The following is a 57,671-nucleotide window of genomic DNA, read 5'->3' on the forward strand; positions in this document are numbered from 1 at the left end:
AGCCAGGGGAAGTGCGATTCCCAAAACGATTTTCGACAGCTTTTTCTGATTATCCATTGTTATATCTAAACCTTTCTTTTAGCCTTTTGTCCTTCCGCTTAGCGTGCCTTCTTTAATGCAAGTGCATAAATAAACCAGGTTCCATGGGGAATCCACTGTTCTCCCCATCGCCAGTTATCGCTGATTTTCAGTTCCGGCATGGGCTCCTTTACCAGAAGAATTCCTTCTTCATCCTCCGGATGGCTGGTAATGCCATTGCAGATGCCTCCCGGACAGTTCATGAAATCATTCCTATCCTCATAAAAATACTGTACATTGTTACGTCCATAGCCTTCCATCATGCAGGCGTCGTAGGGATTCATTCCCAGAATCCAATTTATCTGGTTCTGGCCAAAGTTCCATAGATCTTCTGCCAATTGTGTATCCTCTGTTTCGGATGCGGTAATCCAGGCGGCTGCTGCTAAAGATGCAATCCGCGCGTTATCTCCCTGCCACCAGGGCGCCGCAGGACTGGTGTGATAATAGAAGAATTTCTCCACTCTTTCTTCCTTCTCTGTTTTATGTACATATCTGGCATATCCAAAGGGATTGTTCACCCGCCCGGTCACTTCAAGCACATGGCGCATGGCCTTTATTGCCGATCTTTTCACCCTGGTTTTTAAATCCCCCTCCGGTTCGATCCCAGCAAAGGTCAGAAGTGCCACCACCGGCAGGCCTTCGTCGGCGGCATGACAGAACGGCTCTCCCGGACGGGACATAAACCATGCACTATCCTCTCCGGTATCCTCCATCCGGTCCATCATACGTTCCGCCAGCTCTTCTGCTAAAATCAGATAGTTATACTCACTGGTGGATTGATACAGTTCAGACACAGCCAGCAGCGCACAATACTCATCCAGCAGATTCCATTGTCCGTCATTGGTGTAACAATGATTATTTTCCCAGAGATACTTCCACGCTTTCTTCGCTGCTACCAGATACTGGGAGCACGTGTAGTCGGTACCGGGATAATAGTGCCTGGCTGCTGCTGCAAGGGCAGCAATACAGGTACCGCCTCCGGAGCGCATACTGGTTTCATAATTGGTGTCATTTACCTGTTCCTGGTCTGCAGTCGCTGCTACCTCGGAGAACTGGTCGCTGGAACCATGATACTCGAAGCCGATAACTCTGCTGTCAAAACTCCCAAAAGCGTCTGTCCTGCTGATAGAACGGAAAAAGCTTCCTGATGGTGCTCTCATACGCATGATAAAATCGGCTCCAAAGGTCCCTTCATCCAGCATACGTCTGATTAACAAATGCGCCTGCTTATGATTCTTCTTTTGAAAACATTCCACTGCCTTAAAAAAAACATAAGCGCTGAATGCGGCCTGCTGGGGATTGCAAACTGTGCTGTGAGACAGATGGGACATATGAATTCCATAGTCTCCGGAAGCATCCAGCCAGCCTCCATGTCCATCCACCACACCTTTTCTCGCTCCTTTAAACGGAAGATGAGAGTCCGCTTCCTTCCATTCACCGGTAACGCGCTGGCCCTTGAAATAATAACTGGCAGCATTCATCATGCGTATATCCTGAAAATCTGCTGTTATATCAAATGGATAGGATTTGCTTACTCCTTCGGAGGTGTCCAATTCCAGATAATATTGTCCCGGAACGTTGAATCCGGAAAAATCCATGGTCCAGTAGTAACCCGTATTCCAGTTTGCTACCTTGCCGCATTCTTTGGCATATCCGTTATAAGCGATCCTACCGTCACGATCCATCAGGCGGAAAGCATCCGCCTTCATACCTTCCATTCCCTGAAATACTGCTCTTTTATAGTCCTTTCCCAGATAGCCTATCTGGTTCGTAAGAATCTGAATCATATCCCCTATTCCTCCATTTCTGTAGAAAGGGGTCCGCTTTTGCATAGATTGAATATGCTTTCAGTTTCCCCCTACCTTATGACCTATTGATCTGAGCCCGGTTTATTGCTGATCAGCGTACAGTTTCATCGCCTCACTTAATCTTGGAGTCATGAACTCAGCCAGGGAATCTACATGAATGGAATCCAGCCTGTTGATGAACTCCTGATAATTTCGTTCAAATTCTGCATCATCTGCAGAAAGAATCACTTTAACCTGCCCGGTTTTCACTTCATCCACCATCTTGTCATACAGCACCTTCCAATCCCCATCATTCACCTTGGGCGTTGCATAGGCGTACCACGGTTCATTGATGTAGGATTCACGAATCAGATTGTTGGTTTCCTGGAAGCTCTCCGGCTCATTTGCGCAGCGGGATTCTGCTTCAAGAATTTTGGAACCGCCAAAATAGAACCATGGATTATAAATCGTGGAGTTGGTATTGTCCTCAACCGACTGTTTCCACTCTTTACTGAATTCAGGAAAACCGGATGCATTAAGAGTATATTCCTTGCCTTCCCGTCCCCACTGGGTTAACTTCTGCCCTTCCTCTGAGAATAAAAACTCCATGAAACGGACGGATTCCTCCGGATGCTTGTTGTTCTTGGTGATAAAGGTTGCGGCCCATCCGATCTCTGTATTGATCAGCGGATAGTCAGAAAGCGGCTTCATCTCCCGAAGCTCTGCATCCGGCACTGTATCATAAATGGAGTTGTAAGAGCCGGGACCATATTGTGTGCTTCCTACGGTAGAAAAGGCCTTTCCGCTGCAAATATCCGCACTTGCCTGAGCAGAGTTCCAGGCAAAGTTATCTGCGTTGAAGTATCCCTTCTGATACATATAATTACAATTCTTCAAGTAGTCCTTAAACTCGTCGGTCTTTGCCGCGATACGGCACTTGTCATCGGGTCCATCCATAATAAAATACTGTAAGGTGCAGCCGCTCCACTGTTTAAACGGATCCAGCCACCATGTCTCAGAAGAAAAATTCATAGGTGTTACACCTGGCCATTTTTCCTTTACCATATCGTAGACCTTGTATAAGTCATCCAGCGTGTTGATCTGCGGATTATCAAGCTGCTCCAGCATATCATAGCGGTAGAGCAGGGTAGCCACCATGGGTACAGCCTTGGTTTTCTGCCAATCCTTATTGGTGGCTGTATGGGACAGAATAAAATAGTAATTATCGTCAGGAGAATAACATTTTGCATTTGTAATCAATTCACCGGGAACTTCCCAATCCAAATTATATTTATCTATCAGCTCATTATAGGAATAACAGATATCCGGATCAGAAAGCGTGTCCATCATCTGGCTGGTAAAAATCAAGTCGGGGAGTTCTCCGGAAGAAGCGAGTACACCCAACTGAGTATAATCTGTTGCCCGGACAGGTTTTAACTTAATACCCGTACGTTTTGTGATTTCCTCCGGAATGATTCCCGTGAAATCCTCGATTGGGTACCATGTATGGTTTAAAAATACAGTGAGCTCCGTAGGATTCTCCGGATCCCCAATCATCCACTTGTTATCCCCGGTTACATTACCGTCATCCTTACCCTGGCTGCCATTCTCACCTGTCATATTGGCTTTGCTTTCGTCCGTACGGCTGTTTTTGTCATCCCTGCTGCTTACACATCCGGTGAAGCTGGCTGTCATCATGAGGGCTGCCATGATCAACGCTGTTAGTTTGTAAACATTTTTTTTCATACCTACTCTCCTTCTCTTTTTTGATTTATTTGCACCGGCAGAATACCGGAAAAATCTTTTTTCCCCTGCACTTCTCTATGACTTTACTGCACCAACGGTAAGGCCGGTTACAAAATATCTCTGAAAGAAAGGATACACACAGAGAATGGGCAATACTGCTATCACCATAGCAGCCAGCTGAATGGATAATGTAGTGGTGGTTCTGACCCCTGCTGCCATAGCGGCATCAGCTGCCGTATTTTGCGATGAGGACTGATTAATGATTGCAGTCATTAAGTATGCCATGGTACGGATCCCTTTATTTGAAGTTGCAAAGAATGCGGAATCATACCAGTTGTTCCAATGTCCTACCGAAGTAAATATAGCAATTGTCGCCATGATCGGCTTTGACAGAGGCAGGATCAGACTTCTATAAATCTTCAGTTCCCCTGCACCGTCCAATTTTGCCGATTCAGCAATTTCCTCAGGAATACCCTGGAAAAAGGAGGTTGCCACCAGAATATAAAACAGACTCAGGCAGCCAGGCACCACATAGACCCAGAACTTGTTCAACAGATGCAGAGACCTTAGCAATATGTAATATGGAATTACACCTCCGGAGAAGTACATTGCAAAAATAAAAAAACTAAAATAAAATTTGCGGAACACTAAATCTTTATGGGATAATCCATAGGAAACAAACAAAGTAAATAATACCGTCAGGGTCGTTCCGATTACAGTTCTTCCAAACGTCACCAAGAACGCTTTTCCCCATACCGGGTCCTTGAAAAGGGAATTATAATTTTCAAAGGTCAGTTTTCTCGGCCAGAAATAAATACCGCCTTTCAAAGCGTCAATCCCTTCATTAAACGACATGATAACCGCAAGTAAAAACGGGTATAGACAGGAAAACACCACAAGAACCATCACTACAACGATCGCCGCATCCAAAACCATATCCTGAATACTCTTTTTCTTCTTTTTTCTTTCCGCCTTCATTCCTTAACCTCCTGTCAGAATAATCCGTCACCGGATATTTTCTTTGATATAAAGTTGCTTGAATAAACCAGCATTACGGAAATAACAGATTGGAGCATTCCCACCGCAGTTGCATAGGAGTAGCGGCCCTGGGATAAACCAATACGCATGACATAAGTCTGAATAATATCTGCAACCTCCCGATTGCCGGCATTGCCCAGTAAATAGCTTTGTTCGAAGTTGGAGCCGCTTAAGCCTCCTCCCAGCAGATTACCCAATGCCAGAATTAATACAACCGTCACCGTACCTGCAATACTTGGGAATGTAATGTACTTCATTTTCTGGATTCTTGTGGCACCGTCAATAGAGGCCGCTTCATACATGGTGGGATCAACCCCTGTGATCGCTGCCAGAAATATAATGGTCCACCATCCGGTGTCCTTCCAGATCGCAGTCAAGATACACATCCCGTAAAAAAATTGGGGACTCGTCAGAAATTCCAAAGGAGCTGCTATGAGTCCCGCGCTCAAAAGAATGTCGTTAATAATTCCACTGTCTGATGCGATAATTCTCAACAGTCCGGCCACAATGACCCAGGAAATAAAGTATGGCAGATAGCTGATGGTCTGTATGAATTTCTTTGTACCCTCATATCTTACTTCATTTAACATGATTGCAAATATAATCGGTATCGGAAAGCTGCAAATAAGTTTCAAAATACTTAATACCAGAGTATTTCTCATCAGTTCTACAAATTTATAGTCCGTAAAAAATTCCGTAAAATGTTTAAATCCCACCCATGGACTGGAAATCATACCGGCTATACCGCTGGTAATCTTATAATCTTTAAATCCTATCACTAATCCAAACATCGGAATGTAATTAAAAATCAGAATATAGACAATACCTGCCAGAACAAATATCTGCAGGGAACGCTGTTTCCAGAATTCATACCAGACACTTTTTCTATATTGCTTTGCCTTACTTTCTCCTTTCATTTCTTTCATCCTTTCTATATTTGATATCTTGATTATAAGTACCTGGGTTCTCAAAGTACACTGTCCGTTTCTTACATCCATTGTCATATGTTATTATTTTTGCACAACATATCTCATATTTCACTTTTATATATGTATACTTTTACATGCGCAATAACGTTTATGAGCAGCTTCCAACAAATCCATAAGTCTTATTGTACAATCAAAACGAAAAAAAGACGAATACCCGGATTTTTTCTTGAACCGGTATATTCGCCCATATGGGATAGATGATTGCTTCTATATTTCTTCGGCCACAGCTTCCCTTTCCCCGTTTCTGATCTGTTGCGGTGTCAGCCCGACCTTCCCTTTGATCAGACGAAACAACTGCCGTTCCGTTTTGTATCCTACTCTGCCTGCCACATCCCGGACAGGTAAATTTTTATCATAAAGCAACAGATACAAGGTTTCCTTCAAGCGCATCTCATTCACCAGATCCAAAAAAGTGATATTCCACTGTTTCTTAAACTGGCTGCATAAATAATTCTCACTTTTCCCGACATGCTCCGCCAGCATGGTCAGTGAAATGTCTTTTCCATAATTATCCCGGATAAAAGCAACACTTTTTTTCAACGTATACGGAATATTCTTCTCATCCACATGGCTGAAATAATCCTGATACTGCTTCAGCTGCTCCAGATCTTCATGGTTCTCCAGGCGCATAGCAATGGCACAGATATTCCTTCTCAGCTCTTCCTTATCCACAGGTTTTAACATATAATCCTTTACCCCGTAACGGATTGCGCCTTTGGCGTATTCAAATTTATCATATCCGGACAAAACCATAAAATGCTGACACAGATTTCTCTGCTGTACCTTTTCCAGCAGCTCCAAGCCGGACATTCCCGGCATTTCCACATCAGTAATTAAAACATCTGCAGAAAATACCTCCAATAACTCCAACGCTTGTTTTCCGGAGGTTGCGGTTTCTACCTGACACTCAATATCCGGAATCTTTTCAATACAGCTCTTCAGTCCCATTATAATCAGACGTTCATCATCCACGATCAGTATCTTCATTCCTCCAGCCTCCCTTTTAATCGTATCGTGACCAGACAGCCCTGTTTTCTGCTCTCAAGCCGCAGGCCGCACTCCTCTCCGCACAGAAGCTGTACCCGTTCATGTACATTTAACAGACCGATGGAGCTCTTTTCCTTCTCCCTCTGAGTACCCTTCTGCAGACGTTGTTCTATTTTCCTTAATTTATCCGCTTCTATCCCGGAGCCATTATCCTCAATCTCTATATATACGAATTCATTCCTCCAGAAAACCCTGACTGATACCCAGAACTCCCTTTCCTCATGACGAAACCCATGCCTGAAACAGTTCTCAATTACTGGCTGCAGCATGCAGTAAGGACAGAGGATCTTACTGCAGGAAGGATCTGCATTCACCTCATAATGAAAATCATCCCGCATCCGATAGGAATATAGCTTTAAATAGTCTGTAATATGGGATACCTCTTCACCAACCGTAGCCTTCTCCTGATTCTTCGACACATTGTACCTGAGAATCCTCCCAAAAAGAGCAATCATCTGAGAAGCCTTTTCGTACTCTCCCATTTCAATAAGCATATCAATATTTTCCAGTGTATTATACAAAAAATGAGGCTGTATCTGGGACTGCATGGCATAATACTGCGCTTGGCCCACCAATCGTTCCTTCTGGTAAATTTCATCAATCAGCTTGTTCATTCTCTCAGCCGTATCATTATACACACGTATCATGGTACCAATTTCATCCTGGCTGTCGTCAATCTTAAACGGTGCCATCCGGTCCTTCTGCATCCGCGACATGTAGCCTGTCAAATCTGTGATTCTCTTGGTAATGGAATAATAGAAAAGGTAATAAACTACTGTAAAAAACGCCAAAATCAGAATCATTCCGATCAGTACTGAGATTAGGTTATTGTTGGATAGAAGCTGAAAATTTCGATAGTAATAATCTATTTTTGCTCCCATCGGCTCCACCGTAATTGATACCTGGTTCTCCCTTCCCGGAATTTCTCCATCGTAAGGAGTCAGACATAGCTTTCCCTGTTCATTCTTACCGATGTTCCAGGTTGATCCATTTAATGTAAAGAGCATTGTTTCGCCATTTTCCGCAAATTCCAGAGATTGAAAAATAGTATCAAAGCTGCATGCAACGCACGAAAAACCGATTTTCTGATAATACCGGCTGTCATACAGTACCATATACATCCTGCACATGGTAACACCGCTTTTCTCATCCGTGTAAATGACGGTTTTCATACTTTTCATGGACATATTGTTCGTGTCTTTCAGCTCTTCCACATTCAGGCCATTCAAAACATATGCAGGATCATTCCATCTTTTCTCAAATCTTCTATAGATACAAATAGTCTGATAATCGGTATAGGTTGCCTTCATCTGCAAAAATACCGGCAACACAGTCTTCATGTACGTATAAGCACCATTTGCCGTAGAAAAATCCTCTGATTCTACATAGTGGAGCAAATCTGCATTGCTTTGAAAGGACCTGGTACAGAACACTACCTGGGATAGGTTATTTTCAATGGATTTCCTGCACTGATCCATGATGGCCGTCTTTCCCGCTACATACTGTTCTCTCATATGTACGCTGAAATTCCCAATATAAAAGGTTCCCAGAAGTATCATGGGAATAAAAATAATCAGAATATACAGAAATATCATCTTATGTACCAAGGCCATATCCCGAAATTTCTGTCCGAATTGCCGTAATTCCTTTTTCATAAGCTTCCCCCGAAATGATGCCGTAATCTGCTGCGAGGTACTACCGCACATTGTTATTCCAATTATAGACATTTCAATAGGAATAAGTCAATATGAAATAGATATGGTCACTATTATTGTTATTTGAGAGTCAAGACCACCGATTGGTGAAATGAATAGTGCGAAGTGGATATTAGGAGCAATTGGATATATAGGTGTCTTCGACCGTCTATCAGATTGGTGGCCTAATTACCGGCAAGATATAATTTGGTCTGGGTACTGTAGCAGCAACTGTTTTGCTGATTGGATTAGTATATCTGATTTCCGTAAGGTTCCATGCCAAAGGAAAAGCAGTCAGAACTTGAACGCTAGATTGAGCAGAATGTTAAACCACTACCCTGCTATAAGGCTTACTGGATAATTACTATTAGTACTTGAATTATTTTGAAGTGGTTGTATCACGGGTTATAGACCGGCTACAGACAGAGGGCTTAGCGAAATTAACAATAATCATTACAATTTCTTCTTTCAGCCCCAAAAAGAACTGGCAGAAAAAATGCGGAGCTTGGTTTACCGTAAGATCCGCTTTTCGCTGCTATCTTCCTTTGATACAGCAAAGTCCCTCCGGTGCACTCCGTATGTCAAATCTGAGGGGTTTGCTTAGAGGGGCTTTAAATTGCTTAAAATTCATGTTTTTGTTTATTCATGTAATATCTCTTTTTGTACTTCACACCGGCAAATTTGCTAATTTTACGGATGATGCTATAATTTACAAAGCCACCCACCGCTCCTACCAATGGGATCCCCTGTATGAATTTTGCGGTTAATAACGACTCCGATAGTATTCCTGCTGTGGTTTTTATAAGTTCTTCCAAATTAATTTCCGGGATAATTTTAGAATCGATGTCATCGCCTAATTTTTCAAGTTTTTGATAGAATTCTTTCTGCTGCTCCTGTTTCGTCATGGCGGTACAGATCAAAAGCAGGATATAAGCTTTTTCTTCCTCTGTTTCATAATGATATCCATAGCTTAAAGCAATTTCATAAACAGATTTCATGACCAAAGATAAAAAAAGCGGAATATCGGGTAAGCCGATTCCTAATGCTCCCAAAACGCCTCCTTCTATTACAGAGATGGAAGAATTAATCATCTGGGACTGCTTGGAATGCTGATCTAAACGCTTCAAATATTTTCTTTCGGTTCTTTTGCCAATAGCATAATTATTTAAATCATATTCCAACTGTATCTTATCTTTATCATAAGTCTTCTCTATATAAATATTTCCTTTTTCAAAAACCAACCGGAAGCCTTTATAGAATGCCGTCTCCAGGGCGGTTTTCAGTTTGCTGGGAATATAGCTTTGAATTTTATCAGCAACAGGCTCTATAGAAGCTTTTAATAATGGATTTTCCTTTTTGTTAAGCAATTTATATTCTTCTCTTTTTATCTGTTTCACTTGCTTATCGAATTGCCGTCTCATATATGTCAGCCTCCACTTTCAGTGAGTCCAAAGTTTGATTACTTTGAAATATCATTATTATCTCAATATACCATATCTTGATACATTTTACAGCCAAAACCTAAAATTGACAAATCACATAACTGTTTTTATCTGGCATATGACTTTCCTAATACATTCGTTCTTTTATTCAAAAAACTCATTTACAGGTTGCATCTATACTTATCTGATCTCCCCAACAAATTCCCAGCTGATTCCTCCATCTTCTGATTGGTAAAGTACCTCTTGCGCCCCATCAGCCCCCTGTCCTATCACCATTTTTAGGATCCCATCTTCTTCATATGGCATTTCTGGGAAATCAAACTGTGAATCCTGATCCGGCTCTTTTTCCATAACGGAATACGGAAGCTTTACTGGCTTTGTCGTTTTTCCGCCATCAGCAGTCCGGTATAGCTCTGCCTCATCGCCGCCATTATGTGAAAGACAGAAAAATCCCAGCTTTTCGTCAATAAAGGCAATGCCTGCGGCCACCCCTGCCTGACCTAAAAACGGATCTTGATTCACAACCTTCCAGTTTATTCCTCCATCATCACTGTACTCCAGGGTGTAATAGCGGCTGCCAAGAGCGGCATCTACTACATTCAGACGGAACCGGTCACCATTTTCAAATTGAAATTCTTCATTTGGATTGATTGCGGCAGGCTTATCTTCAGACAATGCTTCGCTGCTGGATCGCTCTTCCCCTTCTGACGCTGCCAGATAGCGTATTGGCGTAATTTCATTTTCTTTGCCCGGTACAAACACAGAAACTGTATACCCTTGAATATTGGATCCGGTCTCAGCTTTCGCCGGCCTGCCCTCATTTAAATCCACCCAATTGATTCCCGTCGAATCATTTCCCCAATCCCGCACTCCGTAATAAATGATACCGTATTCTTCATCATCCCACTGCTGCACAGTTCCTTCCAGATTAACTTGTTTTAGGATATCAAGCATCGGCTGCAGTTTCTTACGGTCTTCCCCCTGCTCTGATACTGATCCGTCCAAATAAACAGTCGCACGTTTTGACTTGCTCCCATCATAGCTGATCAGATAGGTCTTCAAATTACCTCTATCATCTTTTCCATACAAATAGGTTTCCAACGAAGTTATGGTACCATCTGGTTTGAAATAAAGATTAAAACTGGTAGCGACATATAGATCTTCCGGCATTTGAAGCTTCTGCTCCAAATCCGCTAGCATTTCATCCATTCCATCTGAAAATACATTATCATGAGTAATCTCTACTGTCCTTTTATGGCTTCTCTCATATAAAAACCATGATAATTTTCCATTAAAACTACTGGCGCTAAGTACAATTTTCTCTCCGTAGAATAATGTAGTTCCTATACCAAATAACAGAAGCACCGACATATAACCTCTATATAGCCATCGGTTTTTATTGATCTTTTGTATTGCGGTTTCTTTCGGTATATCGGTTTGTTCTTCTGCCCTTCTTCCTTTTTTTTTCGCTGTTATAATCGCTATAAAAAATATCGCACAGAAAAATATCATACACCCTATTAATATCGGTATATTCCTGCGCTTTCCTCCAAACTGGCACAATCGGTATAAACGCTGCAAAAATACAAGATATACCGCTGCTGTCAGAGGATTTATCAATATAATCCAAAATACTTTCCAACTCATTCTTCCTTTATCTTTTGGCATGCGATACATCCTCCATATTTTCACTCCATTTTTTGCTGCTGTTTCTGAATCAAACGGATATTAAACCGCTCTGTTTCATTCAGCACATTTTCCTTAAAATCTTCTGGAGCAATCGTTCCTTCATACCAGCTGCATTGATTAAAATATCTTTGCAACTCTTCATCAGCAAATAGCCTGCCATGTCTTGCATAAATCTCGTTTCTTGCAATCCGCAGCTGGCTGGCAGAAAGATTCCATAAATCCGGCTCCTGCAACAGGCTATAGCTGCTGTTAGGAAATACAAATTCATATCCGTCATATTTTGCCGTATCAGACTGAATCCGGAAAGTATCCCGGATTTGACTGATTTCACCTTGCATTTTATGGTATTCTTCTCTTATGGCACTGTCTTCCGTATAAAACGTCACGTCAGTGGGCTGTGACATTACATAAACACAAGGACCATCATATCCCCATATTTCATAATCTGGCAGATTAACATAGCTGCAGTCCGAATACGCCTGAATATAGAATAAAACTCCATCACCCATCAAATCATAGGATTTTTTCTGATGGTAGCTGCACCCTCCCTCAAACTCTTTTCTAGCTGCAAGGCCATTCCAATCTTCCGGTAAATCCATTTCAAAACCTGGTTCCTGAGAAGCAGAAGCCGGAAAATCCTGCTCCTGCTCCGATTCAGGCAACTCTGTTTCCGTAGTCTCGTTTTCTGCCTTCTCTGTATCATTTGTTTGCGATATGAGTTTTCCAGCATCAGTCTCTTCATATGCTCTTGTTTCACTTGGTCCCCAATGATGAGTCCCCATTAACATATCGCTTCCAAACAGCACTGTGTAAATGCCAAGCACTCCGGTGATAACAATCCGGCACACAAGCCCGTTCTTATCTTTAAGAAAATCCGGAGATTCCACATAGGTACAGGCTCCATATCTCATTGCCTCTCTGACTGCTATATTTTCAGGGCTGTATGAAAGCAGATTACCGCAGATATTTTTTGCCTTCTCAATTTCATCTGCTTGTTCATAAACTATCATCTGAATGGGCATAAGAGGTATACGATGATATGCATCTGGATAACGATCACAATATACATTCACGTAGGCTTCTGCTTGCCCAAATTTCTGATCAATAAAAGCCTTCCTGATTTCAGTTGACAGAAGCACCGCTTCTCCCATCTTTTTTAATTTGGGATAATTTTTTACAAGCTGCTTCTGGTGTGCAAATTCTGTTTCGGCCTCTTCTTCCCTTCCCAGCCCCAGGAAGCATACCAGGCGAAGATTACTGTGAAGCAGCTGCATCAGTTTCTTTTCCTGAACGCTATTCCATCTATCATCTGCCAGTTTCAATGCCTGAACATATCTTCCGGCCCTGGCAAGTCCAACGGCTGCATTATGTATTTGTTTTTTGTAGTAAGATTGATAACGATAAGAACCATATGCTGCCTCCATCAAAAAAGCTGCAGATGCTGTAAGGGGCCGGTTCTCTCTTGTAAGTACCTCCATATGCTTTATTGCCCAATAAGCTTCTAAAACACCTCCTAAACTCACAATCACCAGAGTTAAAATAATAACAGCTCCTATGTGGTCTGCTGAATTCAGAAGAACCCACTTATATAAATATCTCTGAAGAATGTAAAGACCTAATCCACAGAGAAAAAATAATATCAGGCATCGGTTCCAGTATCGTCTCCTGTCATGAATCAAAAACCACCGCTTCCCTGCTTCAAATGCCGCCTGATTCTCTGCGTCATCCATAAATTCCAACAGTCTTTCTTTTGCATAGTTTCTCTTTTTTCCATTATTCTTAAAAAGCAGAAAAACACCCAGTATCCCAAATATGACAACAACATACGGGTAAAGGTACGCCCGAACATTTGCCATCTCTCCTTTACTAAAGCGAACCGAAGACAGCCCCACAGAACTTAATATTTCCCATTGCCACTTTTCTGTATTGTCAAAGCCAAGCAGCAAAAGATGGATTGGCATGCTATCTGATGTTTTTTTCCTGATTTTTCCCTCTATTGTCAGCCTCGTCTGCTGCTCTTCCAATCTTTCTGTATAATTGACCGCAACATGAACGCCTTTTTCCGCAGCAAAAACATCAACATATTCGCCATTTGCTCCAACATTGATTATAAAGCTCTGCTTTGATGGCATAATTTCCATATCTAAAAAATGCAGCTGCTTTCCTTCGCTCAGAGAAATCCACAGTACAAAGCAACCTATAAAGATGCCCAGCCCATAATATAAGAACCGTATTTTGCTTAACTTTACTCCGCATTTTTTATCCATTCTTACTCTCCCGCAAAAAAACATATAGAATAAATTAATGATAGCATAAAAATGAATTAAAGAATAACAAAAATAATAAATATTTTCTAAATGAATAGATTTATACATGGATAATATACGATCAGATCAAATCTTTCCATCTAGCAGGCTTCTTACTAGATTGGCCTAAACATTTCATTTCTTTTCCTTTCATAAGGTGTTGATTCCCTGTTCCCTAAAAAGCTATACATTTACTTTAATAAAAACATAGCCACTCTTTTTATTCGATGCCTGGAAGCCATTTCATTTTAGATCTATATATTCAAAAGCGTCAGGATTAGTTCTCCTGACGCTTTCGTGTTTATCTTTATGAAATTTATCAGTTAAAGATATGCTGCTTTTTTCCGGAAGCAAAACCTTAGCATTGAACGTAATTATTTCAGATTTTCTTCACACTTTAGCATTCGTTCTTCATAACCGTCCAGCTTCCAGTCCAACCTTTTCAGAACTGAATTCAGTCCCTCAATTTTTGCGGCAATTTGTTCTCTCTGTTCCAGAAGGAGCTTTTTCCGGGCGGTAATAGTCCCCTTGCCCTGATGAAAAAGGGTAACGTATTCGACTAGCGTTTCCACAGAAACACCTGCCAGGCGCATACATTTGATGTAATCTACCCAGCGGCAATCTTCATCAGAATAGTCCCGAATGCCGCTCGCGGTTCGTACAACTTTAGGCAGAAGGCCCACGCGTTCATAATACCGCAGCGTATCCGGGGTAAGTCCATATTTTTTTGCAACTTCTGCTATAGTCATTGATTCGCACCTCCCTGTTTACTTAAATTTATTATCTCCTCACATGGATATAGCTCCCGCACCGATTCGCCTTTCGCAGTTTTTCAAATGTTCCCGGAGAAAGTTTTTTCAGGTGCTTTCCAATTGTCACAAAAACCCCCTTATAAACACATCTTGAAAATATTTTCAATATCCTGCTGATTCAGTGGTTTAAAGCCAGGCAACGTTTCGCCGCTGCATGCTTTTTTTGCCATAATCCCAAAGTTTTTATCGTCTATGCCGATCTCGTGAAGACTGCTTTTCAGTCCAAGCGTTTGGAAGAAGAAATCGCTTAAAAGCTCAATACTTTTCTTAGCCACCTCCATATAAGGAAGGGAGGCTTCGATGCCAAACACGTTAATACCGAACTGATAAAATTTCGATACCGTACTTTCATCCAGCGTGTATTCCATCCAGCGGGGAGTGAGAATGGCCAGACCCAGACCGTGAGTGATATCGTAAATAGCAGAAAGCTCATGCTCTATGGGATGGCAGCTCCATGCCTGGCGCTTGCCTCCGTTCACAAAGCCGTTGATTGCCCAGGAACTCGTCCACATTAGATTTGCACGGGCCTCATAATTGTCGGGCTGCCCCATGGCGACAGGCGCATATCTGATGATGGTTTTCATTAATACTTCCATAACACCATCCAACATCTGCAGATCCTGATCCATGTTGAAGTAGACTTCCATAATATGCGACATCATATCAGCTGCTCCACAGGCTGTCTGATATGCGTTGACTGTATAGGTGTTGGAAGGGTCGAGGAAAGAGACCTTGGGGAGCATGGGCAGTTCCATCCGGCCGATTTTGTCCTGGGTTTCCGGATTACTGATGACTCCGCCGCGATCCATTTCCGAGCCGGTGGCTGCAAGTGTAAGGATGGTGATAACCGGCAGCGCTTTTTCAATCGGCGCCCATTCACTCAGAAATTTCCATGGGTCAAAATCCACACAAGCGCCCGCCGCCATGAATTTTGTCGCATCCAATGTGGAACCCCCGCCCACAGCAAGTAAGACGTCAATCTTTTCTTTTTTACAGATTTCAGCACCTTTGCGCACGGAATCAATATGCGGGTTGGGTGCAATGCCGCCCAGTTCAAACAGTTCCAGACCTGCAGCCCTAATTTCTGCTGCCACTTTATCATACAGCCCCGTCTTTTTAATGGTGCCGCCACCATAGGTCAGCAACACGCGCTTGCCGAAGCGGGAAAGTTCCGGCCCAAGATGGGAAAGCTGATCTTCTCCGAAATAGATCTTTGTTGGTATATCGTAAACAAAGCTGTTCATTCTGTTTTCTCCTTTAATTTTATTTTATAATAACAGTCTGCGAAAAACACACTGCCTCAGATAACTAAATACACTTGTGCCTACTGCTTTATCTTAATCAAAGCGCTCCGACAACCCTATGCGGAACGTAGAGTTCCTCGAGATAGGATAGATCGTCATCTGCCAGCCTGATATCTAGGGCACCGGCCGCATCATCAAAATATTGTGCCTTGGTGGCACCGATGATGGGCGCCGCAACGCCCTTGGCAAACTGCCAGGCAAGGGCAATCTGAGTCATGGTAACACCATATTTTTCCGCAATTTCATTGACACGCAGCACGATTTTGTAATCAGTCTCCTGTGTTCCATCATATTTTGATATTGCCGTTATATCGGTCCTGCTGCGGTTTGTATCGGTCTTCCATTCAAGCCGGGAAAGTCTGCCCGCCGCAAGAGGGCTGTAAGGCATACATGCGACGTTCTGCTGATTGCAGATAGGAATTAGCTCACGCTCGTCCTCCCGGTAGAGCAGATTGTAGTGGTTTTGCATGGAAACGAACGGTGTCCAGCCGTTTCTTTCGGCTGCAAGCTGCATATTGTAGAATTGATATCCGTACATAGCTGAAGCGCCAAGGGCTCTCACCTTGCCTGCCCTGACGAGGCTGTTGAGCGACTCCATAGTTTCTTCGATGGGCGTACCGTAATCAAAACGGTGAATAATATAAAGATCCAGATAATCGGTGCCCAGCCGTTTGAGCGTACCGTCAATTTCCCGCTGAATCGCTTCTTGAGAAAGATGTCCCTCGTTGAAATAAACCTTTGAGGCCAGCACCACTTTGTCACGGGAAACATTGTTCCGTATGGCGCGGCCGAGGTACTCTTCACTGGTGCCCGCCGAATAAGTATTGGCGGTGTCAAAGAAATTTATGCCCAGATCAAGAGCATGCCTTATAATCGTTTCGCTTTCCTCTGGATTCAATGTCCAATCGTGCATTTTGCTGGCAGGATCTCCGAAGCTCATGCAGCCTACACAGAAACGGGAAACCTGGATGTCCGAATTTCCGAGTTTTACATATTCCATATTTCAGCCTCCTTATTGAATTTTTTATGTTTTCAGCATCAGCCACACATGGAATCACGTTAGGGCCGCGCGGATCACCGATGTACGGCAGATCCTGAGACTTAATTAAACGGAAGCTGCCAAGCCGTATGTTTGCAGCCACAGGGCTGGTAAGCTGAGGCATACAGTCGCCGTTTCATTCATGTTACATTCTCTTTACCCCATATGTACTGGATATATCCTATCACTTGGAGCTGACTCCAAGTCAAGTGGAATCAGAAATGTTTTTGTAAAATGTAATAGTAACCGTTAAATGAAAAACTAAATTCACGATTGCAACACTAAATTCATGATGTAGGACTAAATTCAGTTTGTAGAAGTAAATTTATTCTGAATGATGTTAGTCTTACACACTGTTTTATGTTATGATGGTTTTGGCAGTGAATTTTCAGGAGGTACACGTAATGAATTCCAATAAAAAAATATAATTCTATTATTATGATCAAACTTCTTCATGCCATATATACGTTCTTATATTATACAATAAACAAACAATTGGCATAATAAATCAAATAATAATGGCGTGAACATAACTGCTCACGCCTATAACGTACTTCGTCTAATTTCGCCACAATTCGACTACTATCTTCACATTCCTTTTCACGGAAGTTTTATACTACTTGGCAAAACTATCTGATAAAAAATGAAGGAGGATAAAAATTCGCCTCATCTACCATATTATATCCGATGCCTTAACTATAAAATCAAATTTTCTGATACGGATTATTAATTACCAAATTCTGCCAGGATTTGCTTTTTTTCATGTAGCTGTATGTTTCTTCATCTCTAAAACAAGTCAACAAGTTATTATGCTGTTCTGTAATGAATTTCTCTCTTGGTTTTTTAAATTCCATATGCTCATATAGAGTCGACTTCACAAAATCACATATTGTATCACTACTGGCAAGCATTCTCTCCATCGTTTCTAAAGTTGCTTCCACATTTTTCTCCGCTGTTACCAAGTCAAGTCTGCACGATGCTTCATGATATTCACCCATTTCAAAAATATTCGCTAATTCCCTTTGTTTCTCAACAAGTATATGAGCTTTTTCCCTGTCTTTATCATGCATAGCCAACATATATAAATTTTGAAATACCATGGCAATCATTTGATAACCCGAAAACAATAATTCTTCATATGCTTTATATGCCTCGTTCATCCGATTTGTCTTACTATAAATAAATGCTTGTTTTCTTTTTCTCTCAGGATCCTGACTGGAAAAATAATTCAGATATTCCTCTGCTTTCTCATACTGTTCTTTTCTTGAATAAAATCCAAATAATGAATCTGCTGCTCTATTCCTAATATTGTCATCCTCGCTAACCAATGCACGTACATAACAATCGTTGATATAACCTTCATATTTCTCTGGATCCGGAATATCTTTTGATAAACGCCTTGCATCTAAAATCAATGCCATCTGCCAAATCAATTGTTCACAATTAGGATATTGCTCGATTTTCCCTTTTGCCCACTGAAACGCCTCTTCATATGTTTCATCATTTAATTTAACATCAATTTCATAAACAATACTGTTTATCTCTTCTGCTGTAAGTTCTTTTTGAAAGGACAATAGAGTATCCAGAGTAATATTGAGCAGTCTGGCAATAGGGGCCAATAGCATTATATCGGGCTGTGAATTTCCATTTTCCCACTTATTAACTGCCGGAGCTGTCACTCCAAGGCGATTTGCCATTTCCTCCTGAGTCATGTTTTTTCTTTTTCTGAATTCTCTTATCACTTCACCTATCTGCATATCAATGACCTCCTGATTCGGTTTCAATAAGTAACGACCTTTGCTGCTTTCATCATATCAGGAATCATCATATCTAACAACTGAATATACGTTAAGTATATCTCAAAAAAAATAACCACTATTCATATCAGAATGTATTCTGCTGCTCCAATCATTACAAAAATATAGAACATCTACCGGCTTATTCTACGGTTAATAAAACACTTGCTTCAATTTCTGTAATCTGCTCCATACTCTCCGGATCATACACCATGAATACAGCAGTAGCGGTATGCTCCCCGACTTCTGGTACCTGTTCCAGATCTACATAAGCATTTCGCTCTCCCGGCTTCAGTATATCTGAACAAAACAATTCTTCCCCCGTGTCATCCAAAATTAATTTCACCTTTACATACTGCTCATTCTCTGTTGGATTTCCGATCATCAGATTGCAGCGTTTGCCTCCCCTTGATACCGTTGGACTCGCATTCACCTGGATCATAAAATAAGAAGGTTCTTTTTGGTCTTCACTTTGCCCCGGGACATGGGTTGGGAGTACATATTCTCCATCCTTTGCATCCTCTGCGAACTGATAAGCGCTCTCCCTGCTGCCACTTTGTGAGCAGCCGGCGGTGAGCAGGGAAGCAAGGGCAATTAACAGCCCGGCTATTATGGCTTTTATATTTTTACTCAATGATTTTATCAACGATTTCAACGCTCTCAATCACCACATCTTTCTTCGGCTTTCGTTCTTCAGCTGATACCTTTACCTGGGTAATTGCTTCTGCTACATTCAGTCCCTCTACAATCTGGCCAAATACCGTATGACCATAATCCAGCCCCCAGGCACCTCCGACCTGGCTGTATCGCGCTGCGACAGGTGCATACTTTGCCTCATATTCACTTGGTATGCCATCGGTTGCAATGGCCTGAATTTCTTTATTTAAATCCTCCTCAAATTTTTGAATTTCCTCTTTACTCAGCTCTTTTTCCTTGCCAAGCTCTTCTAAGTCTTTCAGACGCAGATTCATCAGGTCATTCATATAGCAGTTAGCCGGGATAATCCGGTCATCTTCCGGGATTTCCTCTCTTACAAGCAGATAAAACTGGCTCAAGTTACTGTTGCGGGTATTGCCTCCGTCTCCGGCCATTGCAACTGCACCTTTAAAATGATATAGTCCATTATCTACCTCATCTTCAAACGGATCCCCCCAAAGACTTCTCTCCTCTGCTTCCGGATCTCCCGGTTTTCCGCCTTGGGTCAACTCCTCACGCTTTGCATAATAGAATAGGCTGCCATCGTAGTAACCTTCTTTTGCTAAACCGATAAAATTCTCAACTGCCTTGGGTGCCTGTTCCGGATACAGTAAAATGGTAACATCTCCGGCTGTAGTATGGAGAATCGCGTAAGGTCCATCGGATTCTACTAACTGTGGATTCTCAGCTGGCTCTGCCTGAATGGGAAAACTATCTGCAATATCCGGAGATATTTCTACATAGCTCTGTTTCTTTGCGCAGCCGGCGACCAATACAGCAGTCAGGCCAGCCAAGCATACCAGCGGAATTATCTTACTCTTATTTCTCATTCTGTTCATCCTCCATATCCCTTAAAACTCCATATACCGCATACCTGGCGTTGTTATATTCATAAGAACAGGTACAAAGTGCCAGTATTCGTTCATTTCTTTCAATTGCTACTGAACTTTTAAATGTTGAAGAAACCAAAAGCTTTTTCAACCATCTCTCCCGCGTCTCTGCACTTTCAAACATTAATGGAAATGATCCTATCTGACCATCCAGTATCTCTCCGGCAAATAAATCTACCCGATAATCCTTATCCGGAGTATACAAATACATAACAGGATGCTCCTCATAATAACTTTGTGTTTTATAACCAGAAAGAGAGGAGAACATCCGCCCTCCTCTGATATGATGACCATACAGAATGGTCACATCATCCTGAAACTCTTTCTGGTTATGGCTCTCCATGAAAATAGAACCTATGATATTTCTTTCACCATCAGCAGTATGATTCAGATAATAATCATTATCTATCCCCTGTACAACCGGATAATCAATATCTGATTCCGGTAACCAGATCCAGCCTGCAATATCTGGATTCCATTGTAACAATGTCTCAAAATCCGGCCTTTTCCTTGTATATGAATTCACGGCTGTAATATCCTCATCACCATCCATCACAGCGGCGGATTCCCGGAATGCCCTCTCTCTTATCTGGTTATATGCCTGCTCTGCCTGAACCCTGGGTTTCATCTCCTGATAAAAATTCCAACCACAAAAAACAACTCCTGCCAAACATAATAAGGACAGTCCCAAAAATAATAATCGTCTATTCTTCATCCTGATATCCTAATTAAGTATAATAACCTGAATCTTCACCTGAACCTGCCCGATATCATCCAAAGACTCCGGATCGGTCGCAATTACCTGGGCAGTACAAGCGTAGTTGCCAGCCGGAAGGTTTTGCTTTAACTTTATCTTATCAATATACTGTCCCGGTTTTAAACCCTGACTCTCATACAGCACTTCATTTGTATCATCTCTGCGAATCACTACACGACAGTAATAACGGTTCTCCGGAATATTCTCCAATCCAATAGAACCTTCGCTTTTTGCATCATTGAAAATGGCTTTGGCATTAATGGATACGTTAAACATACCTTCTTCCACAACAGAGTTAAGAATCCCCTGAACTTCTGTAGGTGTTTTTCCCTGCAAAGAACCATCCTGAGCCAACTTGTCAAACCAGTATCTGGTTGTCGCATCCATCACCTGATTCTGTGTATACCACCAATAGCCGCCACCGGCACCGGCAACGATAAGCAATAGCAGGATCAGAAGAAGGGCTTTTTTCTTCCCCTTCTTCCCTCCATTTTCATTGTTTACATTACCAGCTGCCGGGGCTTTTTCCGGGATTTTCTCTTGAGTAATTTGTGTTTCATTAATTTCTTCCAACGCTTAAATCCTCTCTTTCGACTGTGTTAAGGAGTCCTTCTGGGCGGAACAATCTCCACCTTATAATTTATCAGATATTTTGCTCTGGCATTAATTACACCGGAGTTAGAAGTTCCGTCCATGTATTTTTGTACTTCAGCCTTGGCAGATCCTTCAATCGGGAAGGAGGCATCCATATACTTATCCACAAACCCATTACCTACGGCTCCAACAAAGGTAAAGTTACCGGACGTCTGCGTTTTCAAAGTTCCGAGCACAATCGGTGCTGCAGTAACCGTTAATTCTGCGTAAGGCTGTAACGAGGTCTCTGCGATATCAAATCCCGTTCCGCCGGTGGCATCATCTAAGCCTTTTACGGCCAGGTACAAATCATTCTCAGCTGTTGTTACGGCCGCACTGGCAGTCAGATTCATCAAATAAGCCGGGTCAGTTGTAATACCTGTCTCTATCGTCTTATTCTTAAATCCGGTAATCGATACTTTCGCATCATAGATACCCTTGTTTTTAATCACATACTCCGGTGCAGTAAATAAATCAATACCTGCTGAAGAATCATTAACACTCATTAATTTGTTAGTACTGTCAAAAGAACCTCTCCGACGTACGACTAGGTAAATATCAGCCGGCACTTCAACTTTTAGAACTTCCCAATCCTGTAATTCGAGAACATCCGGGTCGCTTTCAGCTTCTACCAGGAATAAGTTCTCCGGTACCGTACTTCCCAAACGGAAATGTTCATGCTCCGCATCTGCATTCGGATTATAAGCCGAACTGCTGGTAAACCGTACCACATCTCTGCCTTTTACCGCATGATCCATATCGATCTCAAAGATCTGATTCTCCGGTATTGTCACCGCCGTCTGAATCACATGATCAGTTCCCCAGATCGGATTTTCTGCCGTTCCGGTATTCACAGAGGTTAAGTAGAATGTATTATGATGACCATCCAGTTTTTCCGGAGCACTTAAAATCGTAAAGGTTCCGTTCTGATATGCCACAGACCCTTTTGCAGCCTTGTTATTCTCAAACAAAGTACCGTCAACCGTCGTCGTGCCGCTGTTTGCGATGGCACCGCCATGCTGGCCATTAAGATCATTTTCCTGATCATAAGTATTGTTATTATTATAAAGGGTCACATTCGACAGAAGACTCAAAGCTCCGCCTCTTTCAACGGTTATCAGCGGTGCTTTTGCTTCACCGTTCCGGCTTACAACCGCACCGACCGGAAGATCGATACTGGTCTTCGGTTCACTGTGTCCGTCAAAGTATACATTCGCACTGAACTGGGCGGTTGAACCATCCTTGACATTCAGCAATACACCGGTAAAGTCCTCCACATCATATTCCGCCGCTGCTCCGGCCGCCGGATCCTGAATTGCAAAATCCGGCTGTATATAGCGGACAATGTTAATCTTATTGGTACTTCCCAGCATAACAGCTCCACCTGTGCCAATATAAGACTGTCCCGTCACCTGGATATCACTGTTTACTTGAATGGTACCGACTACATAAATCGTATTTCCACCCCGGGTTTTTAATAACTCAAAAGCTCTTGCCAATGTTTTTACAGGAAACTTCGGAGTCGAACCGGCAAACCGGTCACCCTGGTCATCGATACCGTTCGTTCCGTCAATATAGACTGCTACCGGCACCTGCAGCTCCAAGATATGCGGATATCCGCTGCGGTTTGACAGACAGAAGAAATCTTTTACCCGCTCTTCCAGCAGGAAATAACCGGCATCACTGGCTGTTGCGTTGATTCCAACCTGATAATGAACCATATCTCTGCCCATATACGAATCTCTTACCATTACATGGAAATTATTTTGTATTGGAGTACCATATACATCTACGGTCAAATAACGGCTGGTATTATGATTTGCCTCTTTGGTTCCGAATCCCTCCAGGAATATGCTTCCGCCAAAGTTCGTATAACGGCTGAAATGCAGGGATCCATTGCTGTATACATCCGTACCTCCGGAAATCACTTGATCACCTAATGCAAGGTTGGAAAATTCAGTATACTCAAGAATACAGGTTCCTTCATCCAGCAGCTCAATACCAGCGCTGCTGCCTTCCATAATATCAGAATCATTTAAGTGGCCGACTATGTATTCCGGTCCATTCTTATTTTTTTCATTGATATTATTAATAAACAGCGTTGCGGTTGGAACACCATTGCTCACACCCTCCGCACGATAACTTTGCAACACACCGCTTCCCTTTACCGTAATCAGCGGGGACTGAGCCACTACGGCCGGCGCCACTAAGGTTGGATTAATGCTGTCACTGCTGATAGAATGACCATCCAGATAAATACCGCTTAAAGTCAGTTTACCGCCATTACCGATATAGAACAGACTGTCGAGTAATGTCTCATTGCTGTATCCATCATAAACAGGATCAGCAGCATCATAACCTTTTGGCTGGGAATAACGTTTGAAATATACCTGACCCCGGATATTTATAGTCTCACCCGGATCCTTATAGTATCCTTCATAGTGAGAGGTTCCGTCACTATTGTAAACCTTAATATTCATTAGCTGAATATCGGATGGTTCACTGGTTCCACCAGTGATATCCAAAGTATCTACAACATAAATCAGAACACCATTGGTACCTGCCTGATTTCCAATCGCCTCAAAGGTCCGCTTTAACGTCTTAAACGCCTTCTCCGGAGTTGTTCCATCATGACTTGCATCATCTGACCCACTCTGACCATCCAGATAAATTACCCTCCTCAGACTCAATTCCAGAATGGAAGCATTGGAACTGTTGTTCACAATATCATACAATGCCTTGATCGCATCATCAAATGAATAATATTTCAGTTGCGTCTCACCCGGCACGGTACCGTCCTTATATCTAATCAATGGACGGCCATTGTAGTCATTGCCAACAGAAATCTGCAATGCGGATGAAGGTACATAGGAAGCATCCGGCTGTATAAACGCCGAAGTTATATCAGCTGTACCATTTAAATAAACGTTACCGGATATAACCGGTGAACCAGTCAGATACAGCTGTCCGAGGAATGATGGATTGCTTTCACTTGCATGGAGATAAATTGCACTTCCATATGTTGCATTGTTACCTTTTATCTCGCCGCCATTGATTGTCAGGATTCCGCGTTCGGCTACCTGAAAAGCACCGCCTTTTGAAGCCAAGTTATCCACAAATCCATCTTCGGCAATATAGTTGCCGTTGTTGTTGTTAAACGTAAAAACTGCGCCGCTTTCTACTGTCACACTGATCCTGGAAAGAATATTCACCAGGCTGTCACCATTACTTACCGGACTGTCTGTGCTTCTTCGTCCCTGAACCGTGATATCTTTAAATGTCAGGTTTATGTCCGGCTGAATCAAACAACCGTAATATGCCCGCCGGGGCTCCGGTGTCTCAGTACCATCGCTTTCATAAACAGCAAATCCGGTATAACGGCACATATAGGCAGTTTCCGGTAATGTCCAGACACTTTCGCTGCTTGTATTAATCGCCTTGCCGCATACATAAATCACATAATGTTCAGAGGTTCCGTGAGTCGTTAATACCCCCACACTCTTGGCTTTGGTAAAGCTCTTTACGGCCTGACTCGGCTTTAATCCGGTGTTCGTATCTTTACCGTTTACCGAATCAAGATAAACTGCCTTCATTAGAATTAAGCACTGTTCTTCCTTTACCCCGCTCACATTTCCGGCAAGGTTACTGGTTCTTCCCCGATCCAGTACATACGGATTCGACCGCACATCAAAATATGGAAGATATGAACTGACGTTTGTTACTTTATTGCCATCCGGCTCTACGACTACACTGCCTTTTCTAAAGTAGCTGATTCCCTGATTTAAGTACACGCGGTAGGAACGTCCTGTTTGATAAATATGATCACTTACTTTAATAGCACTTATGGTTTGGTATAAATAAATGCTGTCACTGATATCCGCACCGCCGCCGCGCAGTTCAAAACCCCTCTGTATAACATAAATTGGCGAGTAGTTATTGATTGACTGCTGTCCTGTTGCATTTGTAGTATTTCTGCTGATCTGTCCGCCGGAGAAAATCATTTGGGAAGAACTGTTGACTCCCTGATGGAAAATTGCACTGCCATATCCGCCTTCATTTCCACGGATAATTCCACCACTGATTGTTACAACACCGTCATAGTTTACAATCGCACCAGCCGCTGCCGGATCTGTACCCCTTGAAACAACCTTATTATTCTCGATCAGGCCGCCTCTCATCTCCATACTACTAGGAGCGGTAGCAGTGCTGTAAATATAAATCGTTCCGATACGGGCACTGATAGTTCTTCCATTCGGAGCATTTAGTTCATTATTTATTATCTGCCCCGATTTCATAATCAAATTACCTGGATAAGCAGTACTGATCCCCTGAACCATTACCGCAGAGGCAAACCAGTAATTACTGAAAGTACCGCTTGTTTCTCTTACTATATTCCGAATGGTTCCGCCGTTTATCTCAAGAGTACCGCCATAAACTTTCACACCCAATGCTGAGTAATCGCTATAGGTGGTCGTTACTGCCTTGTTGTTCTGCAATACTGCGCCTTCACCAAGGACAGCGGTCCTTCCTCTGCCAACCATCAGCAGCTGATCATTCAGGGCTGTTGTCAAAACAATACCATTCGCTGAACCTCCGTCAATTGTAATGTTTTTAAACGTAACGGTAGAGGCATAAACCGTACTGGTACTATCGTACAGCGTAATCAGAATACCGCCATACCCTTCATAACGGGTTACCAGTGGCTGCCATCTATGTCCACTCAGTGAATTAGTTACGAATCCGCCAGGATCAAATGACCAGTCTTCATCCCCTGCCAATACATTAACTGTTGATGTACAGATAATGATATTCGCCCCCGTCGTATAGTAACCGCCTCCCCGCAACAGTTCTCTGGCACGTTTAAAGGTTTTGACCGCAGTAGATGGAGTGTTGCCAGTGTTGTCATCATTCCCATTACCTGACAGATAAACATTATTTTCTCCCAGCAGCACAAGGTTTGGTGACAGCTCGACGATAGGCCGGCTGGCTGCCATTCCGTCAGCACTGACCTTGTTGAAATATGCCAGCTGGCTGCCCGCACCCGTAAGATCCGTAATAGCAACCATATCCGGTTGAACCACTGTCTTACCGGCAAAACCTTCAACCAGATGCAAATCATACTTTGGCGCCTGGCCGGTCGCAGCATGGGTCATTGTAATCGGTTTGGTACTGTTGTTCATATAAATCAGACCCTCAACCGTACTTCTTCCATCCAGTTCAATATATCCATAATTATCAATTACCCGGGCTACATAGGAGCTTGATGCATAAGGACTGTCACTGATCTTTACCCGCGCTTCCCCCTTAAGCCTTAAGGTTGAGTCAGTCCCTAAGTAGATCGCATCTGTATTTCCCTGAATAGACGGTGTAGTAAAGCTTCCATTATCCTTAATTCCATTTAATTCAATGATGACTTCATTGTGATAGCTTGTTGTGGAATCGCCGATCGTTGCTGCATAAACACCGCCGCCTTTGTTATCACAAATGGAAGCAAAATCATTTAAGGTAATTCTTGCTGTTCCGGCCCGATGATAGGAGGCAGCTGTTGAACGTGTTAAGTAAATCCCCGAACTTGCTGTGCTGCCATTATTAACAGTGGTGCCATTTCCGGATATTTTTGAAGTTCCGTTCATCGTCACCTGAATCGGACCGTTGGCATATATTCCGGCTCCCTGATTTCCGGAAGCAGCATCTGTGCTGCTGTAATAACCACTGCCGCCGATCATTGCATTGTCATTTAAAGTGATCTTTTGGTACCCAGTGCTTTCTGACCAGTTATTCTGAGTATGGACCAACTGAATTCCTGAACTGGAGTTACCGGATATTCTGGAGTCATCAAACATTTCTAGGTTCAGCTGCGATGCCCCGTAGGCGGTACTTCCGGTCACTATCGATTCGGAGATACCCATATTATTCTGTTCAATCGCTGCATAGTCTTCCATCCGGATGTTTATTGGACTGCTATTAATCTGATAAAAGTGAATACCATAGGCGGTTTTGTAAATCTTGCTATAATCTTTCATCAGAATATCAGCTGTAGATGTAGTGCTGCTGCGGCCCGTCGTATATATTCCGTATGTCCCGCCAGTAATCTGAGCCTTCTTTCCCATTGAAACAGAGCTGTTTTCTGCCGCTCCAAGGTAAATGCCATGGCTCATATCCGAAATCGAAACTGATTCTTCTTCGGATCCAAAAGCTTCCATATTCAGTAAAATTGTTACATCCTTTGCACTTGAACTATTTGCAGCAATACCACAAGTATTACTAATAACATTCGGATTACCAGTAATTCTTGCATTGTTTAACAATTCGACCCTCGGGGATATTCCACCACTTACGTAGATTCCATAATACCAATAGGATGTACTTGTGGATGTATCGCTAAGTATAATCGCCGCATTATCCTGCATCTTTACCGATGCCGTTGTTGTACTTGTAGGAGACAGATATACACCATAGGTTGTCGTGCTGCGATTCCCTCCATAAGTGATATTGGCCCGGTCTGACATCGTTAAAGAAGTATTGGTGCCCGCATAAATACCATATGTAAAATATGCACTCTGCATCGTTGCAATGCTGGCATCTGCTGACATATCAATCGTCGAATCATTACCGGAAATATACATAGCCCCACTCGCGGCATTACCAACTTCTATTCTGGCATTCTCCTTCATTTCAACGGTGGTATTTGCATAAGAGGAATAAATCAGATAGCTATTCAGCAGCGTGGAACCTGGTCCCTGCATAATAGCACTGTTTCCTTCCATAGAAACTGAGACATTCGATCCCCCAATCCATATACCATAGCCGGAAAAGCTGGTAACTTTTTCAACCGTATTATCTGTGATAATCTTTGCCTCTCCCAGCATCGACATTTTGGCTGATCCATACAACCTGACCATATACTGTGACTGGTTATTATATAGCTGTTTGTTCACTTCACCATTCTCGCCGTCAAGTGTCACTTCACCATAAATATCCAGTACGCTGTAGTAATTATTCCTGATCATCGAATCTCCGGTCAGGGTCACGTGAGTACCTGCAGAACCATAGATAACCGGGCTGTATGAACTCTGATCAGCAAGAACGACTGTATCCGCCATACCATCAATAATTAGCCTTCCGGCAGTAAATGACACTGTATTGCTGCCATTCCCAACTTTAATCATCGGCTGCCGCACAAAGGAGGCAAACCGGCGTACCTGCGGCTCATATACCGGGGTCCCATTGCGTTCTTCCGCAATCGCATAATACTCATTTACATCTGTATACAGCGTATCTTCATAATTAAGTTCCCAGTATTCATTGGTGTTAATATCTACCTGACCGCAAATGTAGATAAATGGCGCAAATCCTTCCCTTTCTTCCTCCAAAAGGGTACTGTCATGAATAGCAGCCTCGTTAATCCTATTTTGCAAAACCTCTTTTGCCCGATCAAAAGTAGCAACCGCATCAGCCGGCGAGGTACCGCCATTGTTGTCATTTCCACCGGTTCCATCACTTTTATATCCGGCTAAATACACACCCTGACCAACAATAATGACATTCGTTCTGTTGGTATTAACTGCATCTTTAAATCCACCCAGTTCACTTCTTCTTGGCAGCTCACCACCGCGATAATGATCTAAATTGCCCATTGCACTCAACAAAGCAGGATATTGCCTGTTTACCTGAGTTGCCGCAGATAGATCTGCATTTGGTTCCATCATTGCCCGGTTAGCAGCACTTCCCAATGGTTTCAGTACTACACTACCGGATTGAAACATCTCATTATTTAAATCAATCGGAAAGGCGCCATAAGCCGTATTATCGTTTAGCGGCGCTGCAAGCACTGTCAGGAAAGAGCTTCCTGAATTTAAAAAGATAACATCAGGATGGGTCCCTTCTTTCTTATCCGCGGTTACCTTACTGAAATCAAAATACTTATAGTAGGTACTGGTTGATGTATCGTCAATATAGATATTGTACACACCCTCCACCTGCTTAGATGTAACCGGCTGCTTAAAATATCCATTGAAAATATCAATGTTTGCATATCCGCTTAAATAGAAATTGCTTCCCTGCACATCCGCACTGTTCTGGATTGGACCGGCAATATCCATCATAAATGTGTTGCCGGTTGCAATAGAAATCCCGCCGCCATAACCCGCATGGTTATCCTTTATTTCAAATTTTCCTTCATCCGTTTCTGACAGATACATATAAGCACTGGTACTTGCCAAATAGATCCCGCCGCCACTATTGGTTGCGGTATTGTCTGCAATGGAAGAATCCTGCATATAATAACGGCCGCTGTTAATTGCCAGTGCGGCTCCATCCGCTGCCCGATTGTCAGAGATCACCACATTCCTGAAATAGGCGTAAGAGTATGAGCTGGCAGAATAGATTCCTCCGCCCTGTGAAACCGCTTCATTGTTGCTGATCAATACATTCTCAGCATGCCAGCTGCCACCGATATGAGTGACCCCGCCGCCATAAGAACCGGAGCTACCTGTATTGGTGATTTTATTGCCGCTGATTTCAATTGCTCCCGGTGTAGTTGCCATCATATAAACATGAGCAGACGTAGTAGAAACACCACCTATGTAAAGTCCGCCGGTATGCTGTGTTGCAGAGTTATTAATAATCTTAGTTCCATCTTCCAGAGTAAGAGTTCCATAGCCATAGAAGTAAACACCTCCGGAATCACCAGAGCTGCTGGCACGATATGCTATCCCTTTATTTTCCTCTATGATGGTTTCCTTTAAAGTCAAAGAAATATTTTTTCCGGAGCTTCCAGCTGCATAAATTCCTCCGCCGCGTCCGGCTCTGTTATTAGAAACCGTTGTATCAGTTATCGAAAGAGTATTACCACCGGCAAGATATATACCACCGCCCTGGCCATAATTCGCCACATCATAGTCGGCCCAGTACTCATATCCCGTTTCATTCTCAGTTATCGTACTTCCGGTGATTGTATGGCTGTTTGTACCGGCTTCAATATAGATACCGGCACCTTTTACGTGGGCATATGCCGTAAAAGCACCATGGTTCCCTTTCACCAATCCGTCTTTCATAGTAAGCGTACCGTTTGGCCCTACATAAATTCCAACCCCAGAATTTATTGATGTACTGATGTTGCTGACTCCGCCGCCTACGTTATCAGAAATGGCCGCATTGTTAATAGTCAGACTGCCATTCGCATAGATACCTGTGCCATAAGCCAGATATGCTTTATTATTTCTGATTAACGTATCTTCCGGTGCACCAGTTCCGTCACCGATTTTTACTATTGTATCAGCGCCCGCAGATATACCGGCTCCCTGTGAGTACAGTAAGGTGCTATTTGTATTTGAAATACGATATACCAGTATACTGTTATCAGAAATCTCACCCTTATTCATAATAAAGGCTGTCCCGGCATCCACAAGATAAACACCTGCGCCATATTGATATGTCTGGTTTCCGGTAATGCTGCCGCCGTTCATGGTAAATTGGGCGCCATCACTTAAAGCCACACCGCCTCCGGCTTTATGAGTGGTTATTCCGGCAGTATAATAATCCGCACGATAAGAATTGTTCTTCTGAATAAAACCATTATTCATCTCTACTGTGGTACCGCTTCCGGCAGCAACCACACCCTGTTCCCGTTTCTCAATCGAACCAGTCCAGCCCGCTTCCATCACAAAGCGGCTGCCTCCGGTAACCGTTACGTGGTTGCCCAGGGTGAGATCTTTTTGATCAAAACCGGAACTCTTCAGACGAGTTCCGGTCAGAGTAGTCTCTCCCCTTAAGTTCAGAGTTCCGCCTGCCTCTACCTTAATCGTAACACTGTCAGTGTCGTCCACCATATTACGGATAAAAACGTCACGTATGTTCAAAATACCGCTTCCTGTTACTTTGATCAAAGTCTTTGGAACTTCGTGACGCGGTACTTTCACATTGCCCGCTCCCTGACTTGCAATATTATCAATATGAGATACGACTTCTGTCTTAACATCAGTACCTCTCGCGTAGTCATAACGGGTTTCTAAATTCCATTCCGGTTCACTGGCAGAGTCTACGGTCACAGTATTACAGATATAGATTACTTCCGGCATGGGAAAGTCAGCTTCAATTTTATCTAATGTCATTCCAGTTGCATCTTGTCTGGCCTGCAGACTCTTGGTCATCTCCTCCTGCCAGATCGTTCTTGCTCTGGTCCAGGTTTTCACCGGATAGTCGCAAGATGCACCGTAATTTCTGTCATCGCCGTCTACACCGTCAATATAAATACCATCAAAGTAATAAACCGCATAAAGTTCTATATTCTGAGCTGTTACAACACTGTCATCCTCTCCTGTATCCTGACGCAGAGACCAGTCAATACTTGAAAGGCCGCCATTTGCTACAGACCGGTTGGAACCATGCAGCTTTATCCTGCCAAGCAGTGCCTGACCTATTGAATCTGCTTTTGCAATCGGATCCGCATCATTGGTGATTGCTGATTCCAGATCTCCACCAGGTACCACTACATCTACATATCGGTATGCTACGTTCTTATTAATACCACCAAAGAATACTCTTAAGTCGCCATCATTTACAGAATTCACACTACATACCTGAATCGGGTGACTTGCCAAATCAAAGAAAGCATTTAACTGGATATATCCCTTTTCTTCTGTCCTGACATTCTTTTCGATGATAAGATCTCCCTCATTTACCATAATCGTCTGAGCTTCGGTCTCATTACCGTTATTATCATACATTCCGCCAAGGTAAAGATTTTCTACAATCAAGGTCTTGTTTTCCGGTACAATGATTGCCGGCTGTGCAGTAGAATTCCATGTGCCAAGAGGAGTTATCAATGAAGCTTCGGCTGATGCCAGATAAAACTCTCCGCTCGAAAGCTGCTCCAGATATTCACCGGCGTTTTCATCCCCCAAATTTAAGGATCGCATGGCTACAACAATACCATTGGCCTTCTTAGCCTCCTCGGCTGCCGCTCTCCAGGTTTTAAGCGGAGCGCGCGGATTTGATCCATCATACAATGCATCATCGCCTGCCGGATAATTCTCCCCATCAACAGTCATAGCAGCTCCCGGATTCCAGTAAATAACTTTTGCTTCACCTAAAGAACGGCTTGCAATCAAAGTCTTACGGGTCAGAGTCTCATCCTCAAAGGCAAAGAGCCGGGACATGATTTCAACTCCTGATCCTGTGTCTCTTAACTGGGCAGCTGCCTCAGTCTCTACCTGCAGATTCCAGTTATCGGATTCTGCCAGAGTAAAATAGCCTAAAAACTCTTCCTCAGTTGCATCATCCGCATAAAGCGTTGTCACCAGTTCACGTGATTCTGCCTTGCCATCATCTCTTACTTCCAGATGATATTCGCTGCCGCCTTCAAATCCTTGAATTAACTCAATAATCGGCTCTCTCCAGGTGCTGGCTGAGGTCCTGTCTTCAATCAGTTCAACATTCTCTTCGTCAGTATCTAATATATAATTATCAATATTAAAGGTTGCTTCTCCTGCCGCTCTTGCTTGACTGGCGGTTGAAGCCAGCGGTTGCAGCGGAAGTACTTTCTTAATTCGTCCATTTTCTTCTGCCGCCGTATCATCCGTATCCGCAGCATTGGAAGGAGTTCCAGTATCTTCTTTCCACTCTATGCCTTTAAGCTCACTGCGGTAATCCATTATAACAGATCCATTAATACAGACATTCTGTCCCATTTGAAGGACGCCGCCCCGAACATAAACCAACTCGGTCTCATCAGGTTCATAAGCCGGGTCTTCTGCTTCAAGCAGAACATTCATCAATGTCAATTGTCCGCCATTCACATAAAACAACGCATCACTCTCATAAGGACGTTCCGGCCAGGATGCTATGCGGATATTCCCTGCATTTAACACATACAGTTCACCGTCTGCTACCTCCATCGGATTCATTGCATAAATAGTAATATCCGAAGAATCCAGTCCTTCTTTCTCCTTCAGCTCTTCTGCACGCTCAATTGCCTTTGCAAGAGTTTTTACAGGCTTTACCGGACTCAACCCATTGGCAGTATCCCTCCCCATTCTTGCCCTGGATGAGGTTGCATTGGACGCGGTCGCTGTGGCATTCGATGCGGTTGCCAGTTCTGCAGGCAGCTGACCGCCCGGATTCCAATAAATTGCATAAGCAGCATCATCCAAAGGTTCTAATGGCAGAGTTTCCTTAATGCGGTCTGCTCCACCCTCAATTGGTTCTAATGGCAGAGTTTCTTCTATGCGGTCCCCTCCATCTTCAATTGGTTCTAATGGCAAAGTTTCCTCTATGCGGTTTCCTCCATCTTCAACTGGTTCTGACGGCAAAGTTTCCTCTATGCGGTCTGTCCCATCTTCAGTTATTTCTGATGGCAGAGTTTCCTCTATGCGGCCTCCTCCATCTTCAATTGTTTCTGACGGAAGCATTTCCTCTATCCGTTCATTTTCCATTGATGTGGTTTCTGCCAGAACCATTAGCTCCTGAGTGGGAAGGATCATAAGTAAGCACAAAAGGAAGGCTGTAAATCTTTTAAATTTTGTCATTCTATTCTCTCCTTTTCGTCTCTTTACTCTCATTATCCAACCTCGACAATTTCCAGATTGCTCCTCCTGCAAGCAGGAAGAATATAAATCCAAATGCCCAATAAAGAAGAGCTCCTTCCACACCGGTTTTGGGGATTCCGCCAGTTCCGGTTCCTCCCCCGTAGCCCAATGGAGGCATTTTATCCGGAATATCAGAAGGGAGCTTATCTAAAGGAGTGCCTCCGGGAAAGCTTCCCCCCGGAACAGTTTTATCAGGTACTGTTTCTTTATCATCACTATCTTCGCCATTCTTCTTCTGATACAATTTTATGGTAATCGTCTCCGGAACCTTTTCCCCTTTTAAAATATAGCTTCCGTTGTGAGGGTAGGGAAGCCATCCGGCTTTATAAACCCGGTACTGAATATTATTATCATTTAGATACACTAACGTACCATTAAACGTATAATTCTTATCGTTCTTAATGAACTGGTCACTGTCCGATATAGAAGAGGCCATGTTATATGCTACATCCAACTCATAAATACCGTCACTATCCGTTAATCCAAACAAAACATATCGGTTCAGACTCGGGATAAATATTTCCACTGACACACCTGCGATCGGATTATTAAGGTCTCTATCTAAGACCAGAAAACGTAATTTCCCCATATAATCAACGACCACACCTGCCACAATATCGGTCTGCCCATTTCTTTTTGGCACTGTTCCTCCGCCAGGACTATTGTCATCTGCCCAGACAGGAAAACAGGCAAAAAGAAACAACAGGCCGCATATCAGCCATGATAAAAGGATTCTCTTTCTGCCCATAATACCCACCTCCGTTCTACTACAATGTATTTATGGGTAAGGTTCACGACAGCCAGCCGTGTCCTTTCGCAGCCGTTCGATTATGCAGGCTGAACTGCTGTTTTTTCTTGCAAATCTTATCCGTTTTCTCTTGACTTTTTATTCGCAGACTTAATAATTACGACTACCTTCCAAGCTGTCTCACCTGCATATTCTTCACCTTTTGTATAAAAGCTCCAGACTGCAGTACAAGGATAAAACCCTTGTTTAAGACCGCCGGTCAAGTGAACTTCTTCTATGTAATATCCAGGCTCAATCAAATCGGATTCATAAACCACTTCTCCGGTTGCATCCCGTACAATCCTTACGGTACAGCTAAAATCATTCTTTATATCATTTGCAATTCTGGCTTTTCCAGGTGCATCCGCATGATCAAAATAAATCTGACGTTCCAGAGAAACATATTTCATATTTTTGACCAGTTCCTGGTTTCTCAAATCTCTTACAATTGCATCATCTTCACCTTCGGCCAGCTCCTGTTTCCATTCAAGTTCTGATTTGGCATATTCTTTACGAGTCTTCTGATTACTGAACATTTTCTGTAAGCCCATTCCTACAAAAAACGAACCGGCCAGCAAGCAGATAACCGCTATGAGCATTAAGCAATAGCGAAATTTGTTGTTATTTAGCTTCATTGATAGAAAAGACCATCCATCACATGAAGTACAATTTTTACATTTGCTTCAGAGATCTTATCCTCAGTCTCATCCAAAGAGTATGTGGTGAAGTGTGCTGTCGCCTGATAATCTCCTGCCTGAAGCGTTTTATTTAACTCGATATATTCAATATAAAATCCAGGGTCAATCAGTCCTGACTGATAAATAACATCTCCAGCGTCATCCAGTCTGATATCTACCTGGAAGGAATAATGGTTTGCAGCAATATTCTCGATTGCAATCCGCCCTTTCTTTCCTCCATATTCAAATACCGGACCGGCCGCTATTCCGATATCCACCATACCTTCTGCTACCTTGGTACTTAATATATCCACAATTTCCTGGTCTGTCTTACCCGGAAGCATACCACCCAAAGCCAGCTCATCTCTTGTTAAGCGGCTTAAATTATTATCTTTGGTCATCTGATAATAGATACCTGATCCAACTCCGATCAGAAGCAACAGGAGAATAATAATGATCCATAATAACTTACTTTTTTTCTTTTCTTTTTGCACTGCCATTTTTCCAGTCCTTTACTTTTTTTCTATTTTCAGATTACTTATGGCGTTACTTCAGGAAGTTCTCCCGGTATCACCTGCCAAAAAATCGCTCCGACTTTTAACGACTCTTCTACCTGCTTATACTCGCTCTGCATTCCGCCTACCTTAACACCTACTGTGACAAATGTCTCTGAGGGTATATGAGCAGTTCCTGCCGCAGTATACCCATGTGTCAGCACATCTTCCGGTGCATTCAAAGCAATTTTATCTGCATACCAAAATACATCCTTAAGCTCCGTACTGCTATCTTCATAACTTATTGTCACCTGACCAGGATCAGAAAATGCAACATTATCAATCAGCATCTGATACTCTTTAAAATTAGTCTGTGACGATGCTCCATCCCATGTCGGATCATATCCTACCGTCTTCCAGTAATGCGTCTTCCCTTCATCACTGTCATAGCCGGCAATAAATGGCTTTAACTCAACCGGCAATCCCTCTCTTGGTGGATTCTCTTCTTCCAGATGCTCTTCTCTTACATCAGTTGAGTAATTCAGGATTGGGATTGTATGTTCCGATATCGTCTGCAATTCAAATTCGGCCGTTATTCCTGTTCCTGAATCGGAAGGTACACTGACATGTACTTTTGCATTCGGCAAAATTAAGTTTCCATTCTCTGCTGACACCGGATACGTATCACTGCTGTCAACACTTCCACGCACTACAAATCCATACGCCAAAGGTACGGTTACCGATACCCTTGCTTCTGATGGTATCTGAGTTACACTCAACCACACGTTGGACGTCGGACCTTCGCTTGCTAACGCAGAAAAGCACAGGCAGCCCGTACATACAAATCCAACTGTGGCAAGTATAACTTTATATTTTTTCCATCGTCTCATAGGATTCATTTATTTTCCTCTTTTCCATTCTGGCTGGTTCCGGAAATCTCTTGCAAGTAAACTGCCTTCCCCCTGCGGTTTATTTACAACAAATCTCCGGAGAATCTCCTTTCGGAAATTCTCCCGGGACTTTAACTGATCATCATTGGCGTTTATGTACTTTCCTTAAATTTAATTAAGGCTGAAGGTAATCCTCGTTAGGTGCAGTGTCAACATCATTCTGCATCTCTGCACTGATCGTCCATACGATGTTACCAATCTTTGCAGACTCTTCTACCTGCGTATACTGGCCCTTTTTTCCACCTACAAGTACATCAAACTTTGCATGATGAGTCTCTCCTACAATTGCATAATCATCACTATCTACGTTAGAGTAGCTTAAATCACCTAATGGGTCTGTGTTAGGTGCTGCAAGACTAATACCGGTACCAGCCATCTGAAGTCCGCCGTTTGCCACTGTATCAAACTTGTTTTCATCAACGCTTATATTGTACTTCTTAAAATCATTTAATCCGGTGTTGCTGCTGGTTGTATGCGTCCAGTATTTTCTGGATGCGTCATCCCCTTCATTCTTGATGTTTCCATTAATCTTAACTGCCAGACCTTCTCTTTGGCCTGAAGCATTCTTGAAGGTAGAATAGTTAGTAAATGGCAGTTTTCCTTCAACGGTAAGATTTCCTTCTGTCTGCAGGTTATAAACTGCACCTTGCCCGCCTACTGACGGAGTGGTTACATCTACCTTAACGTTTGGAAGGTAAATGTCTCCGTTCGCACTGGTTACAGGACTGTTATCAGTTACTGTAGTAGTACCTTTTACTACGAATGCAAACAGAGTCGGAACTTCTACTTTTACTTTTGCATCCAAATCTTCGATAATAATACCTGCCCATACATCAGTGCCGGTTGATGCAGGAACAGCTCCTCCTGGATCAGCCATTGCCGGCATCACCATACTTGTTGCCATCGCGCCTGCTAATAATGCTGTTATGAGTCTCTTCTTCATTTTTCTTTCTCTCCTTTTTGATAATTTAAGTTATATGATAAAAGGAACAATAACCTTTCTATCCAATGGTGATCATTGGAAAGTCCACCTGATTCTTTGGCCTTTCCTGATTGTTTACGGATCTGCTGTCATCAGCCTGCCAGTAAACCTGATTCCTAATCGGAAAATCCGGCGGTGTACAAAGAAACACCTTTACCTGAAAGGCTAATTCCCTTTCTTCTCCCGGAAGGATACTCTCCAGCATCCAGGTTATATACTGCCGTCCATCGACAACACCATAGGTACCTTCGTCTTCCACTGAAACAAAACTGGTATGCTCCGGAAGATAATCGCGGATACGCACATCCTTAATCTCTTCCTCACTGTCATTGCGAAGAACCATTCTATATGTAAGTATCTCATTCGGAAGTACCCGGGACTGCATTCCATGGCTGGCAGCAACTTCTGCACCAAAGGAAATGTTGATATCCAATGCCTCATCTGATTCCCTGGCATTTCCTGCTGATTGTTTATTTTGTGAATTCTGTTCCTGGGCCTGAGATTCTTCTGACTGCGGATCTGTTGCTGTCTCAGTCTCTGCTGAGCTCTCCGGAATCGTTTCCGGACTTGTTGTTGTTTCTTTCGCTAAAGTAGTTTTTTCTCTATCTGAACCCGAATCCCCTCCTGAGCCATAATCTTTTGTCGGATTATGTGTCTCTGGCGGTGCTTCCTCCGTAGTTGTCTCTTCCTCTGTTGTCTCCTGCGGACTGCTTTCCTCCGCAGTTGTTTCTGCCTCTGTTGTCTCCTGCGGGCTGCTTTCCTCCGTAGTTGTTTCTGCCTCTGTTGTCTCCTGCGGGCTGCTTTCCTCCGTAGTTGTTTCTGCCTCTGTTGTCTCTGGCGGGCTGCTTTCCTCCGCAGTCGTTTCTTCCGGTTCTGTCGTGGTCTCGTTCTCAGGTAAAAGCACCGCCGAAATCAGTTCTTCATATCCAGGTAAATCAAATATAATGCTGGTCGGTTCGTTTACCGAAACAAAACCACAATCATACCAATATGTAATCGTAATACTGGAATACATGTTTACTTCTTCTTTAAACTCGGTATAGAGGATTACATCGCTGTTCTCAGTGTAACAAAGCATTACATCTCCAACATGGACTCCGCCGCTTAGAACTAACTCTTCCCAGAATTCACTGTCCAGGGAAAGTCCTTCGATCCGTCCCAGATTCCATGTTACGCTGTCTCCGTCGCCCAATCCATAAGCTTGTGGATATATCGTCACTTTCAATTGGTGTTTAACAGCAGTATTAGGTTTGATTTTCTGATTTTCTTTTAAGGTAATATTCCAATTATCGCTGTCAACAATGGCAATTCCATTCAACGAGACCTGAAACCATGTAGGAATAATAGCATTTTCATTGTCTGCTTCCTGTTCCAGCAGTTCCTGCAAACTCAGCCGGCCCGGATGACCTGCAGATAACGGCGTCACCAATGATTTCGACGCTCTTGAAGGCGTTGCCAGTGTACTGGCTCTTTCTCCCTTTGCTTTTACACCAAACGCACTTTCAATGTGCCTCGTCTCTGCAAAGGAGGCTAACGAAACAGCAGCTATCAAGGCTACTATCAAACCCGCACTTGCATACAGCTTGGTAAGCCACCCGATTCTTTTCCGGTTTTTATCCATATCTTCACCTCTGTTTAACACGATTAACAATGTGCTACTACTACGCCCTCTCTGCCTTCTTCTTTCACAACATCGCCTAAACCGTCCAGATCTTTGACTTTTCGGTTACTGCCTGCAACGATGTAGAGAGCAACCGGAATGCTGCATACTAAAATAATCAGTTCAATAATATTACTAACTGTTATAAGTCATCACCTCCTCTTAAGTGCTTTAACGCTTTCTCTTTTGTACCAGTTTAAAACTAAACTATTGTACCAAAGCGCTGCTATCGTACACACCCAGACGCCTCCAATCGATGCTGATAATGCTAAATCCAAACGATTGATACCAGGCTCATCTTCCTGAGTGGAATCAGAATCCGGAGACGGCGGCTCAATTCTGACTGTCCGTACCTCTTCCCGATGGCATCCCTGACACTCTCTCCGCTCAATCCTTATCCCTGATTCCGGTCTTTCTTCCACCACTTTCCAGTCTCCATAATGATGACCGGTCGCCGGCAGATATTCTATATAAGTATATCCGCACAAGGTACACACATTTTCAACTTGACCTTCTGATTCTTCTGAATTCAGTATTAATATATGGCTTTCAAATTCATGCTGCTCGCCGCCGGTGCAGGCAGGATGCGCATCCGCATACCCGACTCCACAACATAGGATAGTTAACAACAGCGTACACAGCAACATAAGAAGCTTTTTTCTTACTTGCAATTACCTGCCCCCCTATCCTATCTTTTTAATAACCAGATAGTTGTAAGCATTCTATCTGCATATGTATTTTGGTTATTTCCCTTATTTTGATTAACAATTCCTTCCAACATTACTTTAGCCCATCTTTCTCAATTTGTGTTGATTCGTGGATAAACGGCAGTCTTTATGCTCCAAACTACACTACTCTTCTCGCTTCTGCGAATGCTTCCATTTCCCGTTTCAATTCTGAGTAATAGTTTCTCCCTACCGGTAACACCTCTCCCGTATCCAATATTATTTCTTTAAATGAAATAGTTCTGATATGAGATATTGCCGCCACATAAGACTTATGAACCCTTACAAAACCGTAATCCTTTAACCTTAATTCAATTTTACCAATGGTCGAATAGAAGCTAAACTGGTCACTCCCGAAATAAACGGTCACAATCCGTTTTATGACTTCAAAGTAATGAATTTTTTTAATCTCAATCTTTCGGAATTCACCAGCACCTGTACACATAATGTATTCTGTTTGCTTTTCTTGTACTGATTTTACTGCCTGCATAAAAATATCTTCGAATTTTTCTACCGTTGTTTCTCCTTTTACAACATAATGCAATGCTTTCACATCAAATGCCGTAGAGTAAAAATCTTTAGAAACTGTAAAAAACACAATTTCACTGATACAACCCTGACCTCTCAGCTTTCTGGCGACCTCATCCCCCTGAATCCCGTTCATCCTCATATCCAGATAAATAATGTCTGGATAACTCTTAAGACTCTGCAAATGGAACAGCAATTCTTCTCCTTTGTGATATAAAGAAAACTCCACATCGACTTGATGAATTGACGCTAACAGTTCCAAACGCTTTTTACATTGTTCCAGTTCTTGTTCATTATCATCACAAATTGCGATAATCACGCTTTATCCTCCTCTTTAAGTCAAGCACCATTTAATAAGTACTTGCATTTAGTTTTCCTGCAATCTGTTGTTCTAAAATATGAATATATTAGCTTATACTCACACTTAAATAAGGCAACAGTTATTCTATAATATGGGCAGTGACTTGGCTCCGATGGATAACATATGCATATGACCTCTTTATAAAAGATGATCCGAATTGCATAATCCGTTGCAATCTTAATCTTACCCAGATCGAAGTATTAAACTTATCCCGATAAGTATATAAAAAACTTGGATGTCCTGGAAGTACATGTATTAAATTTGAGTTTTCATGTATTAAATCAGTTTCAGAGATTAAAAAACCATAATCTATTACATGAAATAGTTGGATAAGGATACAGTACCCGATTCCTGAGAATAAGTGTATACAAGCCTGTAAGGCAGAACTGGAAGCAAAGAAATGCCAAAAACAGCATAAAAAATGCGACCAGCTAACCGGTCGCATTCTCGAATACATTATAATTATTTTGCCTGTCTACTTGGCAAGGGCGGTTTAAAAACCATGTTGGAGACTATTCTTATTTCGTTTGTTATCAGAATCTTTTATTATTTAGATCTCCCGCATGATTCCATCTGTAGAAAAATAACAGGTTACTCCGTCAATGATTTGTGATCCGGTGACAGCAAGCCCATTTTTGTAGTACAAATACTGACCCGAATCGTTTTTCGCCCAGCCTTCGGCAGTTTTGGGATCAATAGATAACTTAATATACCGTTCCAGAATAACAGCAGCCTGGGCACGGGTAATGTTGCCTTTTGGCTGAAAACTGCCGTCTCTTTCTCCCATCATAACACCTGCCTTCTGCATGGCTATTACCGCAGCTTTTGCTTCGCTTCCCATGCTTTCATGATCCGTAAAGCTGAATTGGGAGCGGGTGATCGGCAGGGAAAAACCGGTGACTCTCGTATAGTTCTGCATTACTGCAGCCATTTCTTCACGGGTCACTGCAGCATCCGGTGCAAACAGATCAGTGCCTGCTCCCTGGACGATTCCATTCTGATGTGCCCATTCCATATAAGGTACCTCCTCATTGCCGGTCACATCAGTAAAGTTACTGCCCGTATAGCTGCTTACATCAACCTCAGCCATCTTTCCAAGGGCGGCAGCCAGCTCTCCTCTGGTCAGAACGGCATCCGGTGCAAACCCGGAATCAGAGACACCTGACAGTAATCCACGCCCAACTATATAATCAATGGATTCCCTGGCCCAATGCTTTTCTGTATCCGCAAACGCCTGGGCGGAAGCCATGCATCCCACACCATAGATAGAAAAATGGTTTGTCAGAAAGAGGATCTGCCTGCTATTTCCGTCATATACCGAATTCGCAATCCGGCTGATCCTTCCGTTGTCCTCCACATATACCCCGTACAAACGTCCTTCGGCCTCATTGTTTTCTGGTATGTAGGGAATCCCGATGACAGCAGCTCCCTCTTTCAGGCTTGTGACAGTCATGGTTTCTCCATCCTTTACGGAGCGAACGGTGATATCATAGCAGCTGCGGACACCGATTATATCAACCATTTCCACTGCGATGGTAACATAATCACCGCTTTGCCTGCAGATTTCTTCCACCACCTTCTTATTGAGACCTATCGTCACAAGAGTCCCATTCAAATCAAGGCTCTGCACATTTGCACTCACAAGACGTTCCAGTGCGTTCTTAGAAAACGACGCAGACAGGGATCTGGCATCCTTCGGCAGAACGATATTGATTGCTATGGAAATTCCGTCTGCTGTCTTTCCCTGCACTCTGGCCTCCGATTGTGCCCTGGCAATCGCCTCTGCAATGGCCTGATCCGAAACAGAGACACTGGCATAACCATTCTCTCCCACATTCGCTGTCACTGCAACATCTGCTTTGACAGGCCTGTCTGTCAAATAGGCGGAGGATTTCGTTTCTGTGGTGACAGAAGATCTCTCATCCGAAGAATCGTGACTGGAGGCGCCGCCTTCTGATGAGCCACTGCCGGAAGTATCCCCACCGGATGAATCTCCATCCGATGATCCTCCATCCGATGATCCTCCGTCCGTGTGGCCTGCCGTTCTGTCCTTGAATACTACCCCGTTTTCATCTGCGGAATACTGAAAATCACGGAGAGTAATTTCAGAAGGAATTGCAGAACCCAGCTCTTCTAACATGCTGCCTGCTCTTTTTATCATTTCTGCATCTGCTTTATTTGCGTTCAAAATTTCTGCAAATTCCGGACGTTTCAGATCGGACAAGCTTTTTCCTTCTAAATCCACTACTATCCCTTTCCCGTAGTTGGTACCGGAAACAACAGTGCCAACCCCTTTGGCCGGAAGGATTTCCAGGGAACCGCTTATCTGCCTTGCTTCGCTGTTATAATAAGCCCTTTCCACGTATCCAATTCCTGAAACTCTTCCTGAAAAGCCTCCGATATCTGCGGTTGTATTCGCCGAAACCAGCTCAACACTGGCATAATTATTGATCGCAATGCCTGCATTCATGCCGGAAATTCCACCGATCTGTATCCTGGCTCCATTTCCTTTGCCCTGGATGCTGCCCGAGGCATAGTTATTAATGATCAAAGCCCTGTTAGGAAGTGCACTTATGCCTCCCGCATATGCATAACCATCCCTGCTTTCACAGTTAATTCTGGCCTTTGCATAGCTGTTTGCTATGGTTCCTCTGTTGATGGCCCCGATTAAGCCTGCACTGTCGTTTTGCTTTGCAGTATAGCTGTTAATCGTTCCTTCTGCATAACAGAAATCAACGTACCCACCGTCACCTGCATTTTCAATATAATATCCAGACAGTATTCCTGAATAGGCAATGGAATCGCCCAAATACTTTTGGTAAATTGATGCATTTTCAATTCCAAGATTTTTAATCCTGGCCGCTTCCAGATTTGCAAAAAGACCGACCGACTTGCAGTACATTTCCGGATTTTCCGAAGAACCGACCGTCATATGGCTTATTACCTTGTTATTTCCATCAAAGGTCCCTCGGAAACCATAAACTCCTGATCCGCCTGCTGGAATCCATTCAATTCCATCCAGAGCAATATTATTTCCAAGTTTAACATACTTCCCTTCATAATGCTCGTCTTCATTTAAAGAGCCGGCGAACGCCACCAACTGCTCAGGAGTGTTTATGAGGTATGGATTCTCTTTGGTGCCGTTTCCTGCTGCAAAGATGGAGTCAGAAACATATCCATATCCAGTAATATCCCGTATGGAGGCCTTCTGTGCCGCAACTGCGATTGCACTTTTTAGAGCCTTCCCAAGCTCACTGTCACTGCCGGACTGGGAATAATTCTGATTCGATATTACGTAGGCTATGATTTCAGGGGAAATGGAATCCAACTGATTTCCTTCGCTGTGCTTCGTTATATGGATATCTGAAATACGCGCTTCCGCTACCGTCGTTTTCACATAAATATACTCTCCGCCCGGCCCTTTCGCTCTTCCATAATAAGTGCCGTCGGCCACGTCAAGGGCATCAGGTTCAAATACCGGGGTCATGTCTTCATAGGTCGTAGTTACCGTTTCTCCTACAGGCATGACAACGTCATTTTCCAACTGCCATTCTTTCAGCTTCATGAATTCAGGAAGGCCCATGGCATTCTGATTTCCCACATTGGAACTTTCACCGTTTACAAGATCCAGAGGAAAAGCATTGAAATTGCTGTTTAAAAGATCGGCAAATATCTGACTCTTCATAAATGACAGCTCTTTTGCCTCGATTCCCACATGATACGTCCCATCATAAGGCTCACCTTCGTCATTTACCCCAGCACTCACCATAAAACCAACGCTGATCACCGGACTGTTTATGCTACCATTGCTGTTCTGGACCGCGTCCGCGTTATAATAAGAGATAAACTGTCTTGCAATGCCTGTGGCCCAGCCTGAAAAGGATCCCACATAGGTTGAAAAAGAAGCTGCATTCATATCGCCAACGGCATAGCAATTTGCTACTTTACCTGCATTTACGCCAATGAAAGAGGAAACCGCCGGCATCCCTTCATTTCCATCTTCTCTGCTCGCTTTTCCTCCTGTATTGCCCAAAGCAAAACAGTTTGCAACAACACTTCTGTTTGTCATACCTATGAATGCACCGGATTCGGCAAGACCACCGATGGCCCTGCAGAAAACTTCTGCATCCGTCCAGGAATTAATGATGCCGCCTTTTATAGTCTGGCTTACCAGACCGCCTGCCCAGGCATTTGCTTTGCTGTGAGTCGTTTCGCTGGAGACATATCCCCTGGCATAGCAGCTGTCGATATATGCTTTATCTGTAACGCCGGCAAGAAGTCCGGCATAAATACTTGTACTCCTTCTGACAGAAATTACAGAATCTTCTATGCCTAAATTCTTAATGACCGCATTTTCACCTACAACGCCAAAAAATCCATAATAAGTCGTCATTTTACCAAGATTCTGACTGTCGCCAGACTCCTCTATATAAGGAGCTTCCACGGTACCTATGCGGATCCCTGTAATTTTGTGCCCCTTTCCGTCAAAGGTTCCTCTGAAATCATAGTGTCCAAGCCCGATGGGAAACCAGGTCTCACCGGAAACATCAATATCTTCCTCAAGAGCTATATAAATGCCGGAATACGTGACATCATCTGACAGGGACTTTGCAAACCCCCTGAGCTGTTCTTCTGTTTTTAGGATATATGGATCTTCTTCTGTTCCGCTTCCGCTTTCAAATATGCCGGCATCAATACTGTCATCTGCAAAAGCTTCCCCGGAGAGAATAACTCTGCCGCTATAATCCCATGCATAAATGATATTAAGAGAATCAAGCGCACGTTCAAGGTCTCCCATGTTCTGATTGCCCGCTTCTGAAATCCGGGTAATCGCGCCTGCTCTTTGTGATCTTGTTAAGCCGCGATTTAATGTGTCTGCAAAATCCGGACTATTGAGTTCCAAATCCGATAAACTCACCACATTTTCTGCAATATATTTGGTAATCGCGCTGGATGCTGTCATAAATGCATTGGGAATGCTGCTATTAAAATAACCATTAACAATCGCAGTATTGTTTGTGGCCATGCCGCTTATTCCGCCAATCAGAATTTTGCTTTGATCTGCACTTTCAACTGTGACATCGCAATTGCTGAAAACATTATACGCTGTTCCGGACTGGGTTCCGAACACTCCCCCTGCACCGCTTATGGTACCGGCATCTGTCTTGGCAGAAACACTTCCAAAGGATGCCCCATTAATCAGAATGCATTTGTTTACAGACATTCCGATAATGCCTCCTGCATAAGCACTGCTGCTTCCTGAAAGTGCAGCAACCGACACATCTGCATAAACATTGGATACCACGGATTCCTGCCCCAATTTCCCTGCGATCCCGCCAGCGTAACTGAGTCCTGTGGTATTACTGGCTTCAATGATTCCATATACCTGACAATTATCTATAACGACCCCATTCTCCGTGCTACCTGCTACGGCGCCTGCTTCAGCAGCCCCTGCTTCCCGTGAAATATTCACATCTTCCAGTTTCACGTCAGAAACTCTAGCCCCTGCTGCCAGATAACCAAAAAGACCGGCATACTTCACGGTGGTTTCCTGTATGCTCAATGCGCTGATTGTGTAGCCTTTCCCGCAGAAAAATCCTGCAAAAGGCTTTTCTTTTGTTCCGGCAGGAGTCCATTCTCCACTCAATTCCAGGTCATTGGAAAGCTCTATATACTTTCCTTGGTAATCATTGCCTTCGTTTATTTTCTGGGCAAACCGTTCAAGCTGCAGACTTTCTGCGATAATATAAGGATTCCCTTTACTGCCATTTCCATCTTCAAACACCTGGCTGCCGCCTACTACAGCTTTTGATAAGGCATCATTTACCGCTTCTATAATCCCCTCACTGCTGTATGTTGCGGAACTAATGGCATCCACATCGGTTGAATTGGCATTTATAATTTCTTCAAAAATCAGTTTTGCCTTTTCCCATTTACTTAACGTCTCGTTTTGAGAGATCTCCTGTATGTCCGTAATTTGGTTGTCAGCAATCGTTACCTTCAGAGTAATTGTACTTTTATACCCTTCGCCGCTTCCGGTATAGGTACCATCCTCATAGTCTCCCATCAGTTCTATGTTTCTTACTTCAACGGAAACCGGTTTTTCATTCTCAATCATTGTTTCGGTTTCTTCTATGCTCTCGTTTTCCGGCTTTTCTGCATCTTCTTTTGTCTCGCTGGATGCTGCTTCGGATTCTTCTGCCTGCTCTATGCCCTCTTCCGTCTCCTCGGGCTCTGCTTCCGTTTCCTCTAAGTTCTCGTCCGTCTCTTCCGCAGGCTCTTCTATGCCCTCTTCTTCGCTCTCCTCTGTCGCTTCATCTATTATGGTTTCTTCTTTACCGGCATTGTCCTCTGAAGTCAGTTCCTCTTCCGAACTGGCTTCTTGCACAGCTTCCAATGATTCTTCTGATAAAATTTCTTCAGAAAAAGAAGCATTGTTGTTTAAACTCATGTTAATTCCGCTGCCGTCTGCATATGCAGGCATAACGCAAGAACTTACCATGATGAAAACCAGCGCTGTGCTCAATCTTCTTTTAAACTCTTTCTTACCCCAAGAAAATTTCAACCCATTATCCTCCTTGTAATTGAATTAACATGCTAAGCAAACACTTCAGTTAGTTAAAGCTAACCAAATTTTACCATTTCTCCATATCTAAGTCAATTTGGCTAATGAGAATATCTTGTCATCAAATTACTTATTGATAAATTTATAACAAAAACAGAGTTATTGCCAAAGGCAGTTGAACCCACCACAAGAGTTGGTGTTACAAAAACACCAGATGCGATAATGGCATCAATTAACTCCGGGGTGTACGGCTGATCAAAGAATATATGAACGAGACCGTCAACACCGGCTTCAAGCGCTTGTTTCGTTCCTTCAACAGTCGTCACATGAACTAAAGCCATCTTTCCATGATAGTGCGCTCGTTTTACAGCTGCGCGTATGGTTTCAAGTGGTGTAGTTGGCATTTTGGGAGCACCAACTAATGTCCCGTCCTCGATAAAGATTTTGATGTAGTCCGCTCCTTTTGCCACCTGCTTATCAACGAATTTGACCGCTTGTCCGGGAGTTTTGACAAACGGGAAAATGAAACGGGTGAACAGGCGTACAAGAAAGTTATCAGGCATATACTCAGTCGGATGACCGCCGGGAGGTGTGATGCCCATTCCGGGAGAACGCAAATCAGCGATATCATTCCGTTCTGCGATCTGCTTACGCTGTCTTTTCGACCAGCTACCCATCATTTCAAGCTCTGTTGTAACGCCAAACTTTAGTGCATCGCTCAGACCGTTCATGTCAGTATGCACATGGGAGTCTATTAGTCCCAGCATCAATGTCGCACCATGACCGTCAATAACAGTTGCACCAATCGGCACTTTTCCACCTACGGCTTGAATCTTTGCACCGATAATTACCACGCTCTTTTTGTCAATTACACGCTCTCCATCGAAAATTCGTACATTAGTGATAGCGGTAATCTGATCTTTTTCAGATTTCTGATTCATATAAAAACACCTCCGTTTGATTGATAGCGTCAGTATACTAACGCAATATAAACGGAGGTTAAATTCTATATAAACTAATGTAAACACAAAGCGTGACTATAAAATAGTTCCCTTCAAAACCTCGCTTTCCAACGTTACGTTGCCGCCGCGCAGTTCCACTTTCGCTTTACCAGTGAAATCGGGTGCTATGCCTATGTCGTTGTCCGATATGATACAGCTTGTTTTTCCGTTACTGGCTGTGATTGTTATATGAACTTCGCCGCCTTCCGGTGAAAACTTGATCGCGTTTAAAAATCACAAATGATTGCAGGTACCAGATATCAGCGATTCTGAAGTTTTTCATTTTAAGGCGACTTCATTCAGCAGAATCCCCCTATTCTCACTAAGAAGAGGGGGATGGCTACAGTAGATTGTATTGATCTGTGTTGAATTTAGCTGTCGCAGCAATCGTCGCTAATAATGGCGCTGAGTGTCGCATTACTGACAAATGATACAGAAACAGTGGCAACAGTAACAGTAATTACAACAAAATAAGCACAGCAACCATCCATACAAAAATCATTGTCGCATACAGTAAAATTAATGGTATCAGCTTCTGTTGTAGCAACAGCTCTGGTATAATTAAAAATTCCACTGACCGGAATGGGTGCAGACAGATCTGAACACTGTCTAAAAATTTGAAAACTAAAGCCGTCTATTACATCTGTGCTTACATTTGCAGTAAATGAAAGCTGGATGCAGGGATGCTCAAATTCAGAAGTATCGATCTGTAATGTGGCAAGTCTTGCTGTTGTGCCTACTGCGGTTAAATTAGGAAATGCAACAAATCCGGGGCAACCGCATTTTAACACAGTTCGGGTTAGTTTTTCAAACTTCTTCTCACTGTAACATTCATCACAGCTGCATTCGCATTCAAGTGTTTGATTCATATCAAAAACCTCCGTTATTTAGGAATTGGATTTTATAAGAAGTTGATAACAATTAGACAAATTTCATCTTAGTTATATATAATAATATACTATGATGATATTTAAAGTGTGAGTATACTTGAAAAAGATATCTTATAATTGGCCTCCTTCTAATATGAAAGATCCATATTATATAGGGAAAGAGAACATAAGTGTAAAAGATATTGTTAAGACAAAAATCATGAATTGAAGCAAAAACCTTGAAATCTGATGATACAATTGTTTGATATACGTAAACAAATTTATGGCTTGGGTAATGACGGCGCGGATGAGCTGGTAGGAGAAGAAATCCCAGAAATTGGTCTATTTGATTCGGACGGGGATCTGGTTGTTTACCGCACTCTCTCACGCAAGGGCAAGGATGCAGATTCCCCAGAGCTATGAAATGCCGGAAATATTTTAAGAGGGTTTAAGAGATGCTTTTTGTGATAAAAAGAATCTGCCGGAGTATACGGACCAGATCCGCACGTGGGACCGGGAAACCCTGGCAGATGGTCAGGTAATGGCCATTGAGATCGAACGGCAGACAGCCGAATGGAATCGCCCAGCTTGATGGAACCGGAAAGGTCCCGGAAAGTCAGCTTCCACCTCAACAGGTAATTCCAGATGCGTCTGCATCTCAAAAAGGTATTGTACAGTTAAGTAACAGCACGAACAGCGACGATTTCCGCTTGCTCCACCACGATCCCCGCCTCATTTTTCTTCATGATACCGGCCATGTCTTCACCCACATATGTAAATGGCTCTGTGCCCACCGGGCACACCAAAAAGATGGACAATCACATAAATTGTCCACCTTCTTATATAATTATTTTAATCCGTTTTTTTAATGATTTGTTTCACCTGATTTGTTTCACCTGATTTGTTTACGATGTTTTTCTGCTATCTCTAATAATTCCTTCTCATTTACATAACGTGTTAAACACCCAATCCCTTGTACACATAATCCGCCGGTAATGTTACCAAACAGTATGGCATCTTTAATGTCATAATCATGATATAAACCATAAATAAAACCGCTTAAAAATGCATCTCCTGCTCCTGTAGCATCTACTGCTTTAATATTCTCTAACGGAGGAATGATATGTGTAGTATCACCTTCTACAAGCATACAACCGCTCTTATCAAGCTTGATAATAACCTGATCAAAATATTCTTTTAGTTTATTCGCTGCATCCTGCAAATTCTTTGTTTTCGTAATCTCTAACGCTTCTTTCTGATTTGGCGTAAAATAATCTGCAAGCTTAAGATACTCTGAATATTTTTCTAAAGACATCCCGTCTTCCCAGCCAACATCAAAAACCAATATTGTTCCATCTTCTTTTAACCGCTTATATACTTCTAAATACCCCAGTTGCATATCTGCTATTTTTGCACCTTTTAGTTTATTGTATATCTTATCCTGATCTTCTTCATAAAGTGTAAAGTGATTACGATAAGAGATAAAGGTACGATCTCTTTGTGTTGTGACTATAGAGGTTATGGCCAGGGGCATACCGTTTCCATTGTAAATATTATGATAGGATGTATTATAGTGTTCTAACTGGGTTTTTGCATAATTAGAAAACATATCATCTCCTAAGAAAGTACATAGCTCAGTAGGAATTCCAAGGCGTGCCAGGTTAATCATAGTTGCCGGAATTCCCCCGCCTAACTGAATATCAAATTCCTTGGAATATATTTCTTCCCCTTCATTGGGAATTCTCTCAATTCCTGAATAAAGGATATCCACATTGATCATTCCGACTCCTGATACGTGCTCCATTCTACTTCCACCCCTTAATATATTCTGTATTGATACTTAGGTATTGTTCCATTAAGGCCCTGGCCAGGGAATAAGAATTCACCAGCGGATGCAGCATGAGACAATCCACTGCTTCCTTTTTATCCCGGTTTCGAATGGCGGAAGAAGCCATTCTTTCATAAGACTTTACTCTTCTTATCAGCTCCATTTGAAGTTCGCCCGGTTCTTCGATCTTATGAGGGATATAACCATCTCTGGTAATGGTACAGCTGATTTCAACCACATCCGTATCCTTTAATCCTTCAATCGCCCCATTGTTGGGAACGCAAAGAATCATATTTTTTGGCTCTCCAGATAATTCTGCCTCAATATATTTTAAAGCGACCCCAGCATAGCCACCACTATCTTTCTCGTTAATATCAAACTTAAAAGGAGGTTTATGGCTTTTAATCCCCGTTTCATTAGCCATATAAGCGCTCTCTCTCCTGTCATACCATTGTTCATATACTTTTAAACAATGATCAAAGTCACCTTCGATATCCATTTTAGATAATTCCTCTGTCATATGTAGATTAATGTCTTTAATCACTTCACCTCTGGTTACTTTTGCTGCAAGAATATTGGATATGGCTTCCTCACGATAATAAAAGTAATATAAATATTCATTTAAGATACAACCCAAATGCAAAGCTAGTTCTTTATCAAAAAACCGCATATCAGTAGACTCATATACACGGTCATCTGCCAGCAAATCTGTCATAATCTCTTTACCATTTAACTGAATGCTCTTAAAGAAGGAAAGATGATTAAGTCCATAACATTCTCCTGTTATTTCATCCTGACTAACACCGTACAGTTTGGCAAAGGAATGCAGCAAACCGCTAGGTGCATCACAGATTCCATAAGTAAAATCAAATCCCATATCCCTTAAAGTCTGGGAAACTACTCCCGCAGGATTGGTAAAATTAAACACTTTTACTTCTTTTTTTGCATGTTCTTTTATTAGCTCACAGTATTTTACCAGAGCAGGAACGGAACGCATTGCAAATGAGAAACCTGCCGCACCTGTTGTCTCCTGCCCTAACAAATGATAGGAAAGGGCTATTCTTTCATCTTTAACTCTCATGTCATCTTCTCCAACACGTATGGTAGTAATGACATAGTAGGCATCTGTTACTGCTTCCACAGGATCGGTTGTGAGAGCAAATATAAGAGAAGGATCAATTCTTTTTGCAACTTCTCTTGCCATCTTTCCATAAATATTTAATTTTTTCTCATTATTATCCATGAATACAAGATCAGTGATTCCTAATCTTTTCGCATTTTGGGATAGGCTCTTTGCAAGAAACATTGAGCGAACTCCACCACCACCTATTACTGTAATCTTCATTCTTATTCTCCTAACCTTTTTATTAATAATCAGACTCACTCATACGGAACAATTTATTAATTGCAAAAACAGCAAAGATTCCTAAGATAATCAATAAAACCCCCATCATATTCGCATATCCATAATTATTATCTGTCAAAGAAGTTTTATATAGATATAGAGGCAGATTAAGGGTAGTATCGCCAGGTCCGCCGTTGGTAGTTAAATAGATTAATTCAAATTCTCTTAGCATACTGGTTGCTGATATAATTACACAAGTTCCAAGAATTGTACGTACCAGTGGCAGTCTTATTTTAAAGTCAATTTGTAAACCGGAGGCTCCGTCGATTTTCGCCGCCTCCATTACTTCATCAGGAACAGACATGACACCTGCCAGAACAAGTATCATAACCAGGCCTGCATACAACAACCAGCTCCAGGTCACGGTAAGAAATGCTGAGTTCTGATCAAAATACCAATTTTTAGAAAACTCATTACCGGCAAAAGTACTGATCATGGAATTAAGCAGTCCATATTTGGGGTTAAATACATTTAAAAAGATAACCCCTAAGGCAGCTGCTGAAATAACATTGGGTATCATGAATATAGTTCGAAAGATCTTCCAGCCTTTTATTTTACGGGATAGTATTAATGCGGTAATGGTACCTATTCCTACGTGGACAGTTGATTGGAGCAAAGCCCATATTCCAGTATTTTTTAATGCCTGATGCATTCTTGTATCATTTACAAAGGCCTCAATATAATTATGAAGACCAACAAAATGAAATACTCCGCCTGATTTCCACTCAAAGAATGAGGTTACAAATACAATTCCCATGGGTATTAGATAAATTAAAGCAAATAGCAGGATACAAGGTAATAAGAAACATACCATCATTCTTTTTTTTACACGCAATCTCTGTCACCTCTATTCTTCTCTCCCCTGCCGGTAAAGGCAGAGGAAAGAGTTGATATTGTCAATTAATTTTTCTCTGCTGTTTTGGTTAAAGCGGTTGCAAATTCTTCCGGAGTTATTTGTCCTTGGGCAAGCAGTGGATATTGAATGCTTATCTCATCAACCACGTTGGCATACCATAAGCTTTGAAAATCATTAATATTTCTAGCTGCCTGGTTACCATTTTCTACAACATCATTTACAAGCGGATAAATGGTATCGGAGGTTACATGAATCTCAGCCGGAATTTCTCCTGTCATTTCCAACATTTTTTGTTGGCTTTCCGCAGATGTCATAAATTTAACAAATTCAAGAGAAGCTTTTAATTGATCTTCTGATTTAGATGCAATATTAAAACCAATCTTGCCACTGTTATACATTACATCTCCCGGGAACATTGCTGTTCCTATCTTGTCAGCAAAACCTTCTTCTACCATGGAAGTATCATAGAAATCACTAACCATCCAAGGTCCATTTGCTATCATTGCTGTCTGTTCCATAAAGAAGTTACTTGCACCATTCTCATATTTTCCGCCAATTGCATCCTGAGTCGTATATTTCTGAAACAATTTTTGAATCATTCCGGCCGCATCTATGAATTCCTGGGTGTTATAGTTTTTAGGAAGTGACGTATTCATAAACTTTTCGCCTTCATCATTAGAAGCAATCATGGCACCCAACAATAATGAAGTTAGCCAGCCTGAATCTGCAGTATCCATTGATACTGGCGCAATACCTGCTGCCAATAATTTGTCACACTGATCAAAGAATTCATCCCAGGTTTTTGCTGGTTCTTTGATTCCCGCTTTTTCAAAAAGCTCTTTGTTATAGAAATATCCAATCACCTGTCTGGAATATGGAATTCCATAGATATGCCCGTCTCTTGAATTGACATCCCAGCCTACTTCACTGGTTGAGTTTTTCCATTGATCGTCCACAAAAGGAGTTAAGTCAACCAGCTGATCTTTCATAGAATCAATTAAGTTGTAACCTCCTGTACTAATTACATCCGGTAAGGATTTGGAGGAGTATAAAACTTTTAATTTATCCACATAAGCCTGATCACCGGCAATCTCTTCTACTACAACCTTATATTTATCCGAATATTGTTCATTAAATGCACTTAAACGATCATTAAACCATTCTGTACTTGAACTTACTCCAACCCAGGAGGTAGGAAAATTAATTTCAATTATCTTACCAGATTCGTTACCGCCATCCGATACCTGTGTATTGCCGGTATTAGATTTGTTTCCGGTTTCTTTGTTTTTTGCCCCACACCCTGACAACATACCCATGACCATAACCCCAATCAATAGTACCCCTACTACTTTCCTAAGATCTTTTTTCATAATAAATCCCCTTTCTTTGATACATTATATTTGAGACACCATCGTGCCTAAGCCCCGAAATCCCCGTTAACTTGTATGATTTTACTTATATAAGCAAGCGAATCTTTAATTAAAGTGATTTTTTTCAGCCTAACCTTTAATTGAACCGGCTACCATACTATCTGTCACTTGTTCCTGCAGCAGAGTATAAATTAATATACTTGGAATGATCACCATAGCCAACGCTGCAAACATCGCCGTGTAATTAAATGAAAACTGAGATGTAAAATAATTGAGTGCCAATGGCAGTGTTCTTGCCAATGTACTTTTTGTTAAGATTAATGCGAACATGAATTCATTCCATGAAGTTAAGAATTGGAGTATTGCTGCAGTTGCCAACCCCGATTTAGCAATTGGAAATACAATTAAAAAGTAAGTTTTTGCAAAACCCGCTCCGTCTAAATAAGCTGCTTCTTCCAATTCTACCGGTATACTCTGGAAATAACTCTTTATAATAAACAGCGAGGAGGGAAGCCCTAATGCTGCGTATACAATGATCAGTCCGGTTTTCGTATCATACAGACCAATTTTTGTCATAATGATATAGATTGGCATTAATAGAGAGGAAGTAGGTATTAATAACGAGGAGGAAAGTAATAATGTTAAAAATGTTTTCCCTTTAAACCGACATCTTGCCAAAATATATGCTGCCATTGATACTACAAGAATATTTAGTATTGTACTAGCCATGGAAATCAATAAACTGTTATTGTAAAATTTAAAGATAGGAGCCAGTTTAAGTGCTGCATTATAACCAGCCAGACTAAAATTTGAAGGTAATGCGAATGCAGATGATAAAATTTCTTTGTTCGTCTTAAATGAAGACATTATAATCCATAATAATGGTCCAATTGAGATAAACACAAAGAATATCAGATAAATCAGTCTTAATATCTCAGATACGAATGCCCCTATTCTTTTATTTTTCATATATATTTACTCCCTTATTTACAGTGCATGTGTCACGCTTTACAATCTTATATGGCAGTGTAATCTCTACTTTATCGTTTACATTGTCTAAATCCTGAAAAGCCTCTAAGGTTTTCGTAACAAATTCTTTGATAGGCTGATGTATCGTGGTTAACCTTGGTATGAATCTGCTTGCCATGGCAATATCATCAAATCCCAAAACCGATACGTCTTCCGGTACCTTAAGCCCAAAATCATGCAAAGCTGATATTCCTCCCATTGCCATCTCATCACTGAAAGCAAAAATAGCGGTAAAGTCTGTTTTCTTGTCTAAGAATTGTTTTGTTAACCGGTAACCAGTTTCATAAGTAACAGTACCGCATCCTAACATTTCATTTTCATTTAAATCAACTCCTATCTCATCAAGCGCACGTTTACAACCAGTAAACCGCTGAAAAGAAGATCCTATATTTTTCAAAAAATCCGAAAGAATTATTATCTTTTCATGCCCCAGACTAATTAAATATTTAGTTCCTTCATAGGCGGCTGCAATATCATTGATATGAACCATTTCTGACCTGCTGTCAAGAGATCCTCCTGCAAACATCACAGTTTTAATTTTCTTGGAAGCGATGTAGTTAATAATATCAAGGTCAATGAATTCATCAAAATATATCACGCCAACAATGTTCATTTCCTTAAAGAATATCTTATAATGTTCACTGTCCGGTATGGTTGGTATAAATACAATTCTGTAATTATATTTTGGAATCTCTTCTATCAATTCTTTTAACACTTCTCCATAAAAGCCTAGTTGTAAATTAGGAATCAAAACTGCTATAACGCCATTATCTTTGCACTTCTTAAATCTTGGTGTATATCCTAACTCTTTCGAAGCATTTTCAATCTTTCTGGCAGTATCTTTACTCACAACACCACGGCCAGAAAAATATCTTGAAACAGTAGCTGGAGAAACACATGCAACATTTGCAATATCTCTAACTGTCAATGGCATTACTTTCACCTCTTTCAATTTGTTTCAGAAACAATAATTGTATATAATTACTATATTTTTCATATTTAAACCAATAATTATATCATATTTAATAATCAAATCATAATGTAATAAAATATCTTTGTCAATATAGTCATAAGTTTTACATCTGTTTCATGATTGTTTCATTTGTTTCATAGATTTTTTGATATAAAATATCCAAAAGGGGCGTCACAAAGGCATAAAAAAGGAACCTTTGCTTCATAGCTTAATTAGCTATGATATGGTCCCTACTAGGTCAATGTCATTAAGTTAAGCGATAAATCCAGATGCTATAATCA

At 42.2% G+C, this 57,671-nt stretch carries 38 protein-coding genes (1 of these 38 only partly in view); 1 reads left to right on the forward strand and 37 read right to left on the reverse strand.

The features are described 5' to 3' along the window. The 31 genes from AC27IJ_RS18725 to AC27IJ_RS18875 form a co-directional block, all read right to left on the reverse strand. Positions 1 to 57, reverse strand: partial view of an MATE family efflux transporter gene (locus AC27IJ_RS18725; RefSeq protein WP_312444436.1) — the 5' portion only. Its footprint begins 1,290 nt before the window's first position; only the first 57 of its 1,347 coding nucleotides appear in the window; it begins with the start codon at positions 55 to 57; its stop codon lies off the left edge, out of view. A gap of 41 nt (positions 58 to 98) precedes the next feature. Continuing rightward, complete coding sequence (locus AC27IJ_RS18730; protein WP_487150170.1) at positions 99 to 1,865, reverse strand: glycoside hydrolase family 9 protein; 1,767 nt, start codon at positions 1,863 to 1,865, stop codon at positions 99 to 101. Positions 1,866 to 1,967: 102 nt separating this feature from the next. Further along, positions 1,968 to 3,611, reverse strand: coding sequence for an extracellular solute-binding protein (locus AC27IJ_RS18735; RefSeq protein WP_487150172.1), 1,644 nt, complete (start codon positions 3,609 to 3,611; stop codon positions 1,968 to 1,970). Between the two features lie 75 nt (positions 3,612 to 3,686). Continuing rightward, complete coding sequence (locus AC27IJ_RS18740; protein ID WP_312444443.1) at positions 3,687 to 4,589, reverse strand: carbohydrate ABC transporter permease; 903 nt, start codon at positions 4,587 to 4,589, stop codon at positions 3,687 to 3,689. 14 nt (positions 4,590 to 4,603) lie between these two features. Continuing rightward, positions 4,604 to 5,566, reverse strand: coding sequence for an ABC transporter permease (locus tag AC27IJ_RS18745; protein WP_487150174.1), 963 nt, complete (start codon positions 5,564 to 5,566; stop codon positions 4,604 to 4,606). A gap of 279 nt (positions 5,567 to 5,845) precedes the next feature. Beyond that, positions 5,846 to 6,625, reverse strand: coding sequence for a response regulator (locus AC27IJ_RS18750; RefSeq protein WP_487150176.1), 780 nt, complete (start codon positions 6,623 to 6,625; stop codon positions 5,846 to 5,848). Continuing rightward, complete coding sequence (locus AC27IJ_RS18755; protein ID WP_487150178.1) at positions 6,622 to 8,340, reverse strand: sensor histidine kinase; 1,719 nt, start codon at positions 8,338 to 8,340, stop codon at positions 6,622 to 6,624. The genes AC27IJ_RS18750 and AC27IJ_RS18755 overlap by 4 nt, the downstream gene beginning before the upstream one ends. 659 nt (positions 8,341 to 8,999) lie before the next feature. After that, positions 9,000 to 9,800, reverse strand: coding sequence for an EcsC family protein (locus AC27IJ_RS18760; protein ID WP_312444451.1), 801 nt, complete (start codon positions 9,798 to 9,800; stop codon positions 9,000 to 9,002). A 201-nt stretch (positions 9,801 to 10,001) separates the two neighbouring features. After that, entirely contained in the window at positions 10,002 to 11,192 is a 1,191-nt protein-coding gene (locus AC27IJ_RS18765) for a WD40/YVTN/BNR-like repeat-containing protein (RefSeq protein ID WP_487150181.1), read from the reverse strand. A 25-nt stretch (positions 11,193 to 11,217) separates the two neighbouring features. Then, complete coding sequence (locus AC27IJ_RS18770; RefSeq protein WP_312444453.1) at positions 11,218 to 11,463, reverse strand: hypothetical protein; 246 nt, start codon at positions 11,461 to 11,463, stop codon at positions 11,218 to 11,220. Positions 11,464 to 11,509: 46 nt separating this feature from the next. Then, positions 11,510 to 13,777, reverse strand: a complete 2,268-nt coding sequence (locus AC27IJ_RS18775; RefSeq protein WP_487150183.1) for a YARHG domain-containing protein — start codon at positions 13,775 to 13,777, stop codon at positions 11,510 to 11,512. A 413-nt stretch (positions 13,778 to 14,190) separates the two neighbouring features. Then, positions 14,191 to 14,565, reverse strand: a complete 375-nt coding sequence (locus tag AC27IJ_RS18780) for a MerR family transcriptional regulator (RefSeq protein ID WP_312444455.1) — start codon at positions 14,563 to 14,565, stop codon at positions 14,191 to 14,193. Between the two features lie 140 nt (positions 14,566 to 14,705). Then, positions 14,706 to 15,872 carry an iron-containing alcohol dehydrogenase gene (locus AC27IJ_RS18785; RefSeq protein WP_487150185.1) on the reverse strand — a complete coding sequence of 389 codons (1,167 nt, stop codon included), beginning with the start codon at positions 15,870 to 15,872 and terminating at the stop codon, positions 14,706 to 14,708. Between the two features lie 97 nt (positions 15,873 to 15,969). Next, a complete protein-coding gene (locus tag AC27IJ_RS18790; RefSeq protein WP_487150187.1) occupies positions 15,970 to 16,932 on the reverse strand; it encodes an aldo/keto reductase in 963 nt (320 codons plus the stop codon). A gap of 743 nt (positions 16,933 to 17,675) precedes the next feature. Further along, on the reverse strand, positions 17,676 to 18,728 hold the full coding sequence (locus tag AC27IJ_RS18795; protein WP_313257062.1) for a helix-turn-helix domain-containing protein: 1,053 nt from the start codon (positions 18,726 to 18,728) through the stop codon (positions 17,676 to 17,678). A 181-nt stretch (positions 18,729 to 18,909) separates the two neighbouring features. Further along, positions 18,910 to 19,413 (reverse strand): hypothetical protein, encoded by a 504-nt coding sequence (locus tag AC27IJ_RS18800; RefSeq protein ID WP_487150189.1) that lies wholly within the window; start codon positions 19,411 to 19,413, stop codon positions 18,910 to 18,912. Beyond that, positions 19,394 to 20,293: a peptidylprolyl isomerase gene (locus tag AC27IJ_RS18805; protein ID WP_487150191.1), complete on the reverse strand. Its 900-nt coding sequence runs from the start codon at positions 20,291 to 20,293 to the stop codon at positions 19,394 to 19,396. Before AC27IJ_RS18805 ends, AC27IJ_RS18800 begins: the two co-directional genes overlap by 20 nt. Continuing rightward, positions 20,283 to 21,068: a class B sortase gene (gene srtB, locus AC27IJ_RS18810; RefSeq protein WP_312444470.1), complete on the reverse strand. Its 786-nt coding sequence runs from the start codon at positions 21,066 to 21,068 to the stop codon at positions 20,283 to 20,285. Before srtB ends, AC27IJ_RS18805 begins: the two co-directional genes overlap by 11 nt. Positions 21,069 to 21,077: 9 nt before the next feature. Beyond that, on the reverse strand, positions 21,078 to 21,683 hold the full coding sequence (locus tag AC27IJ_RS18815; protein ID WP_313257064.1) for a hypothetical protein: 606 nt from the start codon (positions 21,681 to 21,683) through the stop codon (positions 21,078 to 21,080). A gap of 26 nt (positions 21,684 to 21,709) precedes the next feature. Then, a complete protein-coding gene (locus AC27IJ_RS18820; RefSeq protein WP_487150194.1) occupies positions 21,710 to 34,270 on the reverse strand; it encodes a hypothetical protein in 12,561 nt (4,186 codons plus the stop codon). Between the two features lies 1 nt (position 34,271). After that, the gene (locus AC27IJ_RS18825; RefSeq protein ID WP_312444475.1) at positions 34,272 to 35,078 is read right to left on the reverse strand and encodes a hypothetical protein; all 807 of its coding nucleotides are present in this window, start codon (positions 35,076 to 35,078) and stop codon (positions 34,272 to 34,274) included. 116 nt (positions 35,079 to 35,194) lie between these two features. Further along, a complete protein-coding gene (locus AC27IJ_RS18830; RefSeq protein WP_312444477.1) occupies positions 35,195 to 35,752 on the reverse strand; it encodes a hypothetical protein in 558 nt (185 codons plus the stop codon). Next, positions 35,749 to 36,294 carry a hypothetical protein gene (locus AC27IJ_RS18835; RefSeq protein WP_312444480.1) on the reverse strand — a complete coding sequence of 182 codons (546 nt, stop codon included), beginning with the start codon at positions 36,292 to 36,294 and terminating at the stop codon, positions 35,749 to 35,751. Before AC27IJ_RS18835 ends, AC27IJ_RS18830 begins: the two co-directional genes overlap by 4 nt. Before the next feature lie 38 nt (positions 36,295 to 36,332). Further along, positions 36,333 to 37,187: a hypothetical protein gene (locus AC27IJ_RS18840; RefSeq protein ID WP_487150196.1), complete on the reverse strand. Its 855-nt coding sequence runs from the start codon at positions 37,185 to 37,187 to the stop codon at positions 36,333 to 36,335. Between the two features lie 166 nt (positions 37,188 to 37,353). Next, positions 37,354 to 38,142, reverse strand: a complete 789-nt coding sequence (locus tag AC27IJ_RS18845) for a hypothetical protein (protein ID WP_312444486.1) — start codon at positions 38,140 to 38,142, stop codon at positions 37,354 to 37,356. A gap of 97 nt (positions 38,143 to 38,239) precedes the next feature. Continuing rightward, positions 38,240 to 39,841 carry a hypothetical protein gene (locus tag AC27IJ_RS18850; RefSeq protein ID WP_313257069.1) on the reverse strand — a complete coding sequence of 534 codons (1,602 nt, stop codon included), beginning with the start codon at positions 39,839 to 39,841 and terminating at the stop codon, positions 38,240 to 38,242. 191 nt (positions 39,842 to 40,032) lie between these two features. Further along, positions 40,033 to 40,551, reverse strand: coding sequence for a hypothetical protein (locus AC27IJ_RS18855; RefSeq protein ID WP_313257072.1), 519 nt, complete (start codon positions 40,549 to 40,551; stop codon positions 40,033 to 40,035). A gap of 175 nt (positions 40,552 to 40,726) precedes the next feature. After that, positions 40,727 to 41,452 carry a LytR/AlgR family response regulator transcription factor gene (locus tag AC27IJ_RS18860; RefSeq protein ID WP_312444494.1) on the reverse strand — a complete coding sequence of 242 codons (726 nt, stop codon included), beginning with the start codon at positions 41,450 to 41,452 and terminating at the stop codon, positions 40,727 to 40,729. Between the two features lie 592 nt (positions 41,453 to 42,044). Further along, positions 42,045 to 48,059: an S-layer homology domain-containing protein gene (locus AC27IJ_RS18865; RefSeq protein ID WP_313257075.1), complete on the reverse strand. Its 6,015-nt coding sequence runs from the start codon at positions 48,057 to 48,059 to the stop codon at positions 42,045 to 42,047. A 101-nt stretch (positions 48,060 to 48,160) separates the two neighbouring features. Beyond that, positions 48,161 to 49,000 (reverse strand): amidohydrolase family protein, encoded by an 840-nt coding sequence (locus AC27IJ_RS18870; protein WP_313257078.1) that lies wholly within the window; start codon positions 48,998 to 49,000, stop codon positions 48,161 to 48,163. A gap of 431 nt (positions 49,001 to 49,431) precedes the next feature. Further along, on the reverse strand, positions 49,432 to 49,929 hold the full coding sequence (locus AC27IJ_RS18875) for a DUF4489 domain-containing protein (protein WP_312444502.1): 498 nt from the start codon (positions 49,927 to 49,929) through the stop codon (positions 49,432 to 49,434). 548 nt (positions 49,930 to 50,477) lie between these two features. On the opposite strand from AC27IJ_RS18875, the gene AC27IJ_RS18880 reads away from it, so the two are divergent. Then, positions 50,478 to 50,798, forward strand: a complete 321-nt coding sequence (locus AC27IJ_RS18880) for a tail fiber protein (RefSeq protein ID WP_442913612.1) — start codon at positions 50,478 to 50,480, stop codon at positions 50,796 to 50,798. A 23-nt stretch (positions 50,799 to 50,821) separates the two neighbouring features. Here AC27IJ_RS18880 and AC27IJ_RS18885 read toward each other — a convergent pair whose 3' ends face one another. The 6 genes from AC27IJ_RS18885 to AC27IJ_RS18910 all read right to left on the reverse strand — a co-directional run bounded on the left by AC27IJ_RS18885 (position 50,822) and on the right by AC27IJ_RS18910 (position 57,351). Next, entirely contained in the window at positions 50,822 to 51,733 is a 912-nt protein-coding gene (locus tag AC27IJ_RS18885) for a carbohydrate kinase family protein (protein ID WP_487150201.1), read from the reverse strand. 1 nt (position 51,734) lies between these two features. Next, positions 51,735 to 53,102, reverse strand: coding sequence for a family 4 glycosyl hydrolase (locus AC27IJ_RS18890; RefSeq protein ID WP_313257083.1), 1,368 nt, complete (start codon positions 53,100 to 53,102; stop codon positions 51,735 to 51,737). 22 nt (positions 53,103 to 53,124) lie between these two features. Next, on the reverse strand, positions 53,125 to 53,997 hold the full coding sequence (locus AC27IJ_RS18895) for a carbohydrate ABC transporter permease (RefSeq protein ID WP_313257088.1): 873 nt from the start codon (positions 53,995 to 53,997) through the stop codon (positions 53,125 to 53,127). Between the two features lie 65 nt (positions 53,998 to 54,062). Beyond that, positions 54,063 to 55,388: an ABC transporter substrate-binding protein gene (locus AC27IJ_RS18900; RefSeq protein WP_487150204.1), complete on the reverse strand. Its 1,326-nt coding sequence runs from the start codon at positions 55,386 to 55,388 to the stop codon at positions 54,063 to 54,065. A 129-nt stretch (positions 55,389 to 55,517) separates the two neighbouring features. Beyond that, positions 55,518 to 56,357 carry a carbohydrate ABC transporter permease gene (locus AC27IJ_RS18905; protein ID WP_312444511.1) on the reverse strand — a complete coding sequence of 280 codons (840 nt, stop codon included), beginning with the start codon at positions 56,355 to 56,357 and terminating at the stop codon, positions 55,518 to 55,520. Further along, the gene (locus AC27IJ_RS18910) at positions 56,347 to 57,351 is read right to left on the reverse strand and encodes a LacI family DNA-binding transcriptional regulator (protein ID WP_313153883.1); all 1,005 of its coding nucleotides are present in this window, start codon (positions 57,349 to 57,351) and stop codon (positions 56,347 to 56,349) included. Before AC27IJ_RS18910 ends, AC27IJ_RS18905 begins: the two co-directional genes overlap by 11 nt. Positions 57,352 to 57,671: the final 320 nt, after the last annotated feature.

It is taken from the genome of Lacrimispora sp. YZC11 (assembly GCF_057543815.1).

Excerpts from the sequence above, each read along its gene's own strand:
- AC27IJ_RS18730 (WP_487150170.1), bottom strand. The coding sequence starts at position 1,865 with ATGATTCAGATTCTTACGAACCAGATAGGCTATCTGGGAAAGGACTAT.
- AC27IJ_RS18735 (WP_487150172.1), bottom strand. The coding sequence starts at position 3,611 with ATGAAAAAAAATGTTTACAAACTAACAGCGTTGATCATGGCAGCCCTC.
- AC27IJ_RS18740 (WP_312444443.1), bottom strand. The coding sequence starts at position 4,589 with ATGAAGGCGGAAAGAAAAAAGAAGAAAAAGAGTATTCAGGATATGGTT.
- AC27IJ_RS18745 (WP_487150174.1), bottom strand. The coding sequence starts at position 5,566 with ATGAAAGGAGAAAGTAAGGCAAAGCAATATAGAAAAAGTGTCTGGTAT.
- AC27IJ_RS18750 (WP_487150176.1), bottom strand. The coding sequence starts at position 6,625 with ATGAAGATACTGATCGTGGATGATGAACGTCTGATTATAATGGGACTG.
- AC27IJ_RS18755 (WP_487150178.1), bottom strand. The coding sequence starts at position 8,340 with ATGAAAAAGGAATTACGGCAATTCGGACAGAAATTTCGGGATATGGCC.
- AC27IJ_RS18760 (WP_312444451.1), bottom strand. The coding sequence starts at position 9,800 with ATGAGACGGCAATTCGATAAGCAAGTGAAACAGATAAAAAGAGAAGAA.
- AC27IJ_RS18765 (WP_487150181.1), bottom strand. The coding sequence starts at position 11,192 with ATGTCGGTGCTTCTGTTATTTGGTATAGGAACTACATTATTCTACGGA.
- AC27IJ_RS18775 (WP_487150183.1), bottom strand. The coding sequence starts at position 13,777 with ATGGATAAAAAATGCGGAGTAAAGTTAAGCAAAATACGGTTCTTATAT.
- AC27IJ_RS18780 (WP_312444455.1), bottom strand. The coding sequence starts at position 14,565 with ATGACTATAGCAGAAGTTGCAAAAAAATATGGACTTACCCCGGATACG.
- AC27IJ_RS18785 (WP_487150185.1), bottom strand. The coding sequence starts at position 15,872 with ATGAACAGCTTTGTTTACGATATACCAACAAAGATCTATTTCGGAGAA.
- AC27IJ_RS18790 (WP_487150187.1), bottom strand. The coding sequence starts at position 16,932 with ATGGAATATGTAAAACTCGGAAATTCGGACATCCAGGTTTCCCGTTTC.
- AC27IJ_RS18795 (WP_313257062.1), bottom strand. The coding sequence starts at position 18,728 with ATGCAGATAGGTGAAGTGATAAGAGAATTCAGAAAAAGAAAAAACATG.
- AC27IJ_RS18805 (WP_487150191.1), bottom strand. The coding sequence starts at position 20,293 with ATGAGAAATAAGAGTAAGATAATTCCGCTGGTATGCTTGGCTGGCCTG.
- srtB (WP_312444470.1), bottom strand. The coding sequence starts at position 21,068 with ATGAAGAATAGACGATTATTATTTTTGGGACTGTCCTTATTATGTTTG.
- AC27IJ_RS18820 (WP_487150194.1), bottom strand. The coding sequence starts at position 34,270 with ATGACAAAATTTAAAAGATTTACAGCCTTCCTTTTGTGCTTACTTATG.
- AC27IJ_RS18825 (WP_312444475.1), bottom strand. The coding sequence starts at position 35,078 with ATGGGCAGAAAGAGAATCCTTTTATCATGGCTGATATGCGGCCTGTTG.
- AC27IJ_RS18830 (WP_312444477.1), bottom strand. The coding sequence starts at position 35,752 with ATGAAGCTAAATAACAACAAATTTCGCTATTGCTTAATGCTCATAGCG.
- AC27IJ_RS18835 (WP_312444480.1), bottom strand. The coding sequence starts at position 36,294 with ATGGCAGTGCAAAAAGAAAAGAAAAAAAGTAAGTTATTATGGATCATT.
- AC27IJ_RS18840 (WP_487150196.1), bottom strand. The coding sequence starts at position 37,187 with ATGAATCCTATGAGACGATGGAAAAAATATAAAGTTATACTTGCCACA.
- AC27IJ_RS18845 (WP_312444486.1), bottom strand. The coding sequence starts at position 38,142 with ATGGCAACAAGTATGGTGATGCCGGCAATGGCTGATCCAGGAGGAGCT.
- AC27IJ_RS18850 (WP_313257069.1), bottom strand. The coding sequence starts at position 39,841 with ATGGATAAAAACCGGAAAAGAATCGGGTGGCTTACCAAGCTGTATGCA.
- AC27IJ_RS18870 (WP_313257078.1), bottom strand. The coding sequence starts at position 49,000 with ATGAATCAGAAATCTGAAAAAGATCAGATTACCGCTATCACTAATGTA.
- AC27IJ_RS18875 (WP_312444502.1), bottom strand. The coding sequence starts at position 49,929 with ATGAATCAAACACTTGAATGCGAATGCAGCTGTGATGAATGTTACAGT.
- AC27IJ_RS18885 (WP_487150201.1), bottom strand. The coding sequence starts at position 51,733 with ATGGAGCACGTATCAGGAGTCGGAATGATCAATGTGGATATCCTTTAT.
- AC27IJ_RS18890 (WP_313257083.1), bottom strand. The coding sequence starts at position 53,102 with ATGAAGATTACAGTAATAGGTGGTGGTGGAGTTCGCTCAATGTTTCTT.
- AC27IJ_RS18900 (WP_487150204.1), bottom strand. The coding sequence starts at position 55,388 with ATGAAAAAAGATCTTAGGAAAGTAGTAGGGGTACTATTGATTGGGGTT.
- AC27IJ_RS18905 (WP_312444511.1), bottom strand. The coding sequence starts at position 56,357 with ATGAAAAATAAAAGAATAGGGGCATTCGTATCTGAGATATTAAGACTG.
- AC27IJ_RS18910 (WP_313153883.1), bottom strand. The coding sequence starts at position 57,351 with ATGCCATTGACAGTTAGAGATATTGCAAATGTTGCATGTGTTTCTCCA.